Raw genomic sequence first — 55,651 nt, forward strand, 5'->3', positions numbered from 1 at the left:
GCAACGAAAATGGCCGCCCTCAATCCTCACAACAAGCCTCCCGCAATATTGCGCAACGGGCCCCTTGTGGGAGAAGGGAAGACATGGTGGTGCTGGCTCATCATCAATTCCCCGCCTGTTGCTGCGGCAAGAGATAACCGGTGGTCGAGCGGGCCAGCACCAGATAGCGCGCGGCAACGGCCTTGACCTCGTCGGTGGTGACCTTGCGGATGCGGTCCGGCCATTGCTGCACGTCCTGGACATTGCCGCCGGTGGCAAGTGTCGAACCATAGATGTTGGCCATGGAGTCCTGCTTGTCGCGGGCAAAGATCATTGACCTGACATAGCGGTCCTTGGCTTTTTCGAGCTCATCCGGGGTCACGCCGTCGCTGGCGATGCGCGCCACCTCGGCATCGACCGCGACTTCGACGTCGGCCAGCTTGGCGTCGCCGCGCGGCGAGCCGTAGACGGTGAAATTGGTGTCGTCGAGCATGGTGCCCTGGAAATACGCGCCGGCGCTGGAAGCGATGCCCTGCTTGATGACGAGCGCCTGGTAAAGCCGGCTGCGGTTGCCGCCGCCAAGGATCTCGGCGAGCAGATCGAGCGCTTCGGCCTCGCCAGGCTTGGCGGTGTGATAGGAGGGCACGACCCATTGTGTCGAGAAACTCGGCACGCTGACGCGGGCGTCGGAGAGCGTCACGGTGCGCCTGGTGTTCTGCTCCGGCTCGACCGGGCGGACGCGCGGCGGCAGATCCGGCCCGCGGGCAACCTTGCCATAGGTCTTTTCGGCCAGCGCCTTCACCGTTTCCGGTTGGATGTCGCCGGCCACGATCAGCACGACGTTGTTGGGCCGGTAATATTTATTGTAGAAGGCGACGGCGTCGGTGCGGTTCAGCTGTTCCATCTCCTGCATCCAGCCAATAACCGGAATGCGATAGGGCTGGTTCTGCCACAGTGTGGCATCGACTTCCTCGTCGAGCACGGCCTGCGGATTGTTGTCGATGCGCGAGCGGCGCTCCTCCAGGATCACATCGCGCTCGGTCTTGATGACGTCGTCGGTGAGGATGAGGTTGCGCATGCGGTCAGCCTCGAAGCTCATCATCAGTTCGAGATCCGACGGCGCCACCGTCTCGTGGAAAGCGGTGTAGTCGTAGGAGGTGAAGGCGTTGTTGGAGCCGCCAATGTCGGAGACGGCGCGGTCGAACTCGCCGGCTTCGTGATGGGCCGTCGCCTTGAACATCAGATGCTCGAAGAAATGAGCGATGCCGGATTTGCCCGGCGGCTCGTCGGCGCTGCCGATCTTGTACCAGACCATATGGGTGACGATCGGCGCGCGATGGTCGGGAATCACGACCACTTCCATGCCGTTGTCGAGCAGGAAGTCCGTGACCTTGAACTCGGCCGGCACAGTGTCTGGCAATACGGCGTTGTCCGCCAGGACAGGGTCGGTCATGAACAAAGCCAGCGACGTCGCCAGCAGCGTTGGCCTCAGCCACTCAGTCCTGGATGTCATCGATGGCTCCGGTTTCATGCAGCGACGATAGGCAAGGCGCTGGCGACAAGCAAAGTGATTTGTTGGCCATGTTGCCGGCAAAGGCGGCGGCAAAGAGGCCACTGCTGAAAGAGGCCTGTCAGGCAGCCTCGATGAAGCGGATGACAGTCTCGCCGTAGTTGCGCTCATCAAGCACGGAAAAGCCCGGGCCTGGCTCGAAGGGAACCGACGCCGTCTCCTCGACAACGCAGAGCGCCCCGGGGCGCAGCCAGCCGCCGGCCATGGCCGACCGCAGAGCGCGCTCGCCAAGGCCCTTGCCATAGGGCGGATCGGCAAAGACGAGACCGAACGGCGCCAGCGTGCCCGCCTCGCCAAGGCCCGTTGCATCGCGGCGGAAGATCTTGGTGCGTCCGGTCAGGCCGAAGGCCTCGACGTTGTCGCGGATCAGGCCACGGCCTTCGGCCGATTCCTCGATGAAGACGCCATAGGATGCGCCGCGCGACAGGGCCTCCAGACCAAGCGCGCCGGTGCCGGCGAACAGGTCGAGCACGCGCGCGCGCTCCAGTTGCCCGGCAAAGCGATGCGCCAGAACGTTGAAGACGGCCTCGCGGGTGCGGTCGGTCGTCGGGCGGATGGCGCCGCTGCGGGGCGTCGCCAACGGACGCCCGCGAAACTCACCGCCGACGATTCTCATCTTATCCGAGGACCCTTGGGGCCGCGCGGCCGCTCACCGCCACCGGCGCCTCCTGGACGCTCGCCACGCGGCTTGCCGAATGGCCTTGCGTCGCCTGGTTTGCCGGCGGGCTTGCCGTAAGACGGCTTGAACGAGGCCTTGCGCGCCTTGGCCTCGGCCGCCTTGGCCGCATCGGCCTCCGCCCTGCCCTTGCCGATCGGCCGGGCTCCCGGTGCCATCCAGACATTGGCCTTGCGCTGGCCTGGCGGCTCGATCGGCCGCTGCTCGCGTTCGGATTTCTTGCCGCCGCCACGAGGCTTGTCACCGAAACCGCCGCGCGGCTTGTCGCCGAAGCCGCCACGCTCCAGTCGCGGACCGCGTTCGCCGAAGCTCTTTTCTGGCCTCTCGCCCCTGTCAGGACTTGTCGACAGTTTGCCGAGCGCCTCGTCGCGGCTGCCTTCCCGGCGTTTGCGGTTCTTGATCAGCCCGCCCTCGCCGATCGGCCGCCGCTCGCCGTCTCTCGTAAATTTCGGCCGTTCCGGCTCGGCCTCACGGACTTCGGTACGCCGGACCGGCTGGTTGGAAAACGGTTTTGTTATCTCGGCATCGAAATTGGCACCGGATTCCTCGACCAGGCGCTCGCCAAGCTGGTCGCGCAGCACCCGGCCCTTGATTTCCAGCACGTGACCTTCGGCGAGGTCCTCGAGCTGGAACGGACCATAGGAGATGCGGATCAGCCGCGTGACGTCGAGGCCGAGCGCGCCAAGAATGTTCTTGACCTCACGGTTTTTGCCCTCGCGCAGGCCGATCGTCAGCCAGGCATTGGAGCCCTGCTCGCGATCAAGGCTGGCTTCGATGGCGCCGTAGAAGACGCCGTCGACGGCAATGCCTTCGCGCAGGCCGGCAAGCGCGCTTTCCTCGACCTTGCCGTGGACACGCACACGGTAGCGGCGCAGCCAGCCGGTGGCCGGCAGTTCTAGTACGCGCGACAGGCCGCCATCATTGGTCAGCAGCAGCAGGCCTTCGGTGTTGATATCGAGCCGGCCGATGGTCATCAGCCGCGGCAGTTCGGCCGGCAGCACGTCGAAGACGGTCTTGCGGCCTTCGGGGTCGCGGTTGGTGGTGACGACGCCGGCCGGCTTGTGGAACAGGAACAGGCGCGTGCGTTCGATCGGCGGGATTTCCATTCCGTCGAGATGGATGATGTCATTGGGCATGACGTTGAACGCCGGCGAGGCCAGCACCCGACCATTGACCTTGACGCGGCCGGCGGCGATCAACTCCTCGGCGTCGCGGCGCGAGGCGAGCCCGGCACGTGCCAGACGCTTGGCGATGCGCTCGCCGGCTTCTTCCGTTGCTTCGGTTGTTCGCGGACGTGGCTTGAAGCCGCCGCCCGATGCGCCCTGTGGCCGGTCTCCGAAATCACGTTTGGGTCTGTCGCCTCCAAAGTCTCGCTTTGGACGGTCGGCAAAATCCCGCTTCGGACGATCTGCGAAATCACGCTTGGGACGGTCGAAGCGCTTTTCGCCGCCCTCCGCCGAGGCAGAAACCGGACGGTCGCCACGTGGCGCGTAGGGCTTGCGCGGCCGTTCGCGCTTTTCATACGGCTTGCGTTCGCCCTCGGCCGCCATCGGGCGGTCGCCACGTGGCGCGTAGGGCTTGCCTTCGGGGCGCGGTCCCTTGCGGAACGGCTTGTCGCCGCTCTTGAAGTCGCGCTTCGGGCGCTCGCCTTCAGCGGCGGCCGGCCGGTCGCCGCGTGGGGCATAGGGCTTTTTCGCACCAAAGGACGGCTTCCCGCCCTTGCTGGCGTCGTGGCCACGTGACCCTGCCGATTTCGGGCCACTCCTGCCTGGACCGCCTTTGCGCGGAGATTTCTTGTCGCTGTCGTCCATGTGGCCTTTGTCCGTTTGCGCTGCTACAGCGTGGCGCATCCGTTCGGCGCGCAACGAACGCTGTAGCATTTTTGATTTGGCGCATGATCATTCCCGAAAATCGAGTCCGATTTTCAGGTTGATGCGCTCCATAACAGGATCACCGCCGGGTGGCGAGGATATAATGGGAAGACAAACCGCTTGAAGAGGCCGGATTTCATGGCGCTGGCGCTAAAAGAGGCCGAAGCGGCAGCCTTGCGCGGCGAAGTGCCGGTCGGCGCGGTCATTGCCAATGGCGGCACGGTCATTGCCAGTGCCGGCAACCGCACGCGCGAGCTTGCCGACCCGACGGCGCACGCCGAAATGCTGGTCATCCGTGAAGCCTGCGGCAAACTCTCGAGCGAGCGGCTCACCGGCCACGATCTCTATGTGACGCTGGAGCCCTGCGCCATGTGCGCCGGGGCAATCTCATTCGCCAGGCTGCGCCGTCTCTATTTCGGTGCCGCAGACGAAAAGGGCGGCGCCGTGGTCAACGGTGTGCGCTTCTTCGCTGCACCGACCTGCCACCACACGCCCGACATCTATCCGGGCATGGCCGAGACCGAAGCAGGCCTGCTGCTGAAGGATTTTTTCAGGGGACGTCGAGACTGAGCCAAGGCCGCCGCAAGATCAGCGGCGCGACTGTTCCTACAGCGACGGCAACCAGTCGAACCAGCCGCCCTTCTTGCCCTCGGCCTTTGCCTTGAGGCGGCGCTCCTTCTTGTACTCGTCTTCGCCGAGTTCATTCTGCGGCGCGGCACCGGAGGCGGTGCGGTAGGCCAATGGCGGCTCGCTAAGGTATTTGCGCGTGTTCGGATCGCCCTGCTTGCTGTCGGCAAGGCGGCGTTGGATCTCCGCAGCGCGGCCCTTGTCGGAATCGGCGGGTTTCCACGCCGGCGGATGGCTTGAGCCGGACTCTTCCATTGCCTTCTTCACCGAAGCGGGATCCGTCTGCACATCATCGACGATCTCCGACTGGTAGGCCGGATCGTTCTGGTGGGCGGTGGCGTCGGCGCGCAGACGCGCGCGGCGCTGCTCGGGCGATTCGGGCCACCCGGCGTTTGCCGTCTGGATGCTTTCCTGGGGGGCAGGCAGCGCTTCCTTCTGGCCGGGTGCCGGCTTCACCAGGGTGGGACGCGGCTTGTAGTCGATCGGGTCCTTGCGCTTCGGCGCGAAGGAAACGGCGCCTGTAAGATCGCCGGCCAGTTGTTCGGCGGCGGTCTTGTCGGTGCCATAGGTCGGAGAGCCCATGCAGCCGGATAAAGCGAGGCCCGAAGCGACAAGCGGCGCCAACAGCGCAAGGCGCGCGTTATATCTCTCGGTCATGCCAAAAAGTCCCACTCTAGACAGCCTCTCGATCGCACCGGCTTTGTATCCGGTCCCCATCATGCAAGCACTTGCGACGGAAATCCGGCGACAATTTGTCTTCCGGAGTTTCGCGTGTTTACCTCAACCACTCGTTAAGGGCAACGCACGGGCGGATTTGTACCGCCCGGCGTTCTATTTGCGCACTTCTTTGATCTGATGCCGGTCGTTTAAACCGCCACGCACTTTCGGGCGACAGGAACTGGCTTGATCTGGTCCCTGTCGTTTGTCCCAAAACCGCTACGCACTTTTGGGCGACAGGAACTAAAGCCTTCCCAGCGCCTTCAACTCGTGCAGCACGGCTGCGTCACGTGCCGAAACATCCGGGAAGTCCGGATCCTGCCCGACATCGGCCGTGTAGCGCCAGGAACGCGCGCATTTGACCAGCCCTCGGTCCTCGGCTTTCTCGACCGCCACGGCGACGCCCTTGACATCGTCGAGGGCAAAGGCGGTTTGCGGGGCCTGGCCATGGGCAATGACGAGATCACTGGTGATCGCCATTTCAGCCATGTCGACGTCCGATATCGCCGCCTCGAGCGCCGCGTCGTTGATTGTGACCACCGGTATAGCCTCCAGCGAGGAGCCGATCACCTTCTGGGCACGGGCGATCTCGAGTGCGCCGGTGACGACCCGGCGCACCTGCCTGACCTTGCGCCACTTCTCCGCCAGCGCCTCGTTCTTCCAATTCGCCGGGATTTGCGGGAACTGGTCGAGATGCACCGAGACCGCGTCGGGATGACGGTCGAGCCAGGCCTCTTCCATGGTGAAGGGCAGCATCGGCGCCAGCCATTTCACCAGGCAGTCGAAGAGATGGCGTACCACCTGGACCGAGGCCTTGCGCTTCACGCTCGACGGGCCGTCGCAGTAGAGCGCGTCCTTGCGGATATCGAAATAGAAGGCCGACAGCTCGACCACCATGAAGTCGAGCAGAGCTCGCGTGATGCGCTTGAACTCGAAGGCGTCGTAGCCCTGGCGCACCACCTCGTCGAGCTCTGCCAACCGGTGCAGCATCAGCTGCTCCAGCTCCGGCATCGTCTCCAGGGGAACGACCTCACCATCGTCATGGGCGAGCGTGCCCAGCATCCAGCGGATGGTGTTGCGCAGCTTGCGATAGGCGTCGATGTTGGTCTGCAGCACGTTCTTGCCGAGCCGCTGGTCTTCCCAATAGTCCGTCGTCACCACCCAGAGCCGCAGGATGTCGGCACCGGACTGCTTGATCACATCCTGCGGCACGACCGTGTTGCCGAGCGATTTCGACATCTTGCGGCCATCCTCGTCCATGGTGAAGCCATGGGTGACGACGGTGTCGTAAGGCGCCCTGCCCCTGGTGCCGCAGCTTTCGAGCAGCGAGGAGTGGAACCAGCCGCGATGCTGGTCGGAGCCTTCGAGATAGACGTCGGCCGGCCACTTCAGGTCGGGCCGGTCCTCCAGGGTGAAGACATGTGTCGAGCCCGAATCGAACCAGACGTCGAGAATGTCCGTCACCTGCTTCCATTTGGAGGCATCGTGATTGCCGAGGAAGCGCTCGCTGGCACCGGGCGCGAACCAGGCGTCGGCGCCCTCCGCCTCGAAGGCGTCCATGATGCGCTGGTTGACCGCCTCGTCCTTCAGCACATTGCCATACTCGTCGGCAAAGACGGCGATCGGCACGCCCCAGGCACGCTGGCGCGACAGCACCCAGTCGGGGCGTTCCTCGATCATGGCGCGGATGCGGTTCTGGCCGGCGGCCGGGACAAAGCGAGTCTCGTCGATCGCCTTCAGCGCGCGGCCACGCAGCGTGGTGCCGTCGCCGAGATCCTTGTCCATGTAGACGAACCATTGCGGCGTGTTGCGGAAGATGACCGGCTTCTTCGAACGCCATGAATGCGGGTAGCTGTGCTTCAGCCGACCGCGCGCGAACAGCGCGTTGCGCTTGATCAGCTCGTCGATGACCGCCTGGTTGGCATTGCCCTTCTTGCCATTGTCGTCGATGACGCGCGCCGGTCCGCCTTCGCGGTCCGGGCCGAAGCCCGGCGCGTCCTTGGTGAAGAAGCCGCCGTCGTCGACGGCAAACGGGATTTCAGTATCGATGCCGCGTTGACGCAGCGCGGGCGCGGCATCCATCCAGGCATCAAAGTCCTCCCGGCCATGACCGGGAGCCGTGTGCACGAAGCCCGTGCCGGCCTCGTCGGTGACATGATCGCCGGCAATCATCGGAACCGGGAATTCGTAGCCGCCACCGAGACCCTTGAAGGGATGCGAAAGCACAAGATTTCCAAGCTGTTCGGCGCTGACGCCGTGAAGGCGCTTCAAGATGATCTTGGCTTTGGCCTGGCTTTCCTCGGCCAGCGCATCGGCAAAGATCAGCTTCTCGCCTGGCTGCGGGCCAAATGCGTTCTCGGCCGCCGTCACCTCGTAGAGGCCGTAGCCGACGCGCGGCGAATAGCTGACGGCGCGATTGCCAGGGATGGTCCATGGCGTCGTCGTCCAGATGACGACATGGGCATCCAGCAGGTCAAGCGACCGCCCGCTCAGGTCCGGATCGAGCTCCGCCGGCAGCCCGTCCACGACACTGGCGACGACGAGATTGGCCACCGGAAACTTCGCCCAGATCGTGTCGGACTCGTAATCCTGGTACTCGATCTCGGCCTCGGCGAGCGCCGTGCGCTCAACGACGCTCCACATCACCGGCTTCGAACCGCGGTAGAGCTGGCCGGACATGGCGAATTTCAGCAATTCGCCTGCGATGCGCGACTCGGCGTGGAAGGCCATCGTCGTATAAGGGTTCTTGAAGTCGCCGACGACGCCAAGCCGCTGGAACTCGCCACCTTGCACGGAGATCCAGTGCGCGGCGAATTCACGGCATTCCTGGCGGAATTCGTTGACCGGCACCTCGTCCTTGTTCTTGCCCTTGGCGCGGTACTGCTCCTCGATCTTCCATTCGATGGGCAGACCGTGACAATCCCAGCCGGGCACATAGTTCGAGTCAAAGCCGCGCATCTGGAACGAGCGGGTGATGACATCCTTGAGGATCTTGTTCAGCGCGTGGCCGATGTGGATGTTGCCGTTGGCGTAGGGCGGACCGTCATGCAGCACGTATTTCGTGCGGCCCGCCGCGCTCTCGCGCAGCTTGCGGTAGAGGTCCATGTCCTGCCAGCGCTTGACCAGCGCCGGCTCCTTCTCGGGCAAGCCGGCGCGCATCGGAAATTCCGTCTGCGGCAGGTAAAGGGTCTTCGAATAGTCGATCGTTGATTGGTTTTCGTCGTTCATTGGTCTGCCATGTGCATGCCGGGCCACGTGGCTTGCGGCGAATTCTACTTTAGACGCATGCCGTTTTCCCAAACCGGGCCACTTGTGGGCGACATGCTTTGATGATCTGGAAAAGCGCGAGAGGCCGCGCGCAATATTCCCGGCGGCTCCTACAGCCTTCAGGCTGCTGGGAACACCGGGCTGGTAATTCGTATCGTCGGCGCGTGAAGGCGCGAAAAGCTCGTCATTGCTGGGCTTTTAGCGGAGAAGAGCGCAGGAATAAAGCGTCTCCTTCGATTCACTTACATCTTGAAGTCGAAGCGATAGGTGGTCGACACGCCGACCATGAACTGGTTGCGGTCGCCGCGCTCCTTGACCAGGCTGGAATCGGCGGCCGGACCCTCGAGGCGCGAATATTCGCCAAACAGGCTGGCGGTCATCGGGTCGGTCACCTTCCAGGTCACGGCGCCGCCGAGGCCGACGGATTTCAGGCCGCCGCCGGGATTGTACTGGCTCAGCCCCGAGGCCACGGCTTCCTGTGCGTTGACGCCATAATAGGCATCGAAATAGTTCGCCGAGGCAAAAGACACGCGCGGACCGCCCGAAATCCTGACGGTTGGCGTCACGTCGTAGAAAGCATCGGCGGCGATGTCGGCGACAAAGCCGTTATGGGCACGAATGCCATGCCGCAATTCGGCACGCGCCCGCATCCAGTCCGTCGGATAGAATTCGAAAAAGCCGCCGACCTCGCCGCCCCAGCGGACCGGGTCCAAGCCCCTGAGTTCGTCGGCATCGCCATCGTCGCGCGAGAACAGGAACTTGCCGGTCAGGCCTGCACGGACGCTGCCATCGTCGACAAGCGCCAGCGAAATGTTGTCGTTGCGCGAGGTGAAGCGAGCAGCAGAGCCGGCCTTGCCCAGCGAAATGATGGGCTGGGCGCTCAGCATGTACTTCTTGCCGCCCTCGAAATTGGGCGCCACCAGGCCGGTCGCGCCGACCGTCAGATACCAGTCGCCGGACAGCCAGCCGAAAGCGCCATCACCGGCTTCGGCCGCGCCTGACGTCGCCAGCACGACGCTAGCCAAGGCTATAGAAATCTTCCCGACCTGAGTCATGGTCACTCCACTAACACGTCAAAGCTGTCCTGCCGCGACAGCTTTGACGAGGCTTTGGTAAAATTTGATTTAAGGACGAGACATCCAGCGCGTGTTGCTTGCACCATCGCGCCCGCCATCGGCTGGACGCGGGTCGGCGCCGAGGGTAACCTCCCTTGCATTCTGGCGGTCTTCAATGGAGGTGGCGACATGACCTTGGACGGCGATACATTGAAGAACGTGATCGGCCAGACGCGCGACAAATGGGGCTGGTTTGTCGGGCTGGGCGTGGTGCTGCTGGTCCTCGGCGGCATTGCCTTCGGCAATCTGTTCATCGCCACGGTGGCTTCCGTCTATGTCGTGGGATGGCTGATGCTGGTGGCCGGCATCATCGAGATCATGCACGCTTTCGGAGTCAAGACCTGGGGCCGCTTCTTGTATTGGCTGCTCAGCGGACTGCTCTATGCGGTCGCCGGATTCTTCGCTTTCGACAATCCGCTGCTGGCCTCAGCGGTGCTGACCTTCCTGCTGGCCGTCGCGCTCGTCGCTTCGGGCGCCCTGCGGGCCTGGGTCGGCTATAGCCACCGTCCGGAGCGGGGCTGGGGCTGGATTGTCGCGGCTGGCGTCATCAGCGTACTTGCCGGCCTGATCATCGCCATGGGGTGGCCGGTCAACAGCCTGTGGGTGCTCGGACTGTTCCTGGCGATCGACCTGATCTTCCAGGGCTGGACCTTCATCGCCGTCGGTCTTGCGCTAAAGAAATAGGAAACTCGTTCCCCTTTTCGGGATCACGCTTCAGAACGCCACAGCGGCGTCCAGACCGGACAGCGGCTTGACGCCGCTAAGCAACGCGCGTGCCTCGGCTTCATCGCGCTTCATCTGCACCACCAGTGCATCGAGCCCGTCGAACTTGATCTCGCTGCGCAGGAAGCCGAAGAACGACACTCCGCAGATTTCGCCATAGAGATCGCCGGAAAAATCGAAGACGAAGGTTTCCAGGAGCGGCGCGCCATTGTCGTCGACGGTCGGGCGGCGGCCAAAACTGGCGACGCCGTCGTGCAGCGTGCCGTCCTCGCGCCGGAAGCGGACGGCGTAGATACCTTCCTTGAGCGTGGCTTCCGCGGGAAGCCTCATGTTGGCTGTGGGAAAGCCGAGCGTTCGCCCGAGCTGTTGGCCGCCGACGACCTCGTTTTCCACCGTGAAGCGATAGCCAAGCAGACCGGCTGCCCCGGCCACCCCGCCCTCGCAAAGCAAGGCACGGATGCGGCTCGACGAAACCACCTCGGCGCCTTCGTCGCGAAAGGCGTCGACGAGGGTGACACCGAAGCCATGGCGCTCGCCAGCAGCCATCAGATAGGCCGGCCCGCCCTGGCGGTCCTTGCCGAAATGGAAATCGAAACCGGTCACGGCGTGGCTGATGCCCAACGTCCTCTCCAGCACGTCGGTGACGAAGGCTTCCGCCGACAGCGAGGCGAAGTCGCGCGTGAAAGGCTGCTCGACGAGCGCGGCAAAGCCCAGAAGCGACAGGAGCCGCGCCTTCATCGGCGGCGGCGTCAGCACGAAAAGCGGCAAATCAGGCCTGAAAACCGTTCGGGGATGCGGTTCGAAGGTCAGCACCAGGGCCGGCACGCCGCGCCGCGTGGCCTCCGCCAATGCCCGTTCGAGCACGGCCTGATGGCCGCGGTGGACGCCATCGAAATTGCCGATCGCCACGACGCCGCCTCGCAGATCGGCGGGCAGCGGCACGGTTGTCGTAAGATGCTGGAACGCGACCATTGTCACCTACTGCAGTCTTGCGATGACGGCCACCGGACGATAGCCGTGCCGCTCCAGGAAGAGCCCGAGCCTGGCCGGATCCGGCCGGGAGGGATCGCCATAGTCGCGGGCATGAATGCCGCCGGAGACATAGAGGACGTCGAAACCATTGTCGGCCGCGCCCTTGACGTCGGTAAACATCCCGTCGCCGATAGCCAGTATTTGCGGACGCCCGACCGGCCGGCCGAGGATCTCGGCCACCTCCTTCATCGCGACCTCGTAGATTGGCGCATAGGGTTTTCCGGCGATCAGCGTGCGACCGCCGAGCTGCGCGTAGTCACGCGCGAGCGCGCCGGCGCACCAGATGATCCGTTCGCCGCGTTCAACCATGATATCGGGATTGGCGCAGATGAACGGCAGGTTCCTGGCCCGCAACCGGCGCAGCAGTTCCGTATAGTCCTCGGGTTTTTCAATCTCGTCGTCGAACAACCCGGTGCACACGACGCCGGCGGCCTCGAATTCCTCGACGAGTTCGACATCGAGACCATCATAAAGGGTCAAATCGCGGTCGGCGCCGATGTGGAAGACTTTGCGAGGGCCCTCCGCGATCAGATCACGGGTCACGTCACCCGAGGTCACCACACGGTCATAGGCCGACGGCGGAACGCCGATCACGCTCATCTGCGCCACGACGTCGGCGCTGCGGCGCGGCGAATTGGTGATCAGAACGACAGGAGTGCCGGCCGCCCTTGCCGCCACCAACGCGGCCGCGGCCGCCGGAAAATGCCATTCGCCGTTGTGCACCACGCCCCATACGTCGCACAGAATTGCCGAATAAGCTTTCGAGACGTCTTCGAGCGAGCCGACGATTTCAGGCGAATCCGCCATGCCGTTTCCTTCAGTATGATCGTTGCGGGTGCGGCGGCCGACGGTTCGCCGCAGCCGGTTCGAATTATCCGAACCGGCCCATGCTGTCACCAGCTTTCGCCCGCATCGGCACGAATTGCCGCGCAACCGGCGGCTTTGATTGGTTAGCGGTTGGTGAAGCGCCGACCAAGCAATAGAGCGGTTTGTCAAACCCGTCCTTCAGCGTTTTGTGGAAAGCTGGCGCTGACCGAGAATCCGTCGGCGGGGGCCGCTCCACGCATGTTTGAAATCTGGCGTCAGTTCCGCCGCGACAGGCGTGGCAATTATGCTCTTATGACGGCTGTGGCGATGGTACCGCTGATGGGCGGCCTGGCAATCGCGGTCGACTACACGGAAATGAACCGTGAAAAGCAGATGCTGTTGAACGCGCTCGACGCCGCCAACTTCGCCACCGCCCGCCGGCTGACGGAAGGCGCGACCGACGACCAGTTGAGAGCCTATGCGCTCGATTTCTTCAATGCCAATTTGAACAATATCGATCCCGCGAGCACGACGCTCAACGTCACCTTGCCGAGTAACAGCAGCAGCGGCGGCGGCGGCGGCCTGCTGACGATGACCGCCCAGCTCAACTACAAACCCTATTTCTACCCCGCCTTCGCCCAACTCGTCGGCAAATCGGCGACCGATGCGAACCAGAGGCTCAGCTTCAACGTCACCTCGCAGGTGCGGTTGAAGAACACGCTGGAAGTTGCCATGGTGCTCGACAATTCCGGATCGATGACCACGCTCGGCACGGGCTCGGGGCAAAAGCGCATCGATCTTCTCAAGACTGCTTCCAAGCAGCTGGTCGATACACTGGCCCAGCAGGCGGTCATGATCAAGCAGGTCGACAAGCCGGTGCAATTCAGCCTCGTGCCTTTTGCCGCCTCGGTCAATGTCGGCCCCGGGAATGGCAATGCTTCGTGGATGGACACCGAGGGGCTTTCGCCGGTCTCGAATGAGAATTTCGACTGGTCGACGCTGAACGCCGCCAACAAATACGCCCAGCGGACCAACGGCATCTGGTACAAGCGCGGCACTGGCTGGGGAACCGAGGACGGCCAGATGCTGACCCGGTTCTCGCTCTACCGCGACATGAAGGTCGTCACCAACCACGAGCGTGTCGTCAACAGCAAACGGGTCGTGTGCGACCAATACAATTCGAACAACACCTGCAAAAGCAGCCACGACGAATATGACTATATCGATTCCTATGGTCCGTTCGCCAGTTGGCAGGGCTGCGTCGAGGCCCGGCCCTACCCTTACAATATAAACGACGCCACGCCGTCCGGCGGCTCGGCCAACACCGGCATCGGTGTCGGCGATCCGGCAACGATGTTCGTGCCCATGTTCGCCCCCGACGAACCGGGCAATCATTGGAAGCTCACTCAAGACCCCGACGAGGCCGCGCCGGTAACTTATGGTGCCGTCAACAGCTGGTGGAACGACGATCCGTCGAGCAGCAGCGGCCAATACCGGCTGCGCAACATGGCCAAGTACTTCCAGCCGCGGCCGATCGATGCGCCGGCGCTGCCCGCCGGCAACGGGCCGAATTACAGCTGCACCACCAACCCGATCACGCCGCTGACCGATGTCAGCGTCGCCGAAGGGGTCACCTCGATCAAGGCGGCGATCGACTTGATGCAGCCGAATGGCGGCACCAATGTTCCCGAGGGCATGGCCTGGGGCTGGCGGGTGGTTTCGAGCGGAGAGCCGTTCACGCAAGGGCGCCCGGAAACGGAAAGAGGCAACGACAAGGTGGTGATCGTGCTAACCGACGGCGCCAACACCTATTATACGCCTTCGTCGCTGGGCTACTCGGATCCCGCCAATTCGAAATCAACCTATGCGTCCTACGGCTATCTCAACCCCGGATACAACGGCACCTCGGTCGGCCGCCTGTTCATGGGTACATCGAGCGCCATCGGTCAGCTAGACTATTCGAACGGCAACTACACCAACGCGCTCAACGAGCAGATGGCCACGCTGTGCAACAACGCCAAGGCAGCCAACATCATGGTGATGACGGTGGCGCTCGACTTGTCGATGACCAAGGCCAGCGACAAGCTGGCCATCGATGCGCTGAAATCCTGCTCGTCGGAGTCGCGCTTTCGCAAGGATGCCACGGATCCGAGCAAACCGGCGAAGCTGTTCTGGAATGCGACCGGCGCCAGCCTGGCAAACGATTTCAAGGAAATCGGCAACGAGCTGTCGAACCTGCGCGTGGTCGGCTAACCCGGGATCATCCCTCTGGCGCAACGCCTGGCGCCGTCAAGCTCTTGCAGCCACTTGTCGGGATAGGCACAGATTGGCCGCTCGCGAGATCGCGAATCCATCGCGGCATGCTGGGGAACGAACAATGCCCGATACCGCCAACCACCTCGCCTTCGCGCTGGTCTGCCTCGGCATGGTGCTGACGCCAGGCCCGAACATGATCTACCTGATCTCCCGCTCGCTCTCGCAAGGGCCGAAGGCCGGACTGATCTCGCTTGGCGGCGTTGCGGTCGGCTTCTTGTTCTACGTGCTGTCGGCCGCGTTCGGCATCACGGCGCTGCTGCTCGCCGTGCCCTATGCCTATGACGTATTGCGCTTTGCCGGCGTGCTTTATCTCCTGTGGTTGGCCTGGCAGGCGGTGAAACCCGGCGGACGCTCGCCGTTCCAGGTGCGCGACCTGCCGAAGGACCGGCCGCGCAAGCTGTTCGCCATGGGATTGATGACCAATCTGCTCAATCCCAAGGTGGCCGTTCTCTACCTGTCGCTGCTGCCGCAATTCATCAGCCCCGGCAAGGGCCATGTCCTGTCACAGCTCCTGGTGCTGGGCGTGACGCAGATATCGATCAGCCTCAGCGTCAATGCCGTCATCGCGCTGACGGCCGGCTCGATCGCCACCTTCCTCGCCGGACGCCCGCTGTGGCTGGTGATCCAGCGCTGGATGATGGGAACCGTGCTGACGGCACTCGCGCTAAAGATGGCGACCGACGCGCAGCGCTGAGTGCTCACATCGGACGGCGCGGGGGCCGGATATGGGCCGGTTCGACCACCTTTCGGTAGAGGTGCCAGGTCGCGTGACCGAGGATCGGCATGACGACGGCCAGTCCGGCAAACAGCAGGATAGAGCCGATCACCAGCAGCACCGCGACGATCAGACCCCAGAGCGCCATCTGCAGCGGATTTGTCATGACCGCGCGCGCCGAGGTCTCTATTGCCGAAACGGCGCCGACATCGCGATCAAGCAAAAGCGGGAAGGCAACGACCGTGGTCGCCAGCACAACCACCGCGAAGACCAAGCCGGCCGCGTTGCCGAGAAGGATCAGCGTCCAGCCCTTGCTGGTCGTCAGCACATCGCGCAGGAAGGCCCCGACCGAAGCGGGCGGCTCGCCGCCAAAAAGGCTGGTGTAAATCGACTGCGCCGTGAACAGCCACAACAGGAACAGTGCGACCAGCATGATGCCGATGACCGCTATCGAGGGTAGCGCTGATGAGCGGCGGACATCGAGTGCGTGCCGCCAGTTGGTGTTCATGCCGAGCTCGCGCCGGCGGCTGATCTCATAGAGTCCGAGTGCGGCGAACGGGCCGACCAGGGCAAAGCCCGACATCAAGGGGTAGACGAGCTGGATGGCATTGGAGCCGGACGTCCACTGCGTCAGGACTAGGCCGACGATCGGATAGATCAGGCACAGGAACACGTAATGCGAGGGCTTGGCCCAGAAGTCCTCGGCGCCAAGCCTGAGCGCGCCCCAGAGGTCTGTCGTGGAAATGCGGCGGACCGCGGGTTGCACATGCATTCCGCGCGCGTCCGCCATGACATGAAAGCCGGCCATAACCTACCTCCGTTTTTCTCGGGGGGCGGTCACCGCCTAGGGTGGCCGCCCGTAGCTGCCACTTCAACAACGCTGGCATCATATCCGATCTTCCCGGAATTGTCGCCGCGTCCTTCGTTTGGAGAACCACTGACTTCATCTTAAAATCTATGCATTTTAGTTATTGCTTAAATTACTCGTAGAGACCCCCGGGCGTATCACCTGAGCTTTACAAACCTTGGCGAGGGACGATGTTCACATTGAAGGGCTTCTGGTCTTCGGAGCGCGGAAATTTTGCCATGGCGACTGCCATAGCGATGCTGCCGATAATGGCTGTCGTCGCTGGCACCCTCGATCTGACGGGCACGAGCGACGACGCGGCGCAATTGCAGAACTCGCTGGACGCGGCTGGGCTTGCCGTCGGCACAAAGTACCTGCCCAGCATGAGCGCGAGCGATGTCCAGGGGCTTGGGCTGACATTCTTTGCTGCCAATATGAACGTCGCCGACCAGCAGGAATATTCAGACAGCATTACCGCCTTTTCGGCCACCGCCAGCGGCGACCCGAGCGCCTATTACATCTCGCTTTCGTCAGGCATAAACCGTCCGAGCTTCATCAATGGCGCTGCCCCCTGGCCGGCTCACAGATCGGCGACGGTCAAGATGCACCCGGGCGCGCAGGCCTGCGTGCTGGCGCTCGATCCGCATGCGTCGTCCGCGGTAAGCCTGCAAGGCTCGACCGATGTCGCCATGAGCAACTGCGTGATCGCGGCAAACTCGGACGCGTCCGATGCCGTCAGCAGAGGCGGTTCCGCGCAGGTTTCGGCGGGCTGCGTCTCGACCGTCGGCGGCACTTCCGGGCTTTCACCGCCCAGTGCCAATCTCACCTGCGGCGCGCCGCTGGAACATCAATATGCGTCCTTCGATCCCCTGGCCGATATCGTGCCTCCCCCCTATACATTCTGCATGCCGGTCCCGAACGGCAAGACCTACACGCTGTCGCCCGGCACCTATTGCGACAAGACATTGTCGGGAAACATCACGCTCAGCCCGGGCGTCTACATCTTGCGCGGCGTCACCCTGAAGCCGGGCGGGAACGGCAGCCTGAGCGGCCAGGGCGTGACCATATTCCTCGTGGAGGGAGCACAGATCATCATAAATGCCAATGAAACGGTGAACCTTTCTCCGCCAACCAGCGGGCCTTACGCCGGCATCACCATCTTCCAGAGCCGTGGGAACATTTCAGCATTGACCCTGAATGGCGGTGCAAATTCCGTGATCAGCGGATTCGTCTATGCGCCTGACGCGGCCGTTTCGTTCGCCGGCAACTCGGATATGAGCGGTCAGGGCGATTGCCTGAGGCTTGTTGGCTTGACCGTGCAGATGACAGGCAACTCATCCATCAAGACCGACTGCACGGCCGTATTCGGAAATCGCGAGATGTACGCCAGCCGCCGCATCACGCTTGTGAGATAGCCGCTAACTGCCGCTTCAATTCGAAAATTTCACCGCCCTGCCCGGCAAAAGCCATGATCGCGATCGAGTCAGGCCTGCATGACCATTTCGAGAATCGATTGCGACCGGACCGCGGACTTGAACAGGCGCACCTGGCTCAAGGCGGCCGGCCTAGCGGCATTGCTCGGGCTTGCCGCCTGCAGCACCGTCTCGCTGCCGACCGGGCAAGGCGCCGGGGTTTCCTCCTCGGCAACCGGCACGCTGGCGAGCCTGCGTGTCACGGCTGGGCTCGGACCGCTGGTCCCCGATACACAGCTGGAGCAAGCAGCACTGCAGCAGGCCGGCTATATGGCGCGGCGTGAAAACATGAGCCACACGACCGGCTGGGGCAAGGATTTCGCCTCGCGCATGAGGGACAATGGTGTACACGGTGCGGCGGCCGAGAACATCGCGGCCGGCCGCTTCGACCAACAGAAGCTGTTCGATATCTGGATGCATTCGCAGGGACACCGGCGCAACATGCTCGATCCGGACTTCAGCCGCTTCGGGCTTGCCTATGTCCGTGACGGCCGCGACCCCAACCTGCGCTACTGGTCGCTGGTGCTCGGGAAATAAGTGCTCCAGCCTATTTCGTCGTCGCCTTAAATTTCGCCATCAGGTAGGGACCGGAGCGCACTGGGCCGTATTTCGGCGGCTCGCCGTCTGCAAGGCAGGCATCCAGCACCTTGATCTCGGCATCCCAGTTCGGCTGGTGGAAGAAGGCCATGGACTGGCGCCTGTCCCGGCCGCCCGCGGCTGGATTGACGACACGATGCACGGTGGACACCCAGCGGTCATTGGTCCAGCGCGCCATCAGGTCGCCGATGTTGATGACGAAGGCTCCCGCGATCGGCGGCACCTCCGTCCATTCTCCGTCCGGCGTGACGATCTGAAGACCGCGCGACCCGGCCTGCGGCAGCAGAATGGTCAGGCTGCCATAGTCCGTGTGGGCGCCGGCTCGGATCTGGCCGGGCTTGGGCGCGACATGCTGTTCGGGATAATTGAGCGCCCTCAGCGCGCTGATCGGCGCATCGAGATAAGTGTCGAAATAGGTCTCGGGCAAGCCGAGCGCGGTGGCGAAGACGCGCATGATCCGCAGCGCCAAATCCTCCAGTGCGGCGTAGTAGGCTTTCCAGGCATGGATGAAACCGTCCGGTGCTTCAGGCCAGATCGTCTCGGCATAGCAGAAGGCGAGTGCCTCGGGATCAGACATGCCCGGTGGCACACTGAGCGGTCCGCCGTTGAAGCTCTCCTTGAGGTCCGGCGGCGTGTCGACGTTACGGGACTTGGCCAGCGCTTCGAGTTCGGGGCCGAGATAGCCGTAGGGATAGCCCTTATAGGGCGCCTTGGAGCGCTGCTTCTGTTCCGGCGGCAGGTCGAAGAAGGCGCGGGCTTTCGACCAGGCGGCGTCGATCACCGCCTGCGAAATGCCGTGGTTCTTGACCGCCAGGAAGCCCGTATCGCGGCAGATGCGATCGACCTCGGCGCCGCGCGCGGCCTTCTCCTCAGGGCTCGCTTTCTCGAATTGCCCGAGATCGAATACCGGAAATGTCGGGTTCTGCATCGTCTTTGCACTCGTCCGTCAACTTGCGAAACGATGCCGGCTTGCCCGGCAACCGGCTAGGACCAACCGATGTGGCAGTGTAGTCCATATCGAAGGCAGGCGATGTGCCTGCCGTCGGCCTAGTCCATATGGGCGGCAGGCGCGCCGCCGCCAGCCGGCGCCGTCTTCGGCTTGCGCAGCAGGAAGACGAACGGAATGGCGACCAGCGTCATCACCATCAGGATTTTGAAGTCGTTGACGTAGGAGATCATCATCGCCTGGAGATTGACCATGCGGTCGACCTGCGACAGCGCCGTCGGATCGCCGCCGGCGGCCGCCGGCGAGACCGCCCAGAGATTGGGATTGAACGGGTTGATGAAGGCTGAGAGCTCGGCATGATTGACCTGCGTGTTGCGCACCAGCAGCACCGTCACGACCGATACGCCGATCGACGAGCCAAGGTTGCGCACCAAGCTGAACAACGAGGTTGCATCGGTGCGGTAACGGGCGTCGAGCGTGGCGAAGGCAACCGTCGACAGCGGCACGAACACCATTCCCATTCCCAGGCCCTGGATCACGCCGGAGCTGATGATCAGCCAGTTATCCATCTGCGGCGAGAAGCTGGCCATGGTGTAGAGCGAATGCGCGGTCAGGAGGAAACCGATGACGACGAGAATCCTGGCATCGATCTTGCCCATGATGCGCCCGACGACGAGCATGGAAATCATGGTGCCGACGCCGCGCGGCCCGATGACGATGCCGATGGTGACGGTCGGATAGCCGAAGATGGTCGACAGCATCGGCGGCAGCAGCGACATCGAGGCCAGGATCAGCACGCCCATGACGAAGATGAACGCCAGCCCGGTGACGAAATTGCGATCGAGGAAAATCTTCGGATCGATGAAGGGATGTTCCGACGTCACGGTGTGAATGATGAACACCCAGAAGCCGGTAATCGAAAGGCCAAGCTCGATCCAGATCTCGACCGAGGAAAACCAGTCGACCTCGCCACCGCGATCAAGCATCAGCTGCAGGGCGCCAACGCCGAGCGATATCATGGCAAAGCCGAAGAAATCGAAGCTGCGCACCCGCCGGGCAACGGCCGGCAGATAGGCGGCCATGCCCAGGAAGGCGAGGATGCCGACCGGCAGGTTGATGAAGAACACCCAGCGCCAGTTGAAATTCTCGGTCAGCCAACCGCCAAGCGTGGGGCCGAGGATCGGTCCCAGCATGATGCCGGCGCCCCATATGGCCATCGCCTGGCCATGGCGCTCCTTGGGATTGATGTCGAGCAGGAAAGTCTGCGACAGCGGCACGATCGCGGCGCCAAACACACCTTGCATCAGCCGGAAAAGCACGATCGTTTCCAGGCTCCACGCCAAGCCGCACAACATCGAGAAGATGGTGAAGCCGACCACCGCCGTCAGGAACAGTTCCTTGCGGCCGAAACGGTCGGCGAGCCAGCCGGTGACAGGCGTCATGATGGCGGCGGCGACGATGTAGGAGGTCAGCACCCAGTTGATGTTGTCGGGCGAGGCGCCGAGATCGCCCGTCATGGTCGGCAGCGCAACGTTGGCGATCGTGGTGTCGAGCGCCTGCATGATCGTCGCCAGCATGAGCGCGACGGTGATCAAGCCACGATGCGGCACTTCTTTGAATGGTTCGGACGTGCTCATGGCGTAGAACTTCCAGAAGGTACTGAAACATGTACAACGGGTTTCCGGGCGGCAAAGCCTGCCGTTGAGAGGCCTTCATCGCGGTGGGACGCGATTATCGATGTGGGGGTTACATCGACTAAACGTCTCTGATGAGCGGATGCATGCCGCCCGGAAACCTGAGGACCGACGGGTCCGTGTCGAAGACTTCAGCTTCGGCCTGACCGCGACGCGGCTCTGCCCAAACGCTGATCCTTCCCACCCCCCATCAGTCCAATCCTGCAACTCGCTTCCCCACCCTGGTCCCCGCTGGCTTCCGCTGACTTACTGCGCGGGCTCGCCGGCCGTGGCGTGACCGAAGATCGACGGCCAGCCACGTGCCACGCCGGTGTCGACGGTGACGGAGGCGCTCATGCCGGTACGCAGCGCCATCTTGGCATCGGGATCGGTCAGTTCCAGGCGCACAGGAATACGCTGGGTGACCTTGACCCAGTTGCCCGTGGCGTTCTGGGCCGGCAGCAGCGAGAAGTCCGCGCCGGTGCCGGCACCGATAGCCTTGACGGTCGCCTCGAAGGTCCTGCCCGGATAGGTGTCGACCACGATCTCCGCCTTCTGACCCGGCTTCATGTTGGTCAGTTGGGTTTCCTTGAAATTGGCGTCGATCCAGGTATCGCCGGTCTCGACCAGCGCAAACAACGGTGTGCCGGAGCCGACATACTGGCCGACCTTGAAGGACGCGGCTTGATAGACAAGACCATCGGCGGGCGCCTTCACCGTGGTCTGCGCCAGGTCATAGGCAGCCTTGTCGCGCGCGGCGAGTGCCGACATCACGGTCGGATGCTTGTCTGTCTCGATATCGGGATTGCCGCCAAGCGCCGCCTTGGCGCTGACGATGCCCTGTTCGGCAACGGCGAGCTGCTGCTTGGCCTTGTCGAGATCATTCCTGGCTTCATCCAGCGAAGACTTGGCATTGATTCCCTTCTGGGCAAGATCGGCAGCGCGGTCATATTGCGACTGCGCATAGGCAACTTCGCTGCTGGCGGATTTCTCCTGCGCCATCGCCTGGCCGTAGGCGGCGCGCAACTGCTCGACATTGAGGCGCGCGGCAGCCACAGCGGCATCGGCCTGGGCAAGCGCGATGCGGTAGGGCTCTGGATCGATGGCGAACAGGAGATCGCCCTGCTTCACCGTCTGATTGTCCGATATGGCGACCTGGACGATACGACCAGCCGTGTCGGAGGCGATCGACACCTTGGCCTGCTGCAGATTGGCGTTTTCCGTTTCCTGGTAGCGCCCGCCCGTCACCCAGACATAGCCGCCGCCGACGATCAATGCCGCCGGCAAGGCGAACATCAAGAAGAAGCGACCGATGCGGCGCTTCTTCTTCGGCGCCGGCGCCGGCTGCACGAGAGGAGCGACCGCGACAGGGGCAGCCGGCTGGGCCGGCGCTTCCATCTCCACCTTGGGAGCGTTTTCTTCTACTTTAGCTACCGCGTTCATGCTGTCGCACCTTCCGCACTCTTGATCTTTTCAAGCGACGAAGCTTCGCTGTCCGTCAGATTTTGTACGATTACATCCAGCGTCCGGATCAGGACGCGCCGGTCTTCCGGCGAAACGCCGCTGAGCGATTCCTCATAGACTTCGCCAGCAAGGCTCTTGACGTCCGCATAGGCCGCGTTCGCCTTCTCGGTTGGGAATATCATGCGCACGCGCCGGTCCGCCGCGTCGGAGCGGCGTTCGATCCAGCCGCCCTCCTCCATCCGGTCGACCAGGCGTGAGACGCTGATCGGCTCGATTTCGAGCAGTTCGGCGAGCCGCGCCTGTGCAACGCCCGCCTCCTTGGCAACGCGGACCAGAAGCCGCCATTGCGCCGAAGACAGGCCGAGCCCGCTGGCGCGCGCCTCAAAGCGCTTGCGCATCAGGCGCTGCACGTCGTGGATCAAAAATCCCAATCTGTCGATGCCATCTGAAACCATGAGCGGTATATATAATAAGCGTGCTTACTATTCAAGGTGTAAGATCGCGATGGCCGCGCGCGGCGGCGAGGCAAGGCGATCGTTTGTTCTGCTATAACATAACCAACAAATGGTCAATCGCTGTCGCGGGCGATCAGTTCCAGCGGCCAGACCTCCCTGATGGTCTCTGGCCCGGCGGCCCCCGCAAAAGCCGGCAGCGACGCCAGCAGCATTTCGGCGAGCCGCCGTCCCATCGGCTGCAGCGCCGGGCGGAAAGCAGTCAGCGCCGGCGAGAAGTAGCGGCAGAGCGGCGTATCGACGATCACGGTCACCGCCATGTCGTGACCGGGCTTGATGCCCATCTCGGCCAGCGCCTTGCAGCCGCCAAGCGCCATTGCGTCATTGTTGAAGATAATGGCGGTCGGCGGGTCCTTGCGGCGCATCACCTGCGGTGTCACTTCGTAGCCACCGGCCTCATTGATGAAGCCGTCGGCAATCAGGCCGGGATCGACGGCGATGCCATGCCGGCGCAAGGCCTTGCGGTAGCCGTCGAGGAACAGATAGCCGAAATTCAGATCGAGCGATGGGCGGATGGCGGCGATCCGGCGATGGCCGCGCGCCACCAGCCGATCGACCGCGTCGGCGCCTGCTTTTTCGAAATCGAGATCGAGCGAGGGGTAGGCCTTGTCGCCGGAGCGGCTGCGGCCGAGCGTGGCGAAGGGGAAGCCGACCTGGGTCAGATAGTCGATGCGCTCATCCTCGCGCCGCGTCCAGGCCAGCACAACCGCGTCGGCACGGCGCGTCTCGACGACACGCCGCAGGCGCTCCTGCTGATAGTCGCCCGGCGCGCCCATCACCACGATGAGATCCAGCCCGCTTTCGGCGAGCCGGCCCTGCAATCCAGTCAGGAACGGAATGAAGAAAGGCTCGCCGTATTCCTGGTCGCCCGGATGCGGCTGCAGCATGAAGGCGATCGAATGGGTAGCGCCTTGCCTGAGACTGCGACCGGACTGGTTCGGCGAATAGTTGAGAGCCCTGGCCGCCTCGAGAACGCGCTGGCGTGTGTCGGCATTGACGTCGGCGCGGCCGTTGAGGGCGCGCGACACCGTGCCGATCGAAATGTTCAGGTGACGGGCAAGGTCGTGAATGCTGGACGCCAAGTGACTGTTCTCCCCCTTGCTTGGCTAGCACCGGTGGCCGCCCGGGCCAAGGCGCAACGACGATTTTCATGGGCGGCCGATTGACATTCTACGCCTTCGGGTGTGTTCTCGTAAACGTTTACGGAAAAACGTTTACGGTCACACCGTGAACGCCGGGACGATCGGCCTGGAGGGGCCGAGAGGAGGAGCGCTGGATGATCGACGCCGTTCTGGTCGGCTGCGGAGCGATGAGCAAGGCCTGGCTCGATGCCGCGCGGCAAATCGACGGGCTCGCCATTGTCGGCCTTGTCGATCTCGATGCCGACAGAGCAAAGGCCAGGGCTCGCGAATACGACCTTGCTGGTGCCGTCATCGGCACCAGTCTCGACGCCGTACTTGACCAGACCCGACCGCAAGCGGTCTTCGATGTGGTGGTTCCCGCCGCCCGGCGCGACGTTGCGTTTTCCGCCTTTGCCCATCATTGCCATCTGCTGACGGAAAAGCCGCTCGCCGATAGCCCGGAGAATGCCCGCGCCATCGTCGAGGCCGCCCGCCAGGCCGGGCGCATCCATGCCGTCGTCCAAAACCGCCGCTATGTCGCCGATGTCAGGCGCATCCGGAGATTTCTGGACTCCGGCGCCATCGGCAAGCCGACCAGCATCCACGCCGACTTTTTCGTCGCACCACATTTCGGCGGTTTTCGCGAGGAGATGGCCCATGTGCTGCTGCTCGACATGGCGATCCACACATTCGACGCCGCCCGTTACATGGTCAATGGCGAGCCGGCCGGCGTCCATTGCCAGGAATGGGAACCGGCCAATTCCTGGTACCGGCAGGGCTCGTCGGCCAGCGCGGTCTTCGATCTCGGCGGCGGCAAGGTCTTCACCTATGCGGGCAGTTGGTGCGCGGCCGGCTTCCGCACCAGTTGGGAGGGCAGCTGGCGCATCGTCGCCGAGCGCGGCAGCCTGATCTGGGACGGCCATGAAGGGTTGAAGGCGGAAATGGTAGTGCCGGGCCGCGACGGCATGTTCGACAAAATTCAGCCAATCGAGGTGCCCGCGCTCGATCCCGCCGACCGCGTCGACGGCCATCTCGGTATCATCAGGGATTTCATGCGCGCCATCGAGACCGGCACCGAGCCGGAAACGCGCGGCGCCGACAACATCAAGAGTCTGGCCATGGTCTTTGGAGCCATCGAGAGCGCCGAAACCGGACGCCGCGTGATGATCGCAAAGGAAGCACAATGATGGCAAACCCGCTCCTCGACATCAGGATCGGCACCATGGTGCGGGCCAATCTCGACGACCCGGCCGCCTATATCAAGGCAATCCTGCCGCTCGGCTTCGAGAGCATCCAGCCCTTCTTCTGGCAGACACTGGGCGGCAAGGACCTGCCCCGGCTGGCGGGCCAGATCCGCGAGGCGATCGGCGATGCCGATGTCACGGTGTCATCGCTCGGCGTGTTCGGCAATCCGCTGGAGGGCGGCGATGTCGACCGTGGCGTGCTCCAGGCCTGGGAGACGGTCATCGACAATGCGCATTTGTTCGGCGCCTCGATGGTCTGCGGCTTTACCGGCCGGCTCCGCGGCAAGCCGCTGACAGACAGCCTGCCGCGCTTTCGCGAGGTGTGGGGGCCGCTGGCCAGGCGCGCCGCCGACAAGGGCGTTCGCATCGCCTTCGAGAACTGTGCGATGGACGGCAACTGGGCTGCTGGTGACTGGAACATCGCCCACAATCCGGACGCCTGGGAGCTGATGTTCAACGAGTTGCCTGACGACAATCTCGGCCTCGAATGGGAGCCTTGCCACCAGCTCGTCTATCTGATCGATCCGATGCCGCAGATCCGCAAATGGGCGCCACGCATCTTCCACGTCCATGGCAAGGACGCGACGGTGCGCTGGGACGTCATTCGCGAGCACGGCGTGTTCGGCCGTCTGCCGTTCGTACAGATGCGCACGCCAGGCTTCGGCGACAGTGACTGGACGCGGGTGATCAGCGAATTGCGGCTGGCCGGATACAAGGGTGCGATCGACATCGAAGGCTGGCACGACCCGGTCTATCGCGGCGACCTCGAGATCACGGGGCAGGCACGCGCGCTGGAGTATCTCAAGCTATGCCGGGGAGGTGCGAGCTACCTGCCAAATCCGGCGTGAGGACCGGTCGGCGGGAGGAGCCGGCCGCAAGTGGTACTGCCAAAGCAATCGTTCAAAGGCCCCTCGGCTGACGAGGGAAACAATGGGAGGAACGTGCATGAGCATCGCGATCAGAACGACACTTCTGCGGACGACCGTCGTGGCGGCCGCCACGGCGCTTACCGCCGCAATCTCCACCTTGCCGGCGCAGGCGCTCGACGGCCAATGGTGCAAGGACGTCCACATCCGCTTCTTCGTCGGCGGCGCCGAGGGCGACGCCTTCGGCACCATCGTCTATAATGGCGCCAAGCAGGCCGCGGCCGATCTCGGGCCGAAGGTCGACTACATCTTCTCGGGCTGGGACATCGAAAAGATGGTGCAGCAATTGCGCGAGGCGGTGGCGGTAAAGCCAAACGGCATTGCCATGATGGGCCATCCCGGCGATTCCGCCATCATGCCGCTCGCTGAACAGGCGCATAAGGACGGCATCAAGATGATGTACCAGAACGTCCCCGTACCGACCGTCGTCGCGGCATTCGGCGGCGGCTATGTCGGCGCCCAGCAGGAGCAGCAGGGCCGCGCACTCGGCGCCGAAGCTTTCAAGCTGGCCAAGCTGAAGGCCGGCGACAAGGCGATCATGATCGGGCCGTTCGACAATGAGAGCCGCGGCGCGCGCGAGCGCGGCACGGTCGCGGCACTGAAGGAGGCCGGCATCGACGTGGTTCAGATCAGTTCGGCGACCGAATGGGCGGCGGATCCCAATCTCGCGATACCGGTGATCACCGCGGCTCTGTTGAACAACCCGGATGTGAAGATGGTTGGTTACCCCGGCGGACAGATGCTCGGCAATGTCCCCACCTACATGCAGGCGGCGGGGCGCAAGCCCGGCGATATCTTCAACTTCGGTTTCGACACCAGCCCGCAGATCGTCGAGGGCTTCAAGGGCGGCTGGGTGCAGTTGACGGCCGACCAACAGCCATTCCTGCAGGGCTATCTGCCGATCCTCAGCCTGTGCCAGCAGGTGGTGCTGGGTCTGGCGCCGATGAATGTCGACACCGGCGCCGGCTTCGTCACGCCCGAAAATTACGAGATTGTCGCAGAACTCGCCAAGCAGGCGCTGCGCTGACCTCCCAAGCCGTCGGCCGGGATCAGGCCCCGGCCGGCGGGACCGCTGGCGAGAAAGCTGGTGCGAGACAATCAAGCGAGGATCCGATGGCCGAACGTCTCATAGAACTGCGCGACATCGCTAAGTCCTACGGCCACGTCTATGCATTGGGCAGGGTCAATCTCAGCGTCGACCGCGGCGAGGTGGTCGGCCTCATCGGCGACAACGGCGCCGGCAAGTCGACGCTGATCAAGATCCTCTCCGGCGTGGTCCAGCCGACCAGCGGAGAGATCCTCATCCGCGGCAAGCCGGTGACCGGATGGAGTGCGGCACGTTCGCGCGAGGCCGGCATCGAAACGGTGTTCCAGGACCGGGCGCTGGCGGTGCAGCAGACGATCGTGCGCAACATCTTCATGGGCCGCGAACTCACCGGTTTTCTTGGCTGGCTGAAGGTCAGCAAGGAAATCGAGGAGGCGAGTCGGCTGATGCGCGAGATCGGCTTCACCTCGAAAGTATTCACGCCGCACTCGATCGTCGGCCAGCTATCGGGCGGCGAGCGCCAGGGCGTGGCGATCGCGCGCGCCATATACAAGCAGGCTGAACTGATCGTCCTCGACGAGCCGACCACGGCGCTGTCTCTGACCGAGACCGCCAAGGTCTTCCATTTCGTGCGCCAGGTGCGGGCGAGCGGCCGCTCGATCCTGTTTATCGGCCACAACATCCATCATGTCTTCGACATCGCCGATCGCTTCGTGGTGCTGGACCGCGGCAAGGTCGCGCTCACCGCCGACCGGAGCGAGGTCAAGTCGGCCGAAGACCTCATCAATTTCATGGAAGACGTCGCGCATCCGGGCGGGTTGGCCGGACTGCACGACACCGGCGACGCGGAGCAGAGAGCACGATGAGCAAGACCATGGAGCCCGATCTGCACGAGCCGGCGGCCGGCATTTCCCGCCAAGGCAGTTCCCAGAACGAGTGGAAGCACCCGTCCGATCACTGGATGCGCGGCTTCATCCTTGACAACCGTGCATCGCTTGGCACGCTCGGCGTGTTCATCGTCATGATGGCGGTGTTCATGATCGCCAACCCGACCGTCTTCACCACCTGGTATCTCTACAGCTCCGTACTGACGACGCTGCCGGTGGCGCTTTTCGTGGTGGTACCGCTGGTCTTTGTCGTCACCTGCGGGGAGATCGACCTGTCGTTTCCCGCGACGATGGGTTTTGCGTCGTGGGTCTTCGCGCTGGTCGTCCAGGCCGGCTACGATCCGTTCCTCGGCATCATTGCGGCGATCGTCACCGGCATGCTGCTCGGCTTCCTCGTCGGGTCGCTGGTCGTCTATGGCGGGCTGTCGTCGCTCATCGCTACGCTCGGCATGAATTTCCTGCTGCGTGGCCTGATCCAGATCATCAACGAGGGCAAGTCGCTGGCGCTAACCGGGCTTGCAGACAGCTGGGCCTACAGGATCTTCTCCAGCCAGTTCTTGGGCATTCCGGTGCAGATCTTCTGGGCCATCGCCTTCGTCGTGCTGTCGGCGATGCTCTACAACCGCCACCGCTTCGGCGCGCAGGTGAAGGTGGTCGGTGACAATCCCGACAGTGCCCAGCAGATGGGCATCGACGTCAAGCGCGTGCGGGTGAAGGTGTTCGTCTTCGTCGGCATCGGGGCCGCGATCGCCGGCACGTTCTCCGTAATGATCAACTTCACCTGGTGGCCAACCGCCGGCGACGGTTATCTCTTGCCGGTGCTGGCTTCGGTGTTCGTCGGCGGCACGCCCACCTGGGGTGGCATCGGCACCGTGGCCGGCGGCGCGATCGGCGCCGTCACGGTGTCGTTTATCCAAACCGGCGTCGTGGCGGCTGGCCTGAGCGGCTTCTACGTCCAGTTCTTCAACGGGCTGATCATCATCCTTTCGCTGCTTGGCCACAAATGGAACCAGGCGCGCTACCGTTGAACCAGTCTGCCCTTTGAACCAGTCGGCCTTCAAGGCAATTTTCCGGCTATCCGAGCCACCAATAGACGACAGGCCACGCGGACGAGACCGCGCGGCCCGATCGCCCATTTGCGCCATGCGCAATTTCGATCAAACTGGCGGGGCAACGAGGCGCCAGAGTGAGGACGCCACATGCGAGGAACCCATGAACCCGACCGAGAAAGCGCTATGGTTTGTCGAAAGCCATCTGCCGGAAGCTGTTACGCTCGACGACATCGCCCAAAGCAGCGGCGTGTCGCGCTTTCATGTGACGCGCGCCTTCGGCGCCGCCACTGGCCGCTCTGTCATGGGTTACATGCGCTCGCGCCGGCTGACCGAGGCGGCGCGCAGGCTCGCCGGCGGGGCGCCCGACATCCTGTGCGTCGCGCTCGACGCCGGCTACAACTCGCATGAGGCTTTCACCCGTGCCTTCCGCGATCAGTTCGGCACCACGCCGGAACTGGTGCGCGCGCAAGGTTCGACCAAGACCCTTGATCTCGTGGAGCCTATCCTGATGGACCACACCCTGCTCGCCAGCCTCGAACCACCGCGCTTCGAGACCAGCCGCCCCTTCCTCATCGCCGGCTTCGGCGAGCGCTACAGCTGCGAATCGAGCGCCGGCATTCCGATGCAGTGGCAGCGTTTCAGCCCTTACATCGGCAACATACCCGGCGAAGTCGCCGGCGTTTTCTATGGTGTCTGCCTCAATGGCGACGATGCCGGCAATTTCGACTATGTCGTCGGCGTCGAAGTGCGCGACTTCGCGGATCTGCCGTAGGAATTCTACCGGGTGCGGGTTCCGGCGCGGAAATACGCCGTTTTCACGCATCGCGAGCACATCTCGACCATCCGGCGTACGATCAACACGATCTGGAACAGCTGGCTGCCGGCCTCCGGCCACGAAATCGCCGACGCGCCGGAATTCGAGCGCTATGGGCCCGAATTCGATGCACGCACAGGTAATGGCGGGCTGGAGATCTGGGTGCCGGTCAAGGCATGACGCGCCGCTACAGCTCCAGATCCCAGTTCTGTCCAACCAGATCCTTGCCGAAGGAATGGTGAGGCTCTTCCTCGATCAGCTTGAAACCGGCCGCCTGGTAGATGTGCCGGGCCGCGGTCAAAATGTCGTTGGTCCATAGGGTCAGCGTCCTGTATCCCCTGGCGCGGGCAAAGCCGATGCACTCGTCGACCAGGCGCTTGCCGATGCCGAGGCCGCGCGCCGAAGGTTCGACATAGAGCAGCCGCAGCTTGGCCACCTGGTCCGACTTGCGCACGACGAAGACCGAGCCGACGACCTCGCCTTCCCGCTCGGCGATCCAGCCTCGCTCCCATTTCGGATCGAAGGATTTTACGAAATTTGCGAGGATTTCGGCGACCAGCGCCTCATAGGTTTCGTCCCAGCCATAGTCCTGCGCGTAGAGCATCCCTTGCCGGCGGATGATCCAGCCAATGTCGCCGACCTGCAACGGCCGCAGCAGATAAGGGATTTTCGGCTCGCCACTGTCATCCAGCAGACGCTGGACCGTGCGCATGGAATTGACCAGCCGGTCCTGCTCCGACGCGGGCAGCCGATCGAGCAGCGCCGCGACCTGGTCGTGCGAATCCTTGTTCAGCGGTGCGAACGCGTTCCTGCCCGCCGGCGTCAGCGCGATCGACGATTGCCGCGCGTCCGAAACCAGGGTGACCCTGGAGATGAGATGAAGGCGCTCGAACTTCTTCAGCAAACGGCTGACATAGCCGGCGTCGAGGCCGAGATCGCGCGCGAGGTCGGTCGCGGTCAGTCCGTCACGATGCGCCAGCTCGTAGAGCACGCGCGCCTCGGTCAGCGAGAAGGCGCTCTTCAGCAGCCCTTCGTCGAGCAGTCCGATCTGACGGGTATAGAAGCGGTTGAAGGCCCGCACCGCATCGATCAGGTTTTTGCTGGGTGCAGCCTTGTCGGGTTGATGGTGGATTGTCATCGAGTCATCTCCTGCTGGCACAGGATCAAACATTTACTTGACTAAGTCAACTATCACGAGATGGCCCGGACACTTACATCATCGGCAGCACCGGCCAGCGGTCGACGATCCTGCCACCGGAAAGCACCGCGATCGGCCCGAGCTGCTGCAGCACGGCTTCGCTCTGCGTCGGTCGCAGGAACGCGTAGTCGCCCGGCCTGACGGCGGCCGCGGCGGGCAAGCCCATGAATTGCTGATTGGAGGACAGGCCAAGCAGGCCGTTCGTCGTCAGGCCTTCGGGAAACACCGGTTCGGCCATCCATTTGCCGCCATAGAGATAGCAGCCCTTGCGCGGAAACCGGCCGAGCGCCTGGAGCAGACGCGAGACCGCAGGTGGGCCGGGCAGCATTGGCTCGACCACTTTCAGGATCGGCGTCGCGATGAAGGCCGCCGGCCGGAAGCCATCGAGGCCTGGCGTGTCGAAATCGCCGGGCAGCACGAAGGCCGACCCGATCGACACTTCATTGGCAGCGCCGCCATGATGAAGCAGCGCGGTCTTGCTGCCACCGATGTTCAAGATGTGGCGCTGGTCCATACCGAGGCGCGCGATGAAAGCGGCGGCCCGTTGCGAGGCTTGCGCCAACGCCTTGGCCGGCCCGCCGAACAGGGCGGGTATGTGCGGCGCATGCGCCTCATAGGCCATGACGCCTTCGCAGCGCAGCCCTTTGTGGGCCGGCAGCGCCTTCAGCGCCCGCGACAGAGCCTCCGGTTCGGCAAACCCGCCGCGATGCAGTCCGACATCGATTTCGAAAACAATGCGCAGCTCGACGCCGAGTTCGTCAGCGAGCGCGCCATACTCAGCCAATCTCTCCTGCGTGTCGATCAGCCAAGATACTCGCGACCAGACTGCATCGCCTCTGGAAAGCGCGGCCTTTGCCGCGCCGACCGGCATCGGTTTGCCGTACAGCAGATCCGCATCCGCAAACGCGCTCAGCACCGCCTCGCTGATCGGCGGATGGAAGGTCATGAAGCGTTGGGTTCCAAGCGCCTTGCCGACATGGGAGAGCAGCGGCAGGCAAGCGAGCGACTTGTCGACCAGTCGTACGGCAAGGCTGGCATCAAGCCTCTCCTTCACCAGGGCGATGTTGCCATCCAGCCGGTCGAGGTCGAGCAGCAGGCAGGGTTGGAGGATGCCCGCCTGCTTCAGCGCATCCGAAAGCGTGGCGAAATAAGCCTTCATCGCTAGATGCCAAAGGGAGTGGGTTCGATGCCGAACAGGTCGGCCATGTAGGGCGAGACGAAACGGTTCTGCGGATCGATGTCGCGGCGCACCGCCATCGCATCATCCCAGCGCGGATAGAGCTTTTTCAGGTCGGCCGCTTTCAGGCTGTGCATCTTGCCCCAGTGCGGCCTGCCGCCATGTCTGCGGAAGATCGGCTCGGCCGCACGCATGAACGGCAGCGGATCGTTCGCCGCGTCATGATGGATGGCGATGGAACAGGTGAGCCTTTTGTGAAAGGGCGAGAGCCAGAATTCGTCTGAGGCCACCGACCGCACCTCCATCGGGAAATAGACTTCCGGAAAATGCTTCTCGGTCAGTTCGATGATCTCGGCCAGCGCCTTCGGCCCCTCCTCGAAGGGAAGGTGATATTCCATTTCGTTGAACCTGGTCTGCCGGTCGCTGGCATAGACGTTGAACCAGTCCTGCACATAATCCTCGGCCGGCACCTTGGCGACGGCGCCGATGATCAGCCGGCGGCGCAGCGCCGGCAGCCAGGCAAGCCCTGTGCGCAAGCGGCGCAGCGTGCGCAACGAGCCTTCATCATCGTCGGTCGGGCGCACCGTCGTGGCTTCGGCGCTGAAGTCGCTGGCGATGAACTGGGCGTAGCCGGAGAAGGGAATGTAATAGAATTCAGCCGAACGATGCGCGGCCATCATCGTCTCGAAATCGCGCAGCATGTCGGCGATCGGCAGCACCCATTTGCGGCGGCGCAGCCGGTAGCTCGCGATGTTGTTCAGCGTCACTTCGCTGAGCACACCGAAGGCACCGAGGGCGACGCCGATGGCATGGATCGTCTCCTGATCCCCTTCCCGCTTGAATTCGCGGACCTTGCCAAGCCCGTCAACTATCTGCACCGTTTCCAGCTGCGTGTGATAGGCACCGAGCGTCGGCCCCGAGCCATGGGTAGCCGTGCCCAGCGCGCCGCCTATGGCCTGGCGGTCGATGTCGCCCATGTTGGGCAGGCCCTGGCCGATGCCTTGCAGGATGTGCATGAGCGAACCAAGCCGCGTCCCTGCCCGCACGCGCGCCTGATGTTTTTTCGCATCATGCGAGACCAGCCCTTCCAGCTTCTCCAGCGACAGGATGGTGCCTTGCGATGTCACCAGCGGCGTGAAGGAGTGACCGGCGCCGACGACGCGGACCGGGCCGGGTGCGGTGCGAATGAGATCGCAGAGTTCGCCGGGGTCGGCGGGGCTGGCAAGCAGCCGCGGCTCGGCGGTGACAAAGCCCGACCAGTTGCTCCAGCTGTTCGACATGGTGCTCACGCAACAACCCGGCGACGCCGCGCCACGAGGACAAACAGACCGAGCAGCGCCACGCTGGCGACGGCGCTTGCGGCGGCGAATTCCGGAACCGGGCGAAAATCCTTGCCGTCGATGAGCAGCGACGCCGCGACCGGCCCGATCGCAAGGCCGAAAAGCTGGGCAGCCGGTATCAGCAGCACGGCGGTGCGTGTCTCGTCGGCGGTGATCGCCAGCCGGATCTGGTAGGGCACGATGAAGAGCAGGATAAAACCCATGACCAGGGCGGCGACCCAGAATGTCGTGAGGCCAGGTCCACTGGCAAGCACGAGCGAGGCGACGAGCGCGACGATGCCGATCGCCACGATGGCAACGCGATAATCGATGCGCGCTTCGAACACGGTCGCCGTCATCGCGCCCAGAACCTGCGCCGCGAGGCTGGCCGAGACGATCAGGCCGATGGTGCGGCCATCGATGCCGAATTGGGCGCCGAGCGGCTCCAGAAAGGCCCAGACGGCGCCGAAGAACATGAAGTAGCAGAAGACCGACAAGAGCGCGGTGACCGAAGGAACCGTCAGCACATTGGCGAGGTTCTCTTCCTTCGGCAGGTCGGCATAGTCGGCGGGGACAATAAAGGCGACGACGAGCGACAGGACGCAGACGATCGCGAGAACGAGGAAGCCACCCGCCGATCCGGCGGCGGGGATGACATAGAGCGCCAGCAGCAGGGCAAGAGCGCATTGCGCCAGCGTCTGCATGGTGACGAAATAGCCGCCGATGCGTTCGGCGCGCCGCGAACGGGCGATCAGTTCGGTGGCGACCGCGACAAGGCCGCCTTCGGCAAGGCCGGCCAGCGCGCGCGCCGCCATCAGCGTGTTGGCCCCGGCGGCATAGGCCGTCCAGACATTCGCCACCGCCAGCAGCAGCAGGAGGACCGCGCTTTTCCAGCGCATATTGCGGGCGGAAAGCAGCATCGCGACGCTCGCCGAGCCAATCGCGATGGCGATCATCTCGGCTGTGGCGACGAGTGCCAGTTCGTCGCCGCTGACATGGCCCTCGGTGTAGAGGGCACCAAGCAGGACGGGCTGCAGGCCTAGGATGAGCAGGCCGACCGACCCGATCCACAAGGCCGAGGCAAGCTGCCCGCCGGTCGGATTGCCAACCAGCCAGTCGCCATCGCCCTGAAGACCGGTACTTGTCGAAGTCAAAGGCGCCTCCCCAACGTCCTTGCCGCGCGGCAGAAAAGCTGACACTCTGTCAGCATTCAGAACCTGATACTTGATCATATTTCTTGTCAACCGGAATTTGGGAACCCGTGCGAAAGATCGGCGCATGACGGAAGCAAGTCGAACGGCCACCGAGCCAAGGCGCAGGCCCAAGCAGGAGCGCAGCCGCGAGCGCATCGACGCCATCCTGTCGACGACCATGCGGCTGATCGGCGAGAAGGGCATCGATGCCGTCACCATGAAGGAGGTCGGCATGCTGGCGGGCGGGCCGATCGCCACCGTCTATCACTACTTCCCCAACAAGTCGGCGATCCTGGCGATGCTTTATGAGCGGTTTTCGGAGGTCAGCCGGGCGCGCCTGGCGGCGATCATCGCCGATGTCCGCGAAGCCAAGGACGTCATCGTCGCGGCCGACCGGCTGCTTGACGACTATCTCAGCCGTGTCGCCGGCGATCCGGCCATCCAGGATCTGCAGAACGCCATCCAGGCCGACAAGGCGCTCAAGAATCTCGACATCGCCGAAACCCGGCATCAGGCCAAGATGTTCTGCGACCATGTCATCGCCTTGCTCGAGCCGGAGAAGCACGAGCAGTTCGAACGCATGGTCCTGCTGATCTTCCAGCTCGCCGGCGGCGTCGTGCGCCTGGCGCTTGCGCAAGGCGAAGCGGAAAGCCGGCGCACGATCGAGGATTACCGGTCGATCATCCACACCCAGTTGCGGTTGTTTCTCTAACCAATGCCGACCGGAGACTATCTCGCCCGGCGGATGAGGCCTTCGAAACCGTCGGCCAGATCGGCAGCGCCGGCCGCGAACATCTTCACCAGATTTTGCGGACGGCCGGGAGTCTTGTTGGCATCGAGGAGGATGGCCCTGCCTTCATGCATGACGAAATCGAATTTCCCGTAGTCGAAGCCGAGTTCACGCCGCCGCTCGCGCAGTTCGTCGGGAACCGGGACAGGTTCGCGTCGGATCGTTTCCGATGCCTTGACCAGGCTGTTGGGCGAGACGTAGCGGGTGCAGCGTTCGCGCTCTCCGCAAAACACCCAGAAACGAACGGCAAAGCCGTCGGGCTCCGGTTCCGGAATGAACTTTTCCACGACGAGATCATCGCAGTCGAAGACGCCATCTGGAACGTCGCCGAGAGTTCCATGGACTTCATAGGACCGCAGAGCCGGCAGATGCGGAAAAGGCAGCGACTTGCCGGCACGCGCTGATCGCCGATTGAGGAGCGTCTCCGGAATGCCTCGATTGTTGAGGTTGCTCTTGACGATGACGGGGCCTTGCCAGGTGTCGCCCTCGCCTATCAGCGCTCCGCTGATCCGTCGTTTTGATATGTCTCCCGCCCCTACATTGAGGCAGAATGGGAAACTCCTGGCATAAGCGAGATAGTCTGCCGGCATTATCGTTGCATCGACATGCAGAACCGCGATATCGGCATTGTATGTTTTCGACAGGCCTTGTTGAATCCGCACCGAATGGCCGCGCCTTTTCAGGTTCTCCAGAACATCGAAAAGCAAATAGGGGCTGCCCCTGCGCAACATAAGATTGCGCTTGCCAAGGAACCGGTCATGCTCATGCGTTATGACAGTGACCCGCGCCACGGCTATCCCCCTTAGGCTTCCATGCCCGCTTCTATTAAGCGGCTCTAACCAGGCGATGCCAGACCTTCCTGAGCTCCGACGGGTTTGAATGACGAATCATTGGGACAATTATCATCGGCACTGGAAGCTCCTGGACGCCCCGCTGCGGCCAACTCCGGAAACCGTCGGCATATTCGATCGCGAACTTGATCTCGGGAACGCCGATGTCCTCCTCCTCGGCGTAACCCCCGAACTGGCAAGCCTGGGCAGGTCTATCTTGGCGATCGATCAATCGGCAACCATGATTTCCGGCGTATGGGCCGGCGACAGCGTCTCGCGAAGGGCGATGGCCGGCAACTGGCTTGACCTACCCGTCGAGCGGGCAAGTTTCGACGCCGTCATCGGCGACGGATGCCTGTCGGCCGTCGATTCCAAAGTCGCGCGCGGTTCGCTGTTCGGCGAAATCGCAAGGGTGCTGAAACCTGGCAGGCATGCGGCGATCCGCGTTTTCGCGCGGCCGGAAGCAGCGGATGACCTGTGCCGCATCGAAGCGCTGGTCCTGGCTGGCGGGGTCGAGAATTTCCACGCGCTCAAATGGCGGATCGCAATGGCGTGCACGACCGAGGACTGCGACAACACCGTCAGTGTGCAGGCAATCCGTACGGCATTCGACGAGCTGTTTCCGGATCGGGAAGCCCTTGCCGCACGCACGGGATGGAGCATGGCATCCATCGACACGATCGACGTCTATGCGGGCTCCGAAACGAGGTACAGTTTCGCGACACTAGCCATGCTGGAGGACGAGGCAGGTGCCTGGTTCGACCAGGTGCGTGTCGTGCCAAGCGGCAGCTATCCCCTGGCGGAGCGTTGCCCGCTTCTGGTGCTCGGTTCGGCCAGCCTTCGATAAGTTCATCGCCATCGTGCCAAGAGGCGTCCGCGTGCCTTGACTCTCGCAGGTCGGCGGCCTATTTCAGCGCCACGTTAGCACTCGCCTTTGGTGAGTGCTAACTATGTGTCCGGCGTCGCCGGACGGAGGAACTGTTTCTCACCGTTCTCATCGAGGAAGAAAAAATGGCAAAGTCGAAGTTCCGCCCGCTTCATGACCGCGTGGTCGTTCGCCGGGTCGAATCCGAATCCAAGACCGCCGGCGGGATCATCATCCCGGATACGGCGAAGGAAAAGCCGCAGGAAGGCGAGATCATCGCCGTCGGTTCCGGCGCTCGTGACGAAGCTGGCAAGCTGGTCCCGCTGGACGTCAAGGCCGGCGACCGCATCCTGTTCGGCAAGTGGTCGGGCACCGAAGTCAAGCTCAATGGCGAAGACCTTCTGATCATGAAGGAATCCGACATCATGGGCATCATCGGCTGATCATCGGCCTCATCTTCAACTTGAATTTTTCGGGCTCTATCCGAGCCCCTGCCAGGAGCTAAAACATGGCTGCCAAAGACGTAAAATTCTCCCGTGACGCCCGCGAGCGCATGCTGCGCGGCGTCAACATCCTCGCCGACGCAGTGAAGGTCACGCTCGGCCCCAAGGGCCGCAACGTCGTCATCGACAAGTCGTTCGGCGCCCCGCGCATCACCAAGGACGGCGTCACCGTCGCCAAGGAAATCGAGCTTGAAGACAAGTTCGAGAACATGGGCGCGCAGATGGTCCGCGAAGTTGCTTCGAAGACCAACGACATCGCCGGCGACGGCACCACGACCGCGACCGTTCTGGCGCAGTCGATCGTCCAGGAAGGCCACAAGTCGGTTGCCGCCGGCATGAACCCGATGGACCTGAAGCGCGGCATCGATCTGGCCGTCACCGAAGTGGTCGCCGCTCTCGGCAAGGCCGCCAAGAAGATCAAGACCTCCGAGGAAGTCGCCCAGGTCGGCACGATCTCGGCCAATGGCGACGAGTCGGTCGGCAAGATGATCGCGGAAGCGATGCAGAAGGTCGGCAACGAAGGCGTCATCACGGTCGAGGAAGCCAAGACCGCCGAGACCGAACTCGAGGTCGTCGAAGGCATGCAGTTCGACCGCGGCTACCTCTCGCCCTACTTCGTCACCAACGCCGACAAGATGGTTGCGGAGCTCGAGGACGTCTACATCCTCCTGCACGAGAAGAAGCTCTCCAACCTACAGGCCATGCTGCCGGTCCTCGAAGCCGTCGTGCAGACCTCGAAGCCGCTGCTCATCATCTCGGAAGACGTCGAAGGCGAGGCCCTGGCCACGCTGGTCGTCAACAAGCTGCGTGGCGGCCTGAAGATCGCCGCCGTCAAGGCGCCGGGCTTCGGTGATCGCCGCAAGGCCATGCTGGAAGACATCGCCATCCTCACCGGTGGCCAGGTCATCTCCGAAGATCTCGGCATCAAGCTCGAGAATGTCGGCCTCAACATGCTCGGCCGCGCCAAGAAGGTGTCGATCTCCAAGGAGAACACCACCATCGTCGACGGCGCCGGCAAGAAGGCCGAGATCCAGGGCCGCGTTGCCCAGATCAAGCAGCAGATCGAGGAGACCACCTCGGACTACGACAAGGAGAAGCTGCAGGAACGTCTGGCGAAGCTCGCCGGCGGCGTTGCGGTGATCCGCGTCGGCGGTGCGACGGAAGTCGAAGTCAAGGAAAAGAAGGACCGCGTCGATGACGCCCTCAACGCGACCCGCGCGGCCGTGGAAGAAGGCATCGTTGCCGGCGGTGGCGTTGCCCTGCTGCGCGCTTCGGCCAACATCAAGGTGACCGGCGTCAACGCCGACCAGGCCGCCGGCATCAACATCGTTCGTCGTGCACTGCAGGCTCCGGCCCGCCAGATCGCGGCCAACGCCGGTGCGGAAGCATCGATCGTCGCCGGCAAAATCCTCGAGAACAAGGGCGCGACCTTCGGCTACAACGCCCAGACCGGCGAATATGGCGATATGATCGTCATGGGTATCGTCGACCCGGTCAAGGTCGTGCGCACGGCCCTCCAGGACGCGGCCTCGGTCGCCGGCCTGCTCGTCACCACCGAAGCCATGATCGCCGAAGCTCCTAAGAAGGACTCGGCTGGCGGCGGCATGCCTGGCGGCATGGGCGGCGGCGGCATGGGCGGCATGGGCGGCATGGACTTCTAATCCAGCCACCTTCGCAAATTTTTCGAAAGGGCGGCCGAAAGGTCGCCCTTTTCTTTGCATGTTGAGGCTGGTGCTCCACCGCGGTCGGTTGGACCCAGCGTCAGACAGCAGTCTCCGCACGCTGCGCCACCTTGCCGACGAGCACGGCCTGTTCGATAAGTGCAGCCACTTCATCAGCCACTGCCAGCAGCGGGGCACGGTCGCGGGTGGCGCGGGCAATCACCATCAGGCCTTCCAGCGAAGATTCGACCAGCAGCGCCAGCGCCTGCGCGCGACGCTCCGGGACCCCTGCCCTGATGAAGGCATCCCGCAGCAAGCCTATCCACTGCTCGAAAGCTGAACGGCAGATCTCTTCGAGGTCGGGCACGTCGTTCGGCGCATCCAGCACGACGGGCGCGATCGGGCAGCCGAGCGAAAACTCGTTGTCCTCCAGCATGCGGGCGACGGACTGGTAAATGTGGTGGACGGCGACCGCCGGATCGCTTTCCGCCGCCAGTTGGGCACCCAGCCGCTCGGTCACGTCGGCCACGCTGGCGCGCGTCACCTCGACGACCAGTTGGTCCTTGCCACCGGGGAAATGGAAATAGAGCGAGCCACGCGGCGCGGCGCTGGCACTCAAAATGTCGTTCAGCGAAGTGCCATGATAGCCGCGCCGCCGCAAAAGCAGTGCCGTCGCCTCGATCATCCGCGTGCGTGTGTCCGTCGCCATGTCAACCTCTGTCAGGAGTGCGCACTATAGGGCTTGCGCGGAATATGACAATCGGTCTACATAATATGTAAATCGGTCTACATATTTCGGTGGCAGTGATGCAAAAGTATCGGCTGGAAGGAGAGGACGGCGGCCTCGACAGAGTGGTGATGCGCGAGGAAGCGGTCCTCCAGCCGGGTCCGCATCAGATCCTGATGCGGGTGCGCGCCACCTCGCTCAATCGCCGTGACACGATGATCCTCAGCGGCGCCTATCCGCTGGCGCCGCGGGCCGGCGTCGTGCCGCTGAGCGATGGCGCCGGCGAAGTGGTGGCCATCGGCGATGGTGTCACCCGCCTTGCCGTCGGCGACCGCGTCACCGGCAGCTATTTCGCGCGCTGGATCGACGGCCGTATCAACGCCGGGCTCATCGACCAGCTCGGCTGCACGCTGGACGGCATGCTCGGTGAATATGCCTTGCTCGACGAGCAATGGGCGGTGCGGCTGCCTGAGCATCTCGACTGGCATGAAGCCGCGACCTTCAGCTGCGCGGGGGTGACGGCCTGGAGCGCTTTGACCGGCTCCGAGGTCCCAAAACCGGGGCAATGGGTGCTGGTTATCGGCTCGGGCGGCGTCGCGCTGTTTGCGCTGCAGTTTGCCAAGCTGATGGGCTGCCGCGTGGCGGCTGTCACCTCACGTGTCGAAAAATCCGGCCGGTTGCGCGCGCTCGGCGCCGACCTCGTCATCGCAACGGCCGAGACGCCGGATTGGGGCACCAAGCTGCGCGAGGCGACGGGCGGCATCGATCTGACCGTCGAGACCGGCGGGCCGGCGACCTTTACGCAATCGCTGATCGCAAGCTCCCTCTACGGACGCATCGTACTGCTGACGGTCCAGGACCAGAAGGGCAGATCGGTCGAGATCCCAGCCGCCGTCTACCAGCGCAGTCTTGTCACCATCGGCCGCGTCTTCGTCGGCAGTCGCAGCGGCCTGGAGGCGATGCTCGCCGCCGTCGCGGCGCATCGCTTGAAGCCCGTCATCGACAAGGTCTTCCCGTTTACCGAAGCGCGCGAGGCATATCGGCATTTCATGCAGGGCGACGTGTTCGGCAAGGTCGTTATCGACGGCGCGTGAGCCCCTATTCATCAACCAAAGGAGAGAGCAATGACAATTCGCGACGCATCGGCCGAATGGCACGGCACACTCAAGGAAGGATCCGGCCGGCTAAGGCTGGGCAGCGGCGTGTTCGAGGGCGCCTACTCGTTCCCGTCCCGCTTCGAGAACGGCCCCGGCACCAATCCGGAGGAACTGATCGCGGCCGCCCACGCCGGCTGCTTCTCGATGGCGCTCACCGCCATTCTCGGCAGCGAAGGTCATATCGCAAGCGATATCCACACGATCGCAAAGGTGCATCTGGGCGCCACCGCGGCCGGGCCGACGATTACCCGCATCGAGCTTGAGACGGAGGCGAACGTCGCCGGTCTCGCCGCCGCCGACTTCGAGCGGCTGGCGCAGTCGGCCAAGGCGGGATGCCTCGTCTCGCGGGCGCTGGCCGGCGTCGCCGCGATCACCCTGAAAGCGAACCTCATAACCCACTAAGAACGGAAGGAGAAAATCCGATGACCCAGGAATCGATCATCGACATCGCCGCGGCCAACCGATCCGGCGAAACGGCTGAAATCATGCGGCGCTATAACGACGTGTTCCAGCGTCACGACCCCTCGGCTCTCGACGAGCTGGTGGCGCAGGACTGCGTGATCGAGAACACCACGCCGGCGCCGGACGGCGCGCGCCGCGCCGGTAAGGCAGCCTGTGTCGAGCTGTGGTCGGCGATCGCCACCGCATCCGGTACGCGCTTCGACCTCGAAGAGACTTTCGTGGCCGGCGACCGCGCCACGATCCGCTGGCGCTACTGGATGGCCGACGGCAATTCGCTGCGCGGCGTCAACCTGATGCGCGTCGCGGGCGGGCGGATCGTCGAGGCCATGGGTTACGTCAAGGGCTAATGCATGTCGCCGGAAGTGTCCTCGGTCCCGGGACGTGCATAAAATGAGAAGCTTACAGCAGGTCGGGCGAACCCTATTCGCCGCGACATGCTGTAAGCCGCGCGATCACCTGTCCGCCAGTGCCAACTTGGCGCCGAGCATGACGAAGGCGCCGGCAAACGTCCGGCGCATCCAGGTCAGCACCATCGGCCGCGACACGACATGGCTGCGGATCGACGCCGCGAAGATGCCGTAGCCGACGAAGACCACGAAGGTCAAAAGCATGAAGACCGAGCTGAGCTCCAGCATCTTCGACAGCGCGTTGGGCTCGGTGGTGCTGACGAATTGCGGCAGGAAGGCGAAGAAGAAGATCGACAGTTTCGGATTGAGCACATTGACGAGGATGCCGGTGGCGATCACCTTGCCGGCCGAGCGTGGGGCGACATTGTCCTCGACGCTCAGGCCGCCCTTCTCCTTCAGCGTATTCCAGGCCATGTAGAGCAGATAGGCGACGCCGAGATATTTCAGCGTCTCGAAAGCAACCGCACTGGTGTGCAGCAGCGCCGCCAGACCGGTGATGGCAGCGGCCATATGTGGGATGATGCCGAACGTGCAGCCGAAGGCGGCAATGATCGAGGCCCGCGCACCGCGCGAAAGTCCGGCGCTCAGCGTGTAGAGAACGCCGGTGCCGGGCGAAGCCACGACGATCAGCGATGTCAATAGAAATTCGATGCTCACGATGATCTCCTCCAGCGCCCTGCCCTGACGCAGCCTAGCCAGCAAGCGAGGTGCGCACAAGCCACGGCATTCGCCGCCAGGAGGCGCGCTAAACGGTGGAAAATCCGAGCGCCCGGCGCGCCATCAGGCACTCGTCATCGCCGGGCATGCAGGCGCGGCAGACATCCGGTCGCATTTCGTAGATGGTGCAAGCGGTGGACTTGCCGACTTCGCCGGACAGGGCCGAACAGCGCACGCCGTCACAGCGCATGCCCGACAGGTCGGCCGCCACGTATTTTTCCGGGATGCGGTCGAGCTGCGCGTCATCCTCGGTCGAAAAGCGCGGCCATTCGGCCGAATAGGAACAGCAGGCGCCGCAGCTCTGGCAATCGAACACAGGAGCGATGCCTGCTTGACACGAAGCCAGGGTGGTCGCGGCTACCACGGCAACCGGCTTCAAAGCAGCAAGATTGCAATCGGCGTCCCCAGGCAAGGCGCTACTTCTTCTTGCCGGTCTTGCTCTTCGGTGCGTCCGCTGGCGACTTGAACAGATCGGTCGCCGCCTCGGCCGCCTTTGGCGCGGCAACCGGCTTGGCCGGCTTTGCGGCGGAAGCCGGCGCTGCCGGCTGGTCCTTGGCGGAGAATTTTATGGCCATGTCAGTCCTCGTCGGCGAAACGCGATGATGGTGCGCGCGGATTGCGCAGGCGGCCGATCAGCGCCGAAACCGCCGTGATGTTCATTTCCTCGGGCGACCAGTTCCTGGCTTCCGCGATGTGATGAGCCGCCAGCTCACGATGCGTGCTGCCGCTATAGGCGGCATCCTGATAGGTCACCCGCTCATGGGTCTTGGCGTCTTCGCGGACATATTCGATGAGGTAGTTCGGGCACTCGGCACGGCCGCGCACGCCGATGCGCACCTGGGCATCGCCATGGGCGCGCTTGCAGCGTTCGAGTTTCTCCAGCACGCGACGGACATATTCGACCGGCTTGTCGAGGGTTTCGACCATGTCGGCGATGGTCGCATCGGCGGCGATCGGCGTTGACGGTACGCGCTTGGTGGCCATCAGCGTTTTCCGGCTCGTTTCGGCAGCAACGCGAGTGCTGCGGCGGCCGCCATCTCGTCGGCCTCTTTCTCCAGCCGCAACTCGCGCAAGCGCGCGGTCTTGGCTTCCCGCGCCTGGCTGACGGCATCGCGCTCGGAATTGATGCGATTGAGCGACATCGACTGGGTTTGCGTCTTGCTGAACAGCGACACGGCCGTATCGACGGCTGTCTTCGAATGAGCGGTCAAAATCTTTCTCCTGTCAGGAGCCTGGTGCCGATAGGGCGAGACCGGGTCTTCGGTCGGGACCATGCACAAAGCAATGCGGCAGCGGATTCAAATTGCTGGAGCGTCCCTTAGCACGTTCAGCCCAATGCGCAGCGCATTTTCAGCGGCAACAAGCGGAAAATGAAAAAGGCCAGGCACCGCCTGACCTTCCCTGGGAGCGCCGCGCATCCAACTGGATGCACCAGGCTAGCTCCTGATGGGCAGCACAAACCTTGGAAACTCAGATCCCCATGGCCATGCGCCCGAATTCGCCATTCACCGGTGCCAGTACATCCGTGGTCACCGGGACGGCTGAATTCTTTCTTCAGGCCGCCTTCAACTGGTCGGCGGACATCTTGCCCGACTTGTTGTCGCGGACCATCTCGTAGCCGAGCTTCTGGCCCTCGACGATGTCGCGCATGCCGGCGCGTTCCACGGCCGAGATGTGGACAAAAACGTCGGCGGAGCCGTCGTCAGGCTGAATAAAACCAAAACCCTTGGTGGCGTTGAACCACTTAACTGTGCCGGTGCTCATGACGAACCCTTTCCATGGCAAATATTCGTTCGCCGCCGTGCGGATGCACAACGTCGTTTGTCTCGATTTTTGATGTGGGAAGTTCGTCAAAGGCGCGCCCGAAAGCGCGGATAACAAAAGTCAGTCAAACAAATATCGACAGATTTGTTGTATCCGTGTTTCAGCCGCCTGTCAAATATTGCGCTATCGGCCCGAAATCCGCCAGTTGAAAGCACCTCACGCGGCCCGTCCCGATCCCTGGGTAAAACCGCTTCACGGACAGCCCTATTCGTCGGGACCCGGCTCCGGCCATGTCTCCTCGGCGGCTTCGGCATACCATTGGCGCATGGCCGGTATAGCCAAAACCGCGTCCACATAGGCCCTGGTGTCGGGCGCCAGCTCCCCGCCATAAGTGTCGAAACGGGTGACGACAGGCGCATACATGGCATCGGCCGCACTGAAATGACCGAACAGAAACGGGCCGCCCTTGCCGTGTTTCTCACGGCACTCGCGCCACAGCGCCTCGATGCGGGCACGTTGGGCCTCGCCCTCGGCATCGAGCGGCTTGTGCCCCTTTGGCCGGCGCAAATTCATCGGCCAGCCATAGCGGACTTCGCGAAAACCGGAATGCATCTCGGTCGCCGCCGAACGCGCCAGTGCCCGGGCGCCGATATCGGCCGGCCAGAGCTTTTTCCCAGGAAAAAGGTGGGCGAGATATTCAAGGATGGCAAGGGTTTCCCAGACGATCCTGCCATCGTGATTCAAGGGCTTGTGAACCAGGACGGGCACCTGACCGGTCGGCGAAACTTTCGCCAGATTGGCAAAGGTCTCGGGCGTGCGCAGCCGCACGAATCCTTCTTCGAACGGTATCTTCCAGGTACCGCATCGCCACCCAGGGCCTGAGCGACCAGGACGAAAAGCATTTGTTGCCGATATAGAGCGTGAATTCCGACATCTGTCCCCCTTGGCGGTGTTGCTCCTTGCGGACTGCGCCGGCCGGCACCCTAGCCTGCCGGCCCAGCCGCCGAAAGGCACTGTTTGCCGACACAGGGAGCGGCTGCTGGAACCGACTCGGTGCCGGCTCGTTTGCTCAAGCGAACAAGATCCGGGAGATGCGGAAATGGTGAACAAGGATCAGGTCGCCGGCGTGGCCAAGCAGGTGAAAGGATCGGTCAAGCAAGCCGCCGGCAAGGCGACCAGCGACAGGCGGACGCAGGCCGAAGGCGTGGCCGACAAGACCACAGGCAAGGTACAGAAGGCCTATGGCGACGTGAAGGACAAGGTCAAGAAATCTGTTTGATCGCTGTGGAAGGGCCATATCGAGCGGCCCTTTTCACGTCTTCAGCGATTTGCTGAAGGCGTTGGTGAAAATCACGTCGCCATGATCGTCGCTGGCTTGCCCCAACACGACGTCCAGGCTGTCGTCGGTGACACGTGCCAGAGCGAAGCCGCCCATGTAGGCCGCTTTCGGCTTGAAGAGATCGAGGCCGTCGCGTTGATAGATCATCGGCACCTCGTGCTGATGACCATGGAAGACGCCAACGACGTTGTAGCCCTTCAGGGCCGCCAGCAATGCCTGGCGGTCCGTATCGCTCCACCAATGCGGCGCTCCCTTGCCGCCGTCGTCGAATACTCTCTTGACTGTATCCCACCGCTCCATCGAAAAACTGTCCCAGCCATAGTGCTGGAACAGGATGACCGGGCGGCCGTCCGCCGCATAGGTCGCCAGATCCTGCTTGAGCCAAGGCAGGCTGTTGTCGGCGCCGTGGCCGGTGTCGCCGGCGAAACGATGGGTCTGCACCAGATGCAGGCCACCCCAATCCCATGAATAGCAGTCGGTGTCGACGTCGTAGCTGGTGGCCGGCACCGGCGGCTTGAAGAACACGCCGGCGCGGTGATTGACCTCGACATAATCGCGCATTTCGCGCCGGTACCAGTCGACATGATGTGGCGGACCGTTCTGATCGAGGTCATGATTGCCGAGGCCGACATAAACCGGAACATGCACGCGGTCGGGCCCCATGCCTTGCTGATAGCGCTGGCTGAACTGCAGGAGTTGGGTGCCTTCGCTGGGCTCGGTGATCTGGCCGCCGCCGTCGTCGGTGATGTCACCACCGACGGCAAGTCCGAGCGGCGTGCCGATGCGGCTGCCGGCCGACCGCAAGCCCGTGGCGACGCCGTTGATCTCGACCGGCCACTTCTTGTCACCGATGGCGTTCAACGCCGCGACGTTGCGCAACAGCGCCGCGTCCGTCTTGCCTTCCTGCTGGCAATTGGGGCTCAAACCGCTCGCCATGCGGCAGGCATGGACATCGGCGACGAACAGGAAGGTGGCGTCGACGGGCTGGATGCGCTGCCCGGTCTGACCGAGCGCCGGGCGTGAAAGCGCACTGGCCGCGGCAAGACCGGCGGCCTGCACCAGAAAACCACGCCGCGACAGCAATAGGGACGAAGGGCGATTCATCATCGGAGAATTTCAGCATGGAGAGCGGGCGGCAGTAAAGTTCAGCGGTTACGAGACGATCAAGCCATTGGCCGAGTAGCAACCGGCTTTCCACGCTCGTCGCGGCATCGGCGGCAAGCTCGGCTGTAGCTTGCCCTCAAGTGCTGCCGAACCGCCGCAGCACTCTGCGACGTCGCCTCGCCCCCGGATCGCCCTGCGATGATGCCGCGTGGGCGGCGCTCCGCTCGAACGCCGCAAGGCAAACGCGCAACGGGCCGGCGTGCTGCTCTGTCTTGGCCAGCGACATGGCGCCGGAATAGGTGGCGACGGCAACCAGCGCAAAATGCTCGGGATCCGTGCCTTGCTCCCTGCCCTCCCGCTGGTCGGCCCTGATCTTGTCGGCGATCGCCTGGCGCCATGCCGCAAAAATACCGGCAAGGGCAATCCGGAATTCGGGATCGGAGAGCGAGAGTTCATGCGCCAGATTGTTGAGCGGGCAGCCGCGTACGAAACCTTGCCGTTCCAGTTCGGCTGCCACGGCTTCGAACACCTGACGCACGCCTTCGCGCGCCGAAGCCGCCTGCCGCACCGGCGCTATCCACGTCTCCTCGACCGCCGCCGCCACGCGTTCGTCGATGACCGCCAGCGCCAATGCCTTCTTGGTCGGAAAATGATGATGCAGCGCGCCACCGCTGACGCCTGCCGCCGTCATGAGGTCGCCCAGGCTGGAAGCATGGTAGCCGCGTGCCTGAAACGCGACTTCCGCGACATCGAGCACTTTCCTGCGCATGCCTTCGGGGTCGTTGAAGCGTTTGCCTCGGGCTCGCCTTGGCCGGATGTTTATCTCTGCTGACATTGCCGAAGGATAGCATGTTGACAAAACAGGGCAACCGGTCTGTTTATAAACAGGATGATCAACCTGTTTTGGAGAACGCCCGATGAAGCCGACCCTGAATGCCATGCCGAAGCCCGCTGCACTCGCCTCGCCGATCGTCGAATTGCGCCAGTACACATTGAAACCCGGCCGGCGCGAAACGTTGATCGAGATCTTCGACACGGAGTTCATCGAAAGCCAGGAAGATGCGGGGATGACGATTATTGGCCAATTCCGCGACCTCGATCGTCCCGACATGTTCGTCTGGATGCGCGGCTTCGACAGCATGGATGCCCGAAAGGATGCTCTCGGCGCATTCTATGACGGCCCTGTATGGGCGGCGCACCGTGATGCCGCCAATGCGACGATGATCGATTCCGACGATGTGTTGCTGCTGCGACCGGCCTGGCCGGACGCCGGCTTCGATCTGTCGGGACCGCGCCGGCCAACGGCGCCCAAAGGCACAAGCGATCGGAATTGGTTGCCTGGCCTGGTTGAGATTTCGATTCATCATTTGCGGCCGGGCACCGGCGCCGACTTCGCCGGGCGTTTCCGGGCGGAGATGGTTGTGCGAATTGCGCAGAACGGCGCGCGTCTGCTCGGCGCCTTCCTGACGGAGCCGGCCGCAAATACGTTCCCTCGACTTCCCGTGCGCGCCGGAGAAAACGTCTTCGTCGCCGTTACCGCCTTCCACAACGCCGATGCCAGCCATCGCCTCGCCGTTTCGCCGGCGTGGCGGGCGCTCGGCCAGAGCATGCAAGCCGTCAGCACGAAGCCGGCCGAGACGTTGCGGCTGGTGCCCACGGCCCGATCGCTGTTGAGGTGATCAGCGGCCGGACAACATCCCCGAGATCGCGGAGGCGACAAAGGCCGGATCCTCCCAATGCGGATTGTGACCGCAATTTGGCGCCCAGACGAGACGGGATCCGGTCAGCGCCTCGGCCAAAGCCTGCTGGTGCGCTTCGCCGAAAAGCGGGTCGCAGGCGCCGGCGATGATCAGCGCCCTGGCCCGCACGGTCCGCGCCTCGGCTATCAGGTCCGTGATGCGGACTTCCTCCAGAATGGCGCGCCAGCGGGCCACCGGCATGGCGGAAGCTTCCTTTGCCAGGCCAGCGAGAAACGGACGCGGCACCGAGGACTGGCAGGCATGCCACCAGTCGTAGAACGGGTCGGCCGGCGATAGCGGGTCGCGCAAATCCTGGATGCCGACCGGCAGCGGATGGTCCGGCGTGAAACCGGGCTTCAGCGTGCTGGCCAGCACGACCAGGCCACCGATGAGGTCCGGCTGCCGCGCGGCCAATGCAATCGCCACCATGCCGCCTAGGGAATGACCGACGACGACAGGCTGGTCCAACCGCAGATGCCGGATCAACCCTGCAATATCCTCGGCGAAATCCGCGACGCGGCAGCCGTCGCCCGCCTGCGAGGCACCATGGCCGCGCAGATCGGGCATGATCAGCCGGCGTCCGGCTAGGTGCGGCGCCAGCAGCGAAAAGCTGCGGCTGGTATCCGTGAAACCATGAACCAGCAACAGCGGCGGCCCGGCGCCGGCGATCTCGACATAGGCGATATCAAGATCGCCGGCATTGATCCATTGCTTGCGGCCAGCCCAGGCGTCCTGTTCCACTCCGGCAATGGGCAAGGCGTCCGGTGGTCTCACAGGCCGAGCTTTTCCTTGACGGTGGCAAGACCAGGTTTGCCATCGAAAGTCGTGACACCGGCGAGCCACGCATCGAGGCGGTTCTTGTTCAGCGTGATCGCCTTCAGCGCCCCGTCCTCCGGCTTCATGCCGTCATTGATGAGGTAGCCCATGCCGACATTCTCGAAGTCGATGTCGAAGGCGAGATTCCTGAGGAACTGCGCCACGTTCGGACATTCCTGCAGGTAGCCCTTGCGCACCTGCGTCGTCACCGTCGCGGCGCCGAAATTCGGGCCGAAGAACTTGTCGCCGCCGGTCAGGTACTTGAAGTCATACATGGTGTTCATCGGATGTGGCGCCCAGCCCTGGAAGACGATGAACTGCTTCTCCTTGATCTCGTAGCCGACCTCCGACAGCATGCCGGCTTCGCTGGACTCGACCACGTGCCAGCCATCGAGGCCGAAGACCGGATCGGCGATGGCATCCATCATCAGCTGGTTGGAGCCGGGCTCGATGCCATACATCTTTTTGCCGAACTTGTCGGCGAACTTGTGCAGGTCGGAGACGTCCTTGACCCCTGCCTCCCAGACATAGGTCGGCACGGCGAAGGTGTATTTGGCGCCGACGAGATTGACACGCACATTCTCGATCGAGCCGTCCTTCTTGTAGGGCTCGTAATAAGTGACCATCGCCGGGTCCCAGTAACCCAAGAACAGGTCGAGATCCCGGTTCTTCATGCCTTCGTAGATGACGTTGATGCCGAGCACCTCGCTCTGTGGCTGATAGCCGAGCGCTTGCAGGAGCACGTTGCCCACCCCCGTGGTGAAAGCGAGATCGTTCCAGCCAGGCTCGGCCATGCGGACCGCCCGGCATTGCTCGGGGTCCGCCGCCTGGGCCGCCTGCGAGGCCAAGACCAGCGCGGCAAGACAGGCACCACCTGCAAGGATGCGCAACATTTCCGTTCTCCTCATTGCTCAAATTGACCAATCGGTCTTTTTATTATCCCACTGGTCAATGATTGATCTCGCGGGGCGAAAATGTCAACGTGGATTCGTGATGCATGGAACAATCTCGTGAAACTGAAGCGGCTTGGCGACATACGCCGCAAGGAATTGCGGCAGGCGGCCTTCGCGGTTCTGGAGCGCGAAGGCATTGCGGGGGCCACGCTGGAAAAGGTCGCTGCCCATGCCGGCGCCTCCAAAGGCATCGTGCTGCACTATTTCCGTAACAAGCAGGAATTGTTCGAGCACGCGATGCGCGAGGCCAACGCGGTCCTGTGCAATGCGGTGGTCGCAAGGCTTCGCCAGGCACGGACGTCGATGGAACGCCTGGATGCGGTGATCGAGGGCAATTTCGAGGAGCATCTCTTCCTGCCGCCTCTTTGCCATGCCTGGCTTTCGCTCTGTGCCGAGGTGCCGCGCGATGAAAAGCTGGCGCGCATCCAGAAGGTGATCCACGGGCGCATGCGCTCGAACCTGTTATCTGGCCTGCGCGGCCTCGCCTCACCCGGCGAGGCCGACGACATCGCGCTTGGCGTCACGGCCTTGATCGACGGACTTTGGCTTCGCCTTGGCCTGCAGCCGGGCAGCGTCTCGCGCGAACAGGCGATCCGGCAGGTCAAGGGCTATGTCGCCGCGCGGCTGGCAACCCAAAAGCGCTCGACCACCCACGGGTGATTTTTGCGGTGGATGGCGGATACACGGCTGGATGAAGCCTAGGTCCGGGAACCGGTCGTTTCATCGCCGTCGAGATCCCTGAAGCCGAGCGCCTCGACAGCTTCGAGGATCTGATTGCGAATCCAGCGGTGCGGCGGCTCATCGTCATGGCGGGCGTGCCAGTACATCCTGACTTCCGGCACCGCAATCGCGAACGGCGGTTGGTAGATCACGACCGGCAAGCTCTTGACCGCTGCTACCGCGAACTGCCTGGGAACGGCGGCAAGGTGGTTTCCGCTGGCTACCGCCAGTGCGACTGCCTGAAAATGCGGTAAGGCGAGGCTCACCCGGCGCTTCAGCCCGATCTTGTCCAGCGCCGCGTCGGTAGAGCCCGACATCGAACCGTCGATGGAGCGAAGAACATGCGGCAATTCGCAGAAAAGCTCTATCGGCAAAGGCTCGCCGTCCGCGATCCCGGCTTGCTTGATCACGGTATTGTCCCTTGCGGCAATGATTGCGAATGGCGAATCGAACAGTGGCGTGCTGGAGACCCAGTCGGGAACCTCCAGCGGGCGTTCGAGGGCAGCGTCGATTTCATCGTCCTGGAGCAACCTCGAAACGTCGCCGCGCGCGCTGTCCAGAAAGCGAAACGACACGCCAGGCGCCATCGCCGCGATGCGCGCCGCCAGCGGCGGCATCAGCAGCATGGAGAAGAAATCCGCGCCCATAAAGGTGAAGGTTCGCTCCAACCCGGCAGGATCGAAGTCCTTGCCAGTCTGGAAAACGCGTTCGATCTCGCGCAGTGCTGCGCGCACCGGCTCCGTCAGGCTTTCGGCGCGCGGGGTCGGCACCATGTCGTTGCCGCGCCGCACAAACAGCTGGTCGTTGAGGACATGACGCAGGCGATTGAGCGCCGCGCTCACGGCGGGCTGGCTCAGCCCGATCTGCTCGCCGGCGCGCGTCACGCTTCGTTCACGTAAAAGCGCATCGAGCACCCTGACGAGATTGAGGTCGAGCGCATTTAAATTCATGGCATCAATCCGCCCCATACGATCATTCGATTTCCATCGCCCGCCAATCCTTGGTCAGGTAGCCGCAGACGCCGCTCGGTCGGCACCGCAAGCACAAGGGAGAGCCGTCATGACAATGATCAACAGCACGATCGCAGGCAAGGAACTCTTCTGGTTCAACAACACACTGGTTGCCATTCGGCTCTCCTCGGCGGAGGGCGAGGACGGCATCTGTGTCGTCGAGCACCGCATGCCCCATGGCGATTCTCCGCCGCTGCATGTGCATCGGCACCAGGACGAGGTGTTTCATGTCCTGGAGGGACAGCTGCGCTTTCGGATCGACGGCCACGACCAGATCGCCGGTCCTGGCGAAATCATCATCGCGCCGAAAGGCCTCCCGCACACATACAGGGTCGAATCCCAGGACGGCGCGCGCACCTTGACCATCACGCGCGGCTCCGATTTCGAGACGATGCTGCGTCAGACCAGCCGTCCCGCCCAACAGCCGCAATTGCCGCCGCTGTCGGAGCCGACGCCGCAGATGATCGGGGCTCTGGTGCGGATCTGTGCGGAAAATGGCATCGACATTGTCGGTCCGCCCTTGAGTTGAGAACGCGAAACTGCCGATCTCTCCTCCAAGGCTTCCAGTGGGGAGATCGGAAGCATCTTCAACCGATTTGCATCTCAGTCGCACACATTCTCCGCTTGAAGCCCGTTGTGCAACGCGATACGCCGTTGCCGGCTTCGACAGGAGAGACCCAGTGAGCGCTGAAAAAACCAGAACCGAAACCGATACGTTCGGCCCCATCGAGGTTGCCGCCGGCCGGTATTGGGGCGCCCAGGCGCAGCGTTCGCTGGGCAATTTCAAGATCGGCTGGGAAAAGCAGCCGGCTTCGATCGTGCGCGCGCTGGGTATCGTCAAGCGGGCGGCGGCGGAAGCCAATATGGAGCTCAAGCGGCTCGATCCGGTCATCGGCAAGGCAATCATCGAGGCCGCGCAAGAGGTCATCGACGGCAAGCTCAACGACCACTTCCCGCTGGTGGTCTGGCAGACCGGTTCGGGCACGCAGTCCAACATGAACGCCAATGAAGTGATCTCGAATCGCGCGATCGAAATGCTGGGCGGCGTCATGGGCTCGAAAAAGCCGGTGCACCCCAACGACCACGTCAATATGAGCCAGTCGTCGAACGACACCTATCCGACGGCGATGCATATCGCCTGCGCCGAGCGGATCGTGCACGACCTCTTGCCGGCGCTGAAGCACCTGCATAAGGCGCTCGCCGCCAAGAGCCGGGACTTCAATCACATCATCAAGATCGGCCGCACCCATACGCAGGATGCCACGCCACTGACGCTGGGCCAGGAATTCTCCGGCTACGCGGCGCAGGTCGCATCGTCGATCAAACGCATCGAATTGACGCTGCCCGGCCTGCAGGAATTGGCGCAAGGCGGCACTGCCGTCGGCACCGGCCTCAATGCGCCGGTCGGTTTCGCCGAGCGGGTGGCCGATCGTATCGCCGCCATATCAGGCATCGCCTTCGTCACCGCGCCGAACAAGTTCGAAGCGCTGGCGGCACACGATTCCATGGTGTTCTCGCACGGCGCCATCAACGCGGCGGCGGCGGCACTGTTCAAGATCGCCAACGACATCCGCTTTCTCGGCTCTGGCCCGCGCTCGGGCCTCGGCGAATTGTCGCTGCCGGAAAACGAGCCCGGCTCCTCGATTATGCCGGGCAAGGTCAACCCGACGCAGTGCGAGGCGATGACGCAAGTTTGCGTGCAGGTCTTCGGCAACAATGCGGCACTGACCTTCGCCGGCAGCCAGGGCCATTTCGAGCTCAACGTCTACAATCCGCTGATGGCCTACAACTTCCTCCAGTCGGTGCAGTTGCTGGCCGACGCATCGGTCTCCTTCACCGACAATTGCGTAATCGGCATCGAGGCGCGAGAGGACAACATCAAGGCGGCCCTCGACCGTTCACTGATGCTGGTCACGGCGCTTGCTCCCACCATCGGCTACGACAACGCCGCCAAAATCGCCAAAACCGCGCACAAGAACGGCACGACGTTGCGGGAGGAAGCACTGGCAACCGGGCTGGTCAGCGAGGCCGACTATGACCGCCTGGTGCGGCCGGAGGACATGACGCATCCGGGGTGAAGCGATCCAGGAAAAGTGCAAAGCGGTTTTCCGTCCGGAATTGCGTCAGATCACGGCTGACATTTTTCGGCGGGAGAATTTACTCCCGCCACCACATCGTCCGACACGAATTTCGCGCCTCCTGCCCGATCACGGAAATGTATGTCCCGTGAACAATGTGTCGCCGCATAGCTGTCTTTGGTGAACAGTCGGCATCGTCTATCTGAGTGGCCATTCAAACCAATCGGAGAGCCACCATGTCCATCAACACTTCCGCCGCCGGCACCGCGTCCAACAGTTCTGTCACCATCCTGCTCGGCCGTATCCTGCTCGCAGTCATTTTCCTGCTTTCCGGATTCGGCAAACTATCCGCCATTTCCGGCACGGCCGCCTATTTCGGTGGCCTCGGCCTGCCGGCACCGACGGCGACAGCCGTCATCGTCGGCCTGATCGAGCTGCTTGGCGGCCTTGCCGTCCTCGTCGGTTTCCAGACCAGGATCGCCGCCTGGGTGCTGGCGATCTTCACAATCGCAACCGGTCTGGTCGCCCACACCGGCTGGGCCGACCAGATGCAGATGATCCAGTTTCTCAAGAACGTCGCCATCACCGGCGGCTTCCTGCTGCTGGCCTCCTCGGGTGCAGGCGCGTATTCGATCGACGCCAGGCGCGGCTAAGGCTTCCCCTACCAAGGGCCCGAAACAAGCGGCGCGGAATTTTCCGCGCCGCTTTTTCGTTGTGTGATCATAGGCGTAGACTGCGATGGTCGCCGGTGACCGTGCCGGCAAGGGAGGGTGCCATGGGTCGCAATGCATTGCTTATGGTTTCGCGGCTGCTGTTTGCCGTGCTGTTCGTGCCGTCCGGCTTCCAGGCGCTCGCCAACATTGCTGGGACCACCAGCTATTTCTCCGGCCTTGGCCTGCCGCTGCCCGCGCTCGCCGCCTGGGCCACCGGCCTGTTCGAACTGATCGCGGGGCTGCTGATCCTCGTTGGCTTCCAGACACGGATCGTGGCGCTGCTGCTGGCCGCCTTCTGCATCGTGGCGGGCTTCATCGGCCATTACGGCCAAGGCGCCGGCGATGCGACGCTCGCCTTCATGCATCAGCAGATGCTGATGAAGGACATCGCCAT

Annotated in this window: 56 protein-coding genes and 2 pseudogenes (1 of these 58 cut by a window edge); 26 read left to right on the top strand and 32 right to left on the bottom strand. The window is 63.3% G+C overall.

Translation table 11 applies throughout. From position 1 onward, the window contains the following. Positions 1-103 precede the first annotated feature (103 nt). The 3 genes from FJ492_RS24295 to FJ492_RS24305 form a co-directional block, all read right to left on the bottom strand. The gene (locus FJ492_RS24295) at positions 104-1,492 is read right to left on the bottom strand and encodes a pitrilysin family protein (RefSeq protein WP_140714203.1); all 1,389 of its coding nucleotides are present in this window, start codon (positions 1,490-1,492) and stop codon (positions 104-106) included. 118 nt (positions 1,493-1,610) lie between these two features. Continuing rightward, entirely contained in the window at positions 1,611-2,165 is a 555-nt protein-coding gene (gene rsmD / locus FJ492_RS24300) for a 16S rRNA (guanine(966)-N(2))-methyltransferase RsmD (protein ID WP_140772631.1), read from the bottom strand. Continuing rightward, a complete protein-coding gene (locus FJ492_RS24305) occupies positions 2,162-4,036 on the bottom strand; it encodes a pseudouridine synthase (RefSeq protein ID WP_140772633.1) in 1,875 nt (624 codons plus the stop codon). The genes rsmD and FJ492_RS24305 overlap by 4 nt, the downstream gene beginning before the upstream one ends. Positions 4,037-4,216: 180 nt before the next feature. Between FJ492_RS24305 and FJ492_RS24310 the strand changes: the two genes are divergently transcribed. Next, on the top strand, positions 4,217-4,666 hold the full coding sequence (locus tag FJ492_RS24310; protein WP_027143214.1) for a nucleoside deaminase: 450 nt from the start codon (positions 4,217-4,219) through the stop codon (positions 4,664-4,666). Between the two features lie 36 nt (positions 4,667-4,702). Here the strand turns inward: FJ492_RS24310 and FJ492_RS24315 are convergent, their stop codons facing one another. From FJ492_RS24315 to FJ492_RS24325, 3 genes are all read right to left on the bottom strand, one after another. After that, positions 4,703-5,380 carry a hypothetical protein gene (locus tag FJ492_RS24315; protein WP_140507330.1) on the bottom strand — a complete coding sequence of 226 codons (678 nt, stop codon included), beginning with the start codon at positions 5,378-5,380 and terminating at the stop codon, positions 4,703-4,705. 303 nt (positions 5,381-5,683) lie between these two features. Next, positions 5,684-8,668 carry an isoleucine--tRNA ligase gene (ileS, locus tag FJ492_RS24320; RefSeq protein ID WP_140772635.1) on the bottom strand — a complete coding sequence of 995 codons (2,985 nt, stop codon included), beginning with the start codon at positions 8,666-8,668 and terminating at the stop codon, positions 5,684-5,686. 281 nt (positions 8,669-8,949) lie between these two features. Beyond that, positions 8,950-9,762: a MipA/OmpV family protein gene (locus FJ492_RS24325; RefSeq protein WP_140772637.1), complete on the bottom strand. Its 813-nt coding sequence runs from the start codon at positions 9,760-9,762 to the stop codon at positions 8,950-8,952. Positions 9,763-9,951: 189 nt separating this feature from the next. On the opposite strand from FJ492_RS24325, the gene FJ492_RS24330 reads away from it, so the two are divergent. Then, positions 9,952-10,506: an HdeD family acid-resistance protein gene (locus FJ492_RS24330; RefSeq protein WP_140507336.1), complete on the top strand. Its 555-nt coding sequence runs from the start codon at positions 9,952-9,954 to the stop codon at positions 10,504-10,506. Positions 10,507-10,536: 30 nt separating this feature from the next. Here FJ492_RS24330 and FJ492_RS24335 read toward each other — a convergent pair whose 3' ends face one another. Further along, entirely contained in the window at positions 10,537-11,517 is a 981-nt protein-coding gene (locus FJ492_RS24335; protein WP_140749411.1) for a bifunctional riboflavin kinase/FAD synthetase, read from the bottom strand. A 6-nt stretch (positions 11,518-11,523) separates the two neighbouring features. Then, positions 11,524-12,384 (bottom strand): TIGR01459 family HAD-type hydrolase, encoded by an 861-nt coding sequence (locus FJ492_RS24340; RefSeq protein WP_140507338.1) that lies wholly within the window; start codon positions 12,382-12,384, stop codon positions 11,524-11,526. Positions 12,385-12,642: 258 nt separating this feature from the next. Between FJ492_RS24340 and FJ492_RS24345 the strand changes: the two genes are divergently transcribed. Both FJ492_RS24345 and FJ492_RS24350 read left to right on the top strand, forming a co-directional pair. Next, complete coding sequence (locus tag FJ492_RS24345; RefSeq protein ID WP_181166743.1) at positions 12,643-14,637, top strand: TadE/TadG family type IV pilus assembly protein; 1,995 nt, start codon at positions 12,643-12,645, stop codon at positions 14,635-14,637. A 124-nt stretch (positions 14,638-14,761) separates the two neighbouring features. Continuing rightward, on the top strand, positions 14,762-15,394 hold the full coding sequence (locus tag FJ492_RS24350; RefSeq protein WP_140714193.1) for a LysE family translocator: 633 nt from the start codon (positions 14,762-14,764) through the stop codon (positions 15,392-15,394). A 4-nt stretch (positions 15,395-15,398) separates the two neighbouring features. Here FJ492_RS24350 and FJ492_RS24355 read toward each other — a convergent pair whose 3' ends face one another. Then, positions 15,399-16,223 carry a DUF2189 domain-containing protein gene (locus FJ492_RS24355; protein WP_140772639.1) on the bottom strand — a complete coding sequence of 275 codons (825 nt, stop codon included), beginning with the start codon at positions 16,221-16,223 and terminating at the stop codon, positions 15,399-15,401. 230 nt (positions 16,224-16,453) lie between these two features. Here FJ492_RS24355 and FJ492_RS24360 point away from each other — a divergent pair, with 230 nt between their 5' ends. Both FJ492_RS24360 and FJ492_RS24365 read left to right on the top strand, forming a co-directional pair. Next, entirely contained in the window at positions 16,454-17,677 is a 1,224-nt protein-coding gene (locus FJ492_RS24360) for a TadE/TadG family type IV pilus assembly protein (protein ID WP_140507344.1), read from the top strand. A 78-nt stretch (positions 17,678-17,755) separates the two neighbouring features. Next, positions 17,756-18,271, top strand: a complete 516-nt coding sequence (locus FJ492_RS24365; RefSeq protein WP_140507346.1) for a CAP domain-containing protein — start codon at positions 17,756-17,758, stop codon at positions 18,269-18,271. Between the two features lie 10 nt (positions 18,272-18,281). Here the strand turns inward: FJ492_RS24365 and FJ492_RS24370 are convergent, their stop codons facing one another. The 5 genes from FJ492_RS24370 to FJ492_RS24390 all read right to left on the bottom strand — a co-directional run bounded on the left by FJ492_RS24370 (position 18,282) and on the right by FJ492_RS24390 (position 24,008). Then, the gene (locus FJ492_RS24370) at positions 18,282-19,259 is read right to left on the bottom strand and encodes a 2OG-Fe(II) oxygenase family protein (protein WP_140749160.1); all 978 of its coding nucleotides are present in this window, start codon (positions 19,257-19,259) and stop codon (positions 18,282-18,284) included. Between the two features lie 119 nt (positions 19,260-19,378). Then, positions 19,379-20,914 (bottom strand): DHA2 family efflux MFS transporter permease subunit, encoded by a 1,536-nt coding sequence (locus FJ492_RS24375; RefSeq protein ID WP_027143226.1) that lies wholly within the window; start codon positions 20,912-20,914, stop codon positions 19,379-19,381. 303 nt (positions 20,915-21,217) lie between these two features. Then, positions 21,218-22,393 (bottom strand): HlyD family secretion protein, encoded by a 1,176-nt coding sequence (locus FJ492_RS24380; protein WP_140714185.1) that lies wholly within the window; start codon positions 22,391-22,393, stop codon positions 21,218-21,220. Beyond that, a complete protein-coding gene (locus FJ492_RS24385; RefSeq protein WP_140772641.1) occupies positions 22,390-22,869 on the bottom strand; it encodes a MarR family transcriptional regulator in 480 nt (159 codons plus the stop codon). Before FJ492_RS24385 ends, FJ492_RS24380 begins: the two co-directional genes overlap by 4 nt. A gap of 113 nt (positions 22,870-22,982) precedes the next feature. Then, positions 22,983-24,008 (bottom strand): LacI family DNA-binding transcriptional regulator, encoded by a 1,026-nt coding sequence (locus tag FJ492_RS24390; protein ID WP_140772643.1) that lies wholly within the window; start codon positions 24,006-24,008, stop codon positions 22,983-22,985. Positions 24,009-24,202: 194 nt separating this feature from the next. Here FJ492_RS24390 and FJ492_RS24395 point away from each other — a divergent pair, with 194 nt between their 5' ends. From FJ492_RS24395 to FJ492_RS24420, 6 genes and pseudogenes are all read left to right on the top strand, one after another. Further along, positions 24,203-25,234, top strand: a complete 1,032-nt coding sequence (locus FJ492_RS24395) for a Gfo/Idh/MocA family oxidoreductase (protein WP_140772645.1) — start codon at positions 24,203-24,205, stop codon at positions 25,232-25,234. Then, the gene (locus FJ492_RS24400; RefSeq protein ID WP_140714176.1) at positions 25,231-26,139 is read left to right on the top strand and encodes a sugar phosphate isomerase/epimerase; all 909 of its coding nucleotides are present in this window, start codon (positions 25,231-25,233) and stop codon (positions 26,137-26,139) included. Before FJ492_RS24395 ends, FJ492_RS24400 begins: the two co-directional genes overlap by 4 nt. Positions 26,140-26,236: 97 nt before the next feature. Then, the gene (locus FJ492_RS24405; RefSeq protein ID WP_140714174.1) at positions 26,237-27,244 is read left to right on the top strand and encodes a substrate-binding domain-containing protein; all 1,008 of its coding nucleotides are present in this window, start codon (positions 26,237-26,239) and stop codon (positions 27,242-27,244) included. 86 nt (positions 27,245-27,330) lie between these two features. Further along, a complete protein-coding gene (locus tag FJ492_RS24410) occupies positions 27,331-28,128 on the top strand; it encodes an ATP-binding cassette domain-containing protein (protein WP_140772647.1) in 798 nt (265 codons plus the stop codon). Beyond that, positions 28,125-29,177, top strand: a complete 1,053-nt coding sequence (locus FJ492_RS24415; RefSeq protein ID WP_140507364.1) for an ABC transporter permease — start codon at positions 28,125-28,127, stop codon at positions 29,175-29,177. The genes FJ492_RS24410 and FJ492_RS24415 overlap by 4 nt, the downstream gene beginning before the upstream one ends. Before the next feature lie 184 nt (positions 29,178-29,361). Then, a pseudogene (locus tag FJ492_RS24420) lies at positions 29,362-30,195 on the top strand (AraC family transcriptional regulator). Between the two features lie 7 nt (positions 30,196-30,202). Here FJ492_RS24420 and FJ492_RS24425 read toward each other — a convergent pair. From FJ492_RS24425 to FJ492_RS24440, 4 genes are all read right to left on the bottom strand, one after another. Beyond that, entirely contained in the window at positions 30,203-31,153 is a 951-nt protein-coding gene (locus FJ492_RS24425; RefSeq protein ID WP_140772649.1) for a helix-turn-helix domain-containing GNAT family N-acetyltransferase, read from the bottom strand. Positions 31,154-31,226: 73 nt separating this feature from the next. Continuing rightward, on the bottom strand, positions 31,227-32,372 hold the full coding sequence (locus tag FJ492_RS24430; protein WP_140772651.1) for an alanine racemase: 1,146 nt from the start codon (positions 32,370-32,372) through the stop codon (positions 31,227-31,229). Positions 32,373-32,374: 2 nt separating this feature from the next. Then, the gene (locus FJ492_RS24435) at positions 32,375-33,670 is read right to left on the bottom strand and encodes a D-arabinono-1,4-lactone oxidase (RefSeq protein ID WP_140772702.1); all 1,296 of its coding nucleotides are present in this window, start codon (positions 33,668-33,670) and stop codon (positions 32,375-32,377) included. Positions 33,671-33,675: 5 nt separating this feature from the next. Further along, entirely contained in the window at positions 33,676-34,863 is a 1,188-nt protein-coding gene (locus tag FJ492_RS24440; RefSeq protein WP_140772653.1) for an MFS transporter, read from the bottom strand. Positions 34,864-34,987: 124 nt separating this feature from the next. Here FJ492_RS24440 and FJ492_RS24445 point away from each other — a divergent pair, with 124 nt between their 5' ends. After that, positions 34,988-35,614 (top strand): TetR family transcriptional regulator, encoded by a 627-nt coding sequence (locus FJ492_RS24445; RefSeq protein ID WP_140714164.1) that lies wholly within the window; start codon positions 34,988-34,990, stop codon positions 35,612-35,614. Positions 35,615-35,631: 17 nt separating this feature from the next. On the opposite strand, the gene FJ492_RS24450 is transcribed toward FJ492_RS24445, so the two are convergent. Then, on the bottom strand, positions 35,632-36,483 hold the full coding sequence (locus tag FJ492_RS24450; RefSeq protein ID WP_140772655.1) for a hypothetical protein: 852 nt from the start codon (positions 36,481-36,483) through the stop codon (positions 35,632-35,634). An 88-nt stretch (positions 36,484-36,571) separates the two neighbouring features. Here FJ492_RS24450 and FJ492_RS24455 point away from each other — a divergent pair, with 88 nt between their 5' ends. The 3 genes from FJ492_RS24455 to groL all read left to right on the top strand — a co-directional run bounded on the left by FJ492_RS24455 (position 36,572) and on the right by groL (position 39,551). After that, positions 36,572-37,369 carry a class I SAM-dependent methyltransferase gene (locus tag FJ492_RS24455; protein WP_140772658.1) on the top strand — a complete coding sequence of 266 codons (798 nt, stop codon included), beginning with the start codon at positions 36,572-36,574 and terminating at the stop codon, positions 37,367-37,369. Positions 37,370-37,533: 164 nt separating this feature from the next. Next, complete coding sequence (gene groES, locus FJ492_RS24460; protein WP_006203049.1) at positions 37,534-37,830, top strand: co-chaperone GroES; 297 nt, start codon at positions 37,534-37,536, stop codon at positions 37,828-37,830. 65 nt (positions 37,831-37,895) lie between these two features. Further along, complete coding sequence (gene groL, locus FJ492_RS24465; protein ID WP_015318388.1) at positions 37,896-39,551, top strand: chaperonin GroEL; 1,656 nt, start codon at positions 37,896-37,898, stop codon at positions 39,549-39,551. Positions 39,552-39,651: 100 nt separating this feature from the next. On the opposite strand, the gene FJ492_RS24470 is transcribed toward groL, so the two are convergent. Then, positions 39,652-40,260, bottom strand: coding sequence for a TetR/AcrR family transcriptional regulator (locus tag FJ492_RS24470; protein WP_140507380.1), 609 nt, complete (start codon positions 40,258-40,260; stop codon positions 39,652-39,654). A gap of 98 nt (positions 40,261-40,358) precedes the next feature. Between FJ492_RS24470 and FJ492_RS24475 the strand changes: the two genes are divergently transcribed. From FJ492_RS24475 to FJ492_RS24485, 3 genes are read left to right on the top strand one after another with little or no spacing between them, the layout of a single operon-like run. Next, a complete protein-coding gene (locus FJ492_RS24475) occupies positions 40,359-41,372 on the top strand; it encodes an NAD(P)-dependent alcohol dehydrogenase (RefSeq protein ID WP_140772660.1) in 1,014 nt (337 codons plus the stop codon). A gap of 30 nt (positions 41,373-41,402) precedes the next feature. Further along, positions 41,403-41,837 carry an OsmC family protein gene (locus tag FJ492_RS24480; protein ID WP_140507384.1) on the top strand — a complete coding sequence of 145 codons (435 nt, stop codon included), beginning with the start codon at positions 41,403-41,405 and terminating at the stop codon, positions 41,835-41,837. 20 nt (positions 41,838-41,857) lie between these two features. After that, positions 41,858-42,244 (top strand): nuclear transport factor 2 family protein, encoded by a 387-nt coding sequence (locus FJ492_RS24485; protein WP_140772662.1) that lies wholly within the window; start codon positions 41,858-41,860, stop codon positions 42,242-42,244. 105 nt (positions 42,245-42,349) lie between these two features. Here the strand turns inward: FJ492_RS24485 and FJ492_RS24490 are convergent, their stop codons facing one another. The 7 genes and pseudogenes from FJ492_RS24490 to FJ492_RS24520 all read right to left on the bottom strand — a co-directional run bounded on the left by FJ492_RS24490 (position 42,350) and on the right by FJ492_RS24520 (position 45,719). Beyond that, the gene (locus FJ492_RS24490; protein WP_140772664.1) at positions 42,350-42,961 is read right to left on the bottom strand and encodes a LysE family translocator; all 612 of its coding nucleotides are present in this window, start codon (positions 42,959-42,961) and stop codon (positions 42,350-42,352) included. A gap of 88 nt (positions 42,962-43,049) precedes the next feature. Then, the gene (locus FJ492_RS24495) at positions 43,050-43,385 is read right to left on the bottom strand and encodes a YkgJ family cysteine cluster protein (protein ID WP_246672747.1); all 336 of its coding nucleotides are present in this window, start codon (positions 43,383-43,385) and stop codon (positions 43,050-43,052) included. A gap of 52 nt (positions 43,386-43,437) precedes the next feature. Then, positions 43,438-43,596: a hypothetical protein gene (locus tag FJ492_RS24500; protein ID WP_140714146.1), complete on the bottom strand. Its 159-nt coding sequence runs from the start codon at positions 43,594-43,596 to the stop codon at positions 43,438-43,440. Between the two features lies 1 nt (position 43,597). Further along, positions 43,598-44,005: a hypothetical protein gene (locus tag FJ492_RS24505; RefSeq protein WP_140507394.1), complete on the bottom strand. Its 408-nt coding sequence runs from the start codon at positions 44,003-44,005 to the stop codon at positions 43,598-43,600. Continuing rightward, positions 44,005-44,232, bottom strand: coding sequence for a hypothetical protein (locus FJ492_RS24510; RefSeq protein ID WP_140507396.1), 228 nt, complete (start codon positions 44,230-44,232; stop codon positions 44,005-44,007). Before FJ492_RS24510 ends, FJ492_RS24505 begins: the two co-directional genes overlap by 1 nt. A gap of 343 nt (positions 44,233-44,575) precedes the next feature. Further along, positions 44,576-44,785 (bottom strand): cold-shock protein, encoded by a 210-nt coding sequence (locus FJ492_RS24515; protein WP_010915421.1) that lies wholly within the window; start codon positions 44,783-44,785, stop codon positions 44,576-44,578. A gap of 264 nt (positions 44,786-45,049) precedes the next feature. Beyond that, a pseudogene (locus FJ492_RS24520) lies at positions 45,050-45,719 on the bottom strand (glutathione S-transferase family protein). A 165-nt stretch (positions 45,720-45,884) separates the two neighbouring features. On the opposite strand from FJ492_RS24520, the gene FJ492_RS24525 reads away from it, so the two are divergent. Beyond that, positions 45,885-46,064 (top strand): CsbD family protein, encoded by a 180-nt coding sequence (locus FJ492_RS24525; RefSeq protein ID WP_140507400.1) that lies wholly within the window; start codon positions 45,885-45,887, stop codon positions 46,062-46,064. A gap of 33 nt (positions 46,065-46,097) precedes the next feature. Here the strand turns inward: FJ492_RS24525 and FJ492_RS24530 are convergent, their stop codons facing one another. Continuing rightward, positions 46,098-47,231 carry a metallophosphoesterase gene (locus tag FJ492_RS24530; RefSeq protein ID WP_140772668.1) on the bottom strand — a complete coding sequence of 378 codons (1,134 nt, stop codon included), beginning with the start codon at positions 47,229-47,231 and terminating at the stop codon, positions 46,098-46,100. 133 nt (positions 47,232-47,364) lie between these two features. Beyond that, positions 47,365-47,997 carry a TetR/AcrR family transcriptional regulator gene (locus tag FJ492_RS24535; RefSeq protein ID WP_181166744.1) on the bottom strand — a complete coding sequence of 211 codons (633 nt, stop codon included), beginning with the start codon at positions 47,995-47,997 and terminating at the stop codon, positions 47,365-47,367. A 148-nt stretch (positions 47,998-48,145) separates the two neighbouring features. Here FJ492_RS24535 and FJ492_RS24540 point away from each other — a divergent pair, with 148 nt between their 5' ends. Beyond that, positions 48,146-48,907 (top strand): NIPSNAP family protein, encoded by a 762-nt coding sequence (locus tag FJ492_RS24540; RefSeq protein WP_140749221.1) that lies wholly within the window; start codon positions 48,146-48,148, stop codon positions 48,905-48,907. Here FJ492_RS24540 and FJ492_RS24545 read toward each other — a convergent pair whose 3' ends face one another. Together FJ492_RS24545 and choX are read right to left on the bottom strand one after the other, a co-directional pair. Further along, positions 48,908-49,741, bottom strand: coding sequence for an alpha/beta hydrolase (locus tag FJ492_RS24545; RefSeq protein ID WP_181166745.1), 834 nt, complete (start codon positions 49,739-49,741; stop codon positions 48,908-48,910). Next, complete coding sequence (choX, locus tag FJ492_RS24550; RefSeq protein ID WP_140772672.1) at positions 49,738-50,676, bottom strand: choline ABC transporter substrate-binding protein; 939 nt, start codon at positions 50,674-50,676, stop codon at positions 49,738-49,740. Before choX ends, FJ492_RS24545 begins: the two co-directional genes overlap by 4 nt. 81 nt (positions 50,677-50,757) lie before the next feature. Here choX and betI point away from each other — a divergent pair, with 81 nt between their 5' ends. Beyond that, complete coding sequence (gene betI, locus FJ492_RS24555; RefSeq protein ID WP_140507410.1) at positions 50,758-51,396, top strand: transcriptional regulator BetI; 639 nt, start codon at positions 50,758-50,760, stop codon at positions 51,394-51,396. Positions 51,397-51,434: 38 nt separating this feature from the next. On the opposite strand, the gene FJ492_RS24560 is transcribed toward betI, so the two are convergent. Beyond that, positions 51,435-52,424, bottom strand: a complete 990-nt coding sequence (locus FJ492_RS24560) for a LysR family transcriptional regulator (protein ID WP_246676114.1) — start codon at positions 52,422-52,424, stop codon at positions 51,435-51,437. Positions 52,425-52,515: 91 nt separating this feature from the next. On the opposite strand from FJ492_RS24560, the gene FJ492_RS24565 reads away from it, so the two are divergent. From FJ492_RS24565 to FJ492_RS24580, 4 genes are all read left to right on the top strand, one after another. Further along, positions 52,516-52,995, top strand: a complete 480-nt coding sequence (locus FJ492_RS24565; RefSeq protein ID WP_140772674.1) for a cupin domain-containing protein — start codon at positions 52,516-52,518, stop codon at positions 52,993-52,995. A 151-nt stretch (positions 52,996-53,146) separates the two neighbouring features. Further along, positions 53,147-54,544 (top strand): class II fumarate hydratase, encoded by a 1,398-nt coding sequence (gene fumC, locus FJ492_RS24570; RefSeq protein ID WP_140714128.1) that lies wholly within the window; start codon positions 53,147-53,149, stop codon positions 54,542-54,544. Positions 54,545-54,780: 236 nt separating this feature from the next. Then, entirely contained in the window at positions 54,781-55,197 is a 417-nt protein-coding gene (locus FJ492_RS24575; protein WP_140507418.1) for a DoxX family protein, read from the top strand. Positions 55,198-55,319: 122 nt separating this feature from the next. Then, positions 55,320-55,651, top strand: the 5' portion of a protein-coding gene (locus FJ492_RS24580) for a DoxX family protein (RefSeq protein WP_140772676.1). Its footprint extends 91 nt past the window's final position; the window shows 332 of its 423 coding nt (coding positions 1-332); the start codon lies at positions 55,320-55,322; the stop codon falls past the right edge of the window.

The sequence above is a fragment of the Mesorhizobium sp. B2-5-4 genome (assembly GCF_006441095.1).
GTDB classification, from domain to species: Bacteria; Pseudomonadota; Alphaproteobacteria; order Rhizobiales; family Rhizobiaceae; genus Mesorhizobium; species Mesorhizobium salmacidum.

Excerpts from the sequence above, each read along its gene's own strand:
- FJ492_RS24295 (WP_140714203.1), bottom strand. The coding sequence starts at position 1,492 with ATGACATCCAGGACTGAGTGGCTGAGGCCAACGCTGCTGGCGACGTCG.
- rsmD (WP_140772631.1), bottom strand. The coding sequence starts at position 2,165 with ATGAGAATCGTCGGCGGTGAGTTTCGCGGGCGTCCGTTGGCGACGCCC.
- FJ492_RS24305 (WP_140772633.1), bottom strand. The coding sequence starts at position 4,036 with ATGGACGACAGCGACAAGAAATCTCCGCGCAAAGGCGGTCCAGGCAGG.
- FJ492_RS24315 (WP_140507330.1), bottom strand. The coding sequence starts at position 5,380 with ATGACCGAGAGATATAACGCGCGCCTTGCGCTGTTGGCGCCGCTTGTC.
- ileS (WP_140772635.1), bottom strand. The coding sequence starts at position 8,668 with ATGAACGACGAAAACCAATCAACGATCGACTATTCGAAGACCCTTTAC.
- FJ492_RS24325 (WP_140772637.1), bottom strand. The coding sequence starts at position 9,762 with ATGACTCAGGTCGGGAAGATTTCTATAGCCTTGGCTAGCGTCGTGCTG.
- FJ492_RS24330 (WP_140507336.1), top strand. The coding sequence starts at position 9,952 with ATGACCTTGGACGGCGATACATTGAAGAACGTGATCGGCCAGACGCGC.
- FJ492_RS24335 (WP_140749411.1), bottom strand. The coding sequence starts at position 11,517 with ATGGTCGCGTTCCAGCATCTTACGACAACCGTGCCGCTGCCCGCCGAT.
- FJ492_RS24340 (WP_140507338.1), bottom strand. The coding sequence starts at position 12,384 with ATGGCGGATTCGCCTGAAATCGTCGGCTCGCTCGAAGACGTCTCGAAA.
- FJ492_RS24345 (WP_181166743.1), top strand. The coding sequence starts at position 12,643 with ATGTTTGAAATCTGGCGTCAGTTCCGCCGCGACAGGCGTGGCAATTAT.
- FJ492_RS24350 (WP_140714193.1), top strand. The coding sequence starts at position 14,762 with ATGCCCGATACCGCCAACCACCTCGCCTTCGCGCTGGTCTGCCTCGGC.
- FJ492_RS24355 (WP_140772639.1), bottom strand. The coding sequence starts at position 16,223 with ATGGCCGGCTTTCATGTCATGGCGGACGCGCGCGGAATGCATGTGCAA.
- FJ492_RS24360 (WP_140507344.1), top strand. The coding sequence starts at position 16,454 with ATGTTCACATTGAAGGGCTTCTGGTCTTCGGAGCGCGGAAATTTTGCC.
- FJ492_RS24365 (WP_140507346.1), top strand. The coding sequence starts at position 17,756 with ATGACCATTTCGAGAATCGATTGCGACCGGACCGCGGACTTGAACAGG.
- FJ492_RS24370 (WP_140749160.1), bottom strand. The coding sequence starts at position 19,259 with ATGCAGAACCCGACATTTCCGGTATTCGATCTCGGGCAATTCGAGAAA.
- FJ492_RS24375 (WP_027143226.1), bottom strand. The coding sequence starts at position 20,914 with ATGAGCACGTCCGAACCATTCAAAGAAGTGCCGCATCGTGGCTTGATC.
- FJ492_RS24380 (WP_140714185.1), bottom strand. The coding sequence starts at position 22,393 with ATGAACGCGGTAGCTAAAGTAGAAGAAAACGCTCCCAAGGTGGAGATG.
- FJ492_RS24385 (WP_140772641.1), bottom strand. The coding sequence starts at position 22,869 with ATGGTTTCAGATGGCATCGACAGATTGGGATTTTTGATCCACGACGTG.
- FJ492_RS24395 (WP_140772645.1), top strand. The coding sequence starts at position 24,203 with ATGATCGACGCCGTTCTGGTCGGCTGCGGAGCGATGAGCAAGGCCTGG.
- FJ492_RS24400 (WP_140714176.1), top strand. The coding sequence starts at position 25,231 with ATGATGGCAAACCCGCTCCTCGACATCAGGATCGGCACCATGGTGCGG.
- FJ492_RS24405 (WP_140714174.1), top strand. The coding sequence starts at position 26,237 with ATGAGCATCGCGATCAGAACGACACTTCTGCGGACGACCGTCGTGGCG.
- FJ492_RS24410 (WP_140772647.1), top strand. The coding sequence starts at position 27,331 with ATGGCCGAACGTCTCATAGAACTGCGCGACATCGCTAAGTCCTACGGC.
- FJ492_RS24415 (WP_140507364.1), top strand. The coding sequence starts at position 28,125 with ATGAGCAAGACCATGGAGCCCGATCTGCACGAGCCGGCGGCCGGCATT.
- FJ492_RS24425 (WP_140772649.1), bottom strand. The coding sequence starts at position 31,153 with ATGACAATCCACCATCAACCCGACAAGGCTGCACCCAGCAAAAACCTG.
- FJ492_RS24430 (WP_140772651.1), bottom strand. The coding sequence starts at position 32,372 with ATGAAGGCTTATTTCGCCACGCTTTCGGATGCGCTGAAGCAGGCGGGC.
- FJ492_RS24435 (WP_140772702.1), bottom strand. The coding sequence starts at position 33,670 with ATGTCGAACAGCTGGAGCAACTGGTCGGGCTTTGTCACCGCCGAGCCG.
- FJ492_RS24445 (WP_140714164.1), top strand. The coding sequence starts at position 34,988 with ATGACGGAAGCAAGTCGAACGGCCACCGAGCCAAGGCGCAGGCCCAAG.
- FJ492_RS24455 (WP_140772658.1), top strand. The coding sequence starts at position 36,572 with ATGACGAATCATTGGGACAATTATCATCGGCACTGGAAGCTCCTGGAC.
- groES (WP_006203049.1), top strand. The coding sequence starts at position 37,534 with ATGGCAAAGTCGAAGTTCCGCCCGCTTCATGACCGCGTGGTCGTTCGC.
- groL (WP_015318388.1), top strand. The coding sequence starts at position 37,896 with ATGGCTGCCAAAGACGTAAAATTCTCCCGTGACGCCCGCGAGCGCATG.
- FJ492_RS24470 (WP_140507380.1), bottom strand. The coding sequence starts at position 40,260 with ATGGCGACGGACACACGCACGCGGATGATCGAGGCGACGGCACTGCTT.
- FJ492_RS24475 (WP_140772660.1), top strand. The coding sequence starts at position 40,359 with ATGCAAAAGTATCGGCTGGAAGGAGAGGACGGCGGCCTCGACAGAGTG.
- FJ492_RS24480 (WP_140507384.1), top strand. The coding sequence starts at position 41,403 with ATGACAATTCGCGACGCATCGGCCGAATGGCACGGCACACTCAAGGAA.
- FJ492_RS24485 (WP_140772662.1), top strand. The coding sequence starts at position 41,858 with ATGACCCAGGAATCGATCATCGACATCGCCGCGGCCAACCGATCCGGC.
- FJ492_RS24500 (WP_140714146.1), bottom strand. The coding sequence starts at position 43,596 with ATGGCCATAAAATTCTCCGCCAAGGACCAGCCGGCAGCGCCGGCTTCC.
- FJ492_RS24505 (WP_140507394.1), bottom strand. The coding sequence starts at position 44,005 with ATGGCCACCAAGCGCGTACCGTCAACGCCGATCGCCGCCGATGCGACC.
- FJ492_RS24515 (WP_010915421.1), bottom strand. The coding sequence starts at position 44,785 with ATGAGCACCGGCACAGTTAAGTGGTTCAACGCCACCAAGGGTTTTGGT.
- FJ492_RS24525 (WP_140507400.1), top strand. The coding sequence starts at position 45,885 with ATGGTGAACAAGGATCAGGTCGCCGGCGTGGCCAAGCAGGTGAAAGGA.
- FJ492_RS24530 (WP_140772668.1), bottom strand. The coding sequence starts at position 47,231 with ATGATGAATCGCCCTTCGTCCCTATTGCTGTCGCGGCGTGGTTTTCTG.
- FJ492_RS24535 (WP_181166744.1), bottom strand. The coding sequence starts at position 47,997 with ATGCGCAGGAAAGTGCTCGATGTCGCGGAAGTCGCGTTTCAGGCACGC.
- FJ492_RS24540 (WP_140749221.1), top strand. The coding sequence starts at position 48,146 with ATGAAGCCGACCCTGAATGCCATGCCGAAGCCCGCTGCACTCGCCTCG.
- choX (WP_140772672.1), bottom strand. The coding sequence starts at position 50,676 with ATGTTGCGCATCCTTGCAGGTGGTGCCTGTCTTGCCGCGCTGGTCTTG.
- betI (WP_140507410.1), top strand. The coding sequence starts at position 50,758 with ATGTCAACGTGGATTCGTGATGCATGGAACAATCTCGTGAAACTGAAG.
- FJ492_RS24560 (WP_246676114.1), bottom strand. The coding sequence starts at position 52,424 with ATGGGGCGGATTGATGCCATGAATTTAAATGCGCTCGACCTCAATCTC.
- FJ492_RS24565 (WP_140772674.1), top strand. The coding sequence starts at position 52,516 with ATGACAATGATCAACAGCACGATCGCAGGCAAGGAACTCTTCTGGTTC.
- FJ492_RS24575 (WP_140507418.1), top strand. The coding sequence starts at position 54,781 with ATGTCCATCAACACTTCCGCCGCCGGCACCGCGTCCAACAGTTCTGTC.